Here is a 55,946-nt window from a genome sequence, read left to right as displayed (position 1 = left end):
CCAGCCCATCGTTCCTGTTGGGGTGGAGGTGCCCCCTTGACACGCGCGGTAGGGCGGAGCCAGGTCGGCGGGATGACACGAAGCCCTTCTGTTGGGAGAAGGGCGTGGCGGTGGACGAAGTGAGGGTGTGGCTGTTGGGAAAGGCGGGCGTGGCGGTGGGGTGGGCGTGGAGTTGGTGGGGTGGGGTAGTACCGCGTGTGGGGGAGGGTTGGTCCGATGTGGACGCATCCGGCCGAGTGGGGCGTGGGCCGAGCGGAGCAGGCTGGTGAGTTGTCTCAGAATTGTCATACAGGGCCGTTAACATCCCGCCCGTGGGAGCCAAGCTGGGCAGGATCGCGCGTCGGGCCATCGGCGCGGGCCGGCGGGAGTCGGCCAGTGTCAGCGCCGCCGCGTTAGGGTTGTTGTTGCTGGTCGGAGCCGCTCTCGGCGACGGCATCTCGCGCACGGCCGTCGAGGTTTCCGACGGGCTCACCTGGCTGAACGACGACCAGCGCGGCGAGGTCGTGCAGGTCAACCCCAGTTCCGGGAAGCCGCAGACGCGGTTGCAGGTCAGCGGGGCGGACGCGCAGTTGGAGATCGCGCAGTCCGACGACAAGCTGATCGTGCTCGACCGCCGCACCGGCCAGATCACCGTGATCGACCTGGCCACGTTGCTGTCCTCCGGTCGCAGGCAGGCGCCTCCCGGGCCGTCGGCGAAGGTGCTCATCGCGTCCGACCGGGTGTTCGTGGTCGACCGAGCGGCCGGTTCGGTGCACAACGCGGACCCCGTGACGTTGGCCGACATCGGCTCGCCGTGGCTTGCGGGGCAGCCGTTGGCGGACGTGGTCGCGGACGACGGTGGTGTGATCTGGGCCGTCGACCACGGTGGGAACCTGCACTCGTTGGAGTGGTCCGACGAAGACCTGAAGTTCTTGGAGCGGACCAACAAGGCGGTGTCGGGGGCCGGGCCGCGCACGGCGTTGGTGCCGCACGAGCGTGGCGTGACGTTGCTCGGGTTGGAGGGCGGCGTGGTGGTGCGCGACGGCACCGGCCGCGACCTCACCGCGAGCACGGCGTCGTTCACGGGCGAGGTGCTGGCCGCGCAGACGAGCCCGACGGGCCTGGTGCCGGCGTCGGTGCCGGACGCGTCGGTGGTCGTGCTGGTGAGCGGTGACGAGGTGGTCCGGGTGGACATGCGGCAGTTCGGCTGTCCCAAGCCCGGGCGGCCGGCGGTGTTCCGCGACCGGGTCTACGTGCCGTGCCTGGGTTCGGGCAAGGTCGTGGTGCTGGACCGGATGGGCAAGCGTGGCGCGGACGACGTGCGGACGGGCGGGTCGGGCGACCCGGCGCTGGTGTTCGACGACGGCAAGCTGTTCATCAACGCGCCGGGCGCCGATTCGGGTGTGATCGTGGACTCCGATGGCCGCACACGGGACGTGGTGATCCGCAGTCCCGAGCTGCCGGTGATGGACCCGGAGCGGTCGCCGATCCCGAGTGTGCCGAGCCCTCCGCCGCCGCGCCCGGAGCCGCCGGCTCGGGACAACCGGGGCAACGGCCAGAACACGCAGGGCCGGGAGACGACGGTCGCGCCGGTGACGACGACGACGCCGAGTGCCGGTGTGTCGGGTGCGGCGCCGGGGCGTCCGGCGGGTGTGACGGTGTCGCAGAGCAGCAACAACGGCACGTCGGTGATCGTGGCGGTGAGCTGGAGCGCGGTGCCGGACGGCGGTGAGCCGATCACGGGGTACGAGGTGACGGGGACCGGCGGGTTCTCGGGTGGTTCCCGGGAGACGCGGGTGGCGGGCACGTCGGCCGAGCTGGTGCTGCCGTGCGCGGGGTCGACGTTCTGCGCGAGCGGGAAGCTGGACGTGTCGGTGGCGGCCTACAACCGGTTCGGGGTGGGTGAGGCGGGCACGGCGTCGTGGACGATTCGGCCGGCGGCCGGGACGACGACTACTCAGGCTCCTGTGGTGACGACGACGACTCAGCCGCCGGTGGTCACCACGACGACCCAACCGCCCGTGGTTGTCACCACTACGACGACGACCACGCCGCCACCGCCGCCACCGTTGCCGACCGCGGGTGTCCAGGTGATCAGCACGGTCGGTGCGGGCAGTCACCAGTATGTGAAGAGGGTGACCACGGCGCCGCCGGCGGACTGGGCGAGCCACAGCGGCACGTGCGAGGTCGTCAACACGACGTATGGCAGCAGTGTGCCGATCGCGTGTTCCGGTGGTGTGGTGACGATCGACGTGGACCTCGGGTCGAACGTGCTCGTGGTGCGGGCGTACGGCGTGTCGGGCTCGGTGGACTCGAAGGCGTACAACGCGTTCGTGCAGGAACCGCCCCAGAACTGCGGCGGCGGGCGGATCTGCCGGCCGTTGAGCGTGCCCGAGTCGGACGAGAGCAACCAGTTGGTCGGCGGCGGGATCGGGTTGTTGGCGACGGCGTGGTTGTTGACCTTGCGCAACCGGCGGATGCGGCGCGACGAGTCGGAGCGATGAGGGGCGAGAAGTGACGAGTACGGCGGTGCCGGCGATCGGCGAGGACGAGATCGCGGCGTTCCGCGCCCTGCACGCGAGGCTCGGTGACGCGGTCGAGTCGGCGGTGCGGGGCAAGCGGGACGTGGTCGACCTCGTGCTGGTCGCGATGTTCGCCGGTGGGCACGTGCTGCTGGAGGACGTGCCGGGCACGGGCAAGACGACGTTGGCGCGGGCGGTGGCGGGGGCGTTGGGCGGTGTGTCGCGCCGGGTGCAGTTCACGCCCGACCTGCTGCCCTCGGACGTCACCGGCACGTCGGTGTACGACCCGCAGACCGGTGAGGTGCGGTTCCGGCCGGGGCCCGTGTTCGCGAACGTCGTGCTGGCGGACGAGATCAACCGCGCCGCCGCCAAGACGCAGTCGGCGCTGCTGGAGGTGATGGAGGAGCGGACGGTCACCGTGGACGGGGTGGCGCACGCGGTGCCGGCGCCGTTCCTGGTGGTGGCCACGCAGAACCCGATCGACCTGGACGGCACGTACCGGCTGCCCGAGGCGCAGTTGGACCGGTTCATGCTGCGCACGTCCATCGGCTACCCGTCGGTGGAGCACGAGATCGACGTGCTGCGGCCCGGGAGCGGCGCGGGGCAGGTGGGCGCGGTGCCGACGGTGACCAACCCGCACGTCGTCGCGGAGCAGGGGCGTCGGCTGGCGACGCTGCACGTGGCGGACCCGTTGTTGCGCTACATCAGCGACATCGGTGTCGCGTCGCGCGGGGACGGCCGGTTGCGGTTGGGTGCGAGCACGCGTGGTCTGCGTTCGCTGGTGCGGTGCGTGCAGGTGCACGCGGCGGCGCAGGGCAGGCACTTCGTGGTGCCGGGTGACGTGCAGGCGCTGACCGTGCCCGTGTTGGCGCACCGGTTGGTGCTGACCCGCGAGGCGCAGTTGGCGGGCACGACGACCGAGGAGGTCCTGGCCGACGTCCTGGCGGGCGTGGCGGTGCCGAGACCGGCCGCGCGATGACCAGGGTGCGGCTGACCGCGCGGGGGCTGGGCGCGGTGCTGTCGGGCGTGCCGTTGGCGGGTTTGGGGTTGTGGTGGCGTTATCCGGGTGTGGCGGGGTTGGGCATCGCGTTGCTGGTGCTCGTGGCGGCGGGTGTGGTGTCGGTGTTGTCGCGGGCCCAGGTCGCGCCGAAGCGGGTCGTGCGGCCGAGGACCGTGCAGCGGTTGGGCGTGTGCACGGGTGTGGTGGAGCTGACGGGCACGAGCCGGCGTTTCCCGGTGGTGTTCGACGCGACCGACGAGGTGGCGGGCGAGGCGGTGGCGGTGGACCTGCCGCTGCTCGCGCCGGGGCAGAAGGTGAAGGTGGAGTACCCGATCCCGACGCACGCGCGGGGTTTGCTGAAGGTCGGGCCGTTGACGTTGAGCCGTCGGGGGTTGGCCGGGTTGGCGCACGCCCGGACGGTGGTGGGTGACGTGGTGGAGGTCCGCGTGGTGCCGCGCGTGCTGCCGGTGCGCGGTCTGCCCGGTGGGGTGCGGCGTGGGCACGTCGGCGCCGACGAGCGGGTGGAGCGCGGTGGGACGGACCTGGTGGGGTTGAGGGAGTACGTGCCGGGTGACGACTTGCGGCGGCTGCACTGGGCGACGTCCGCGCGGACCGGGACGCTGATGATCCGGGAGGACGCCGATCCGGCTCGTCCGCACCTGGCGGTGGTGCTCGACGATCACGCGGACGGGTATGCGGAGGCCAAGGACCTCGAGGACGCCGTGGAGGTGGCGGCGTCGCTGGTGGCGGTGGCGATCGCCGAGGGGCATCCCGTGCGGCTGGTGTCGTCGTCGGGTGCGGTGGACGTGGAGTTGCCGCCGGGTGCGGTGGACGCGGACGCGTCGGTGGTGCTGGCGGCGTTGGCGGATCTGAAGGCGGCTGATCGTGGCGCGGTGGTGCGTTCGTTGCCGATCCGGGACTTGGACGTGGTGGCGGTGGTGTGCGGGGCGAAGGCCGAGCTGTCGGCGTTGATGCTGGAGGCGGGGCGGGCGTCGGTGGGGGTGGTGCTGGTGGTCGATCCGGAGGTGGTGCGGCCGATCTCGGCGGTCGGGTCGGTGTTGTTGCTGCGTGACGCGAAGGCAGAAGGGCTGTTGGACGCCTGGAACACGGCGGTGTCGCGGTGAGCGTGCAGCTGTCGCAGGTACCCGATCACCTCCCCACCCCACCTGGCGCGCCTATCCGACCTGCCCTGCCCGGCCGACCCTTGCCCGGCCGACCCTTGGAAGATCACCCGATAGCGTCATGGGCTCCGGGGATGAATGGAATCGCCGATTTTGTTGCCGGAAGTATGGAGGCGCGGCGCCCCGGCCTCGGGTGTGTCGGGGCGGTGGGCGCGTGAACGCGCGCGGGCCTGCGGATGACGGAGTGAGCGCCCACGGTGGAGGTGCGGATGACGGTCTGAGCCCCCGAGGTGCCCCGGGTGTGAGCGCCCGAGGCCCGAGCGCCGCCGGAGCAGGTGCGAGTGCCCCAGGTGCGAGTGCCGCCGGTGGAGGTGTGGGTGCTGCGGGTGGAGGTGCGGGTGCCGAGGGTGTGAGCGCCGACCGCGTGGGCAGCGCCGCTGGAGCAGGTGTGGGTGCCGCCGGAGTGGGCAGTGCGGCCCGAGGTGCGAGTGGCCGAGGCGTGAGCGCTGCTGGGGCGGGCAGTGCGGCGGCCGCGACCCGCGGTGTGGGCGGTGTCCGTGTGGGTAATGCCTGGGTGGGCAGTGCTCGGCTGGCTTGGGCGGCGCTGCTGGTCGTGGTGGCGGCGTTGCACCTCGGCTCGGGGTGGCAGGGGTTCACGGCTTCGCTGGTGTTCGCGGGCGCGGCCGTCGTGGCGTTCGCGTGCCTGCCCCTGTTGCGGTGGCGGCGGATGCCTTCGGGGTTGGTGGCGTTCTCGCTGGTCGTGTTGGCGTTGGTCGGCGGGTACTGGGTGGCGAAGGGCTCGGCGATCGACTCGACCGACCCGGTGCCCGTGCTGCTGGACCTGGTGCCGCGCCTGCTGACCGCCGCACGGCCCGCGCCCGCCACGCCCGAGCTGCTGGTGCCGGGCGCGTTGCTGGTGTTCGGGGTGTCGCTGGTCGTGGTGCTGGCGGTGGTGGGGCGGGGGCGGGCGTTGTTGGCGCCTGTGGTCGGCGCGGCGGTGCTCTACACGTGCGCGGCGCTGTTGACGGCCGGGCGGGCGGATCGGCACGGGGTGGTCGCGGTGGTGTTGATCGCGCTCGTGGCGGTCGGGTGGTTGGTGGTGGACCGGCTGGAGGCCGGTGGCCGGATGTTGCTCGGGTTGCCCGCCGTGCCGGTGGCGGTGGTCGCGGCGCTGGCGGTGTTCCTGCCGTCCGGTGAGGCGTTCGAGCCGCGTGAGCTGGTGGAGCCGCCGGTGGCCGATCTGGGGGTGGCGAGCCCGTTGCCGCAATTGGCGTCGTGGGCGAACCTGGGCGACACCGAGCTGTTCCGGGTGCGCGGTCCGGAACGGGCGGTGCGGTTGGTGGCGTTGTCGGACTACTCGGGCGCGGCGTGGCGGGCGGCGTCGTTGTACGGGCCGATCGGGGCCGTGGCGGAGCCGGACCTGCCGTCGGGTGCGCGGGTGGACGAGGCCGAGGTGGAGATCACCGTCGGCGAGCTGGGCGGTCGTTGGCTGCCGACGGTCGGTCGGCCGACGGCGGTGACGCTGGACGGCGCGATGGTCGACCCGGACTCGGGGTCCTTGGTGCTGCGCCACGAGTTGACGCCCGGTCTGTCGTACCGGGTGCGGGGCGTGGTGGACGTGCCCGACGACGCGGACCTGCTGGACGCCACCGTGCCGACGAACGCGGGCCGCTACCTGGAGCTGCCGGGGCTGCCGTACTCGTTGGCGGAGTACGCGCGGCAGATCGTGCAGAACGCCCGGTCGCCGTACGAGCGGGCGGTGGCCATCGAGCAGGTGGTGAAGCAGGGGCGGACGCCGGACGCGCAGGCGCCCGTCGGGTCGTCGTACGCGCGGCTGGAGCGGTTCCTGTTCGGCGGTCCCGGCGAGCCCGGCGCGAACGCGGGGACGGCCGAGCAGTTCGCGTCGGCGTTCGCGGTGCTGGCGCGGGCGGTGGGGCTGCCGACCCGGGTGGTCGTCGGCTTCCAGCCGGCGGACGGCGAGGAACGCGTGGTGCGCGGCAGCGACGCGACGGCGTGGCCCGAGGTGTACTTCGCCGGGTGGGGCTGGGTGCCGTTCGACCCGGTGTCGGGCGTGTCGTCGGGTGGGTCGAGCGCCGCGCAGAAGCGCGAGGTGCTCGACCGGTTGGCGTCCGTCACGGCCACGCCGACCAGCACGCCGCTGTCCGCGCCGCCGCCGTTGGTGACGCCGTCGAGCCCCGTCGCCGCGCAGGCGACGTCGGCCGGTTCGCAGCGGTGGATCGGGTACGCGGTGCTCGGCGGGGTGCCGGTGCTGATCCTGCTGGTGCTCGGGTTGGCACGGCTGGTGCGGCGCAACCGGCTGCGGGCCGAAGGCGCGACCGGCGCCTGGGCCTACGTGCTGGACGGGTTGTTGCTGGCCGGCCGGACACCGTCCCCGGATCGGACCGCGCCGGACATCGCGGCGGGTCTGGGGTCGGCGCCGGCGCTGGAGTTGGCCCGGTTGGCGGATTACGCGGCCTTCGCCCCGGACCCCGGTCGGCCCCGGGTCGGATACCCGGTGGCGGCGGGAGCGACGGCCGGTCAGCCCTTGGCGATGGGACCGACGGCCGGTCAGCCGGTGGCCACGGGAGCGGCGGCCGGTCACCCCGGGGAGATGGGACGCGAGGCGATGACGACGGGAGCCGCGGGGCGCGCTGGCGGGACGTCGGCGTGGTCGTTGGCGCGGCAGGTGCGCGGTGGGCTGCGGCGTGGGGTGCCTTGGTACCGCAGAATGTTCTGGGCGGTCGACCCGCGGCCCCTGCGGCGGCGTTAGCGGGCAGGCGTGGGCAGGGCGACTGCGGCGTTAGCGTGCGGCGTTAACGGTTGGGGCTGAGGTCTCAGCCGTTGGGCGGGTGCGGGGCGTCAGCCGTTGCGCACGGCGCACGTGCGGGCTGACGCGCCGCGTTGCGTGGCCGGGTCGTCGAGACCGATGGCGAGCACCTGGAAGCAGTACTGCGGCGCCTTCGGCTCCAAGCCCTCCAGCACGTGCGACGTCGCACCGGCCGCCACGGTCACCAGCGGCCGCGCCGCGGAGCCCGTCACGTCGACCACGACGAACTGCGCGTTGCCCTCGCTCGGATCCGTCCAGAACAGCTCGATCCGGTCACCGCCGTCCTCCAGCCGCTTGAGCACCGGCGTGAACCGCGGATCGCCGCCCTCGGGCAGGCTGGCGGTCGTGGTGGTCACCGCCGTCGTGGTGGTGGTCGTGGCCACCGTGGACGGCGGCGCGGCGGCCTGCTCCGACCGGCCGGGCAGGTTCAGCGCCACGCCGACCACCACTCCGGCGAACACCGCGCTCACCCCGGCCAGCTTCCACGACCGGCGCGGCCGGGACGGCGGCGGCTCCGGCAGTTCCACCAACGGCGGCGGTGGCGGCGGCACGGGTGGGCGGCGCTCGGCGTTGTGCCGGACGGTCAGGTCGGCCAGGTCCTCGGTCCACGTCCTCACCGGCTCGGGCGCGGCGACGACCGGTTCCGCCGCCGCCTCGACCACCGGCCTGGGACCGAAGTCCGGCAGCTCGGTCGGACCCTCCGGGTAGTGCTCCGGCACCTCCCGCCGCACCGCCGCCGTGTGCTCCGGGTCCACTGTGGACTGCGGCGTCCACGTCGGCACCGCCGCCAGCGCCGCGCGCACCGCCGCCGCGTCCGGGAACCGCTCCTCCCGCTCCTTGCGCAGGCACCGCAGGATGATCGCGACCAGCTCGGCGGGCACGTCCCGGCGCAGCAGCGACCTCGGCGGCGCCTCGCGCACCCGCCCCAGGTAGGCGAGCATGGTGTCCTCGCCGGGGTTGGCCGACGCGAACGGCGGCTCGCCGTCCAGCAGCGTGAACAGGGTCGAACCCAGCGACCACAGGTCGTCGGCCGCGGCGGGCGGTCGGCCGTCCACCATCTGCGGCGCCGCGTGCCGGTAGCTGACCAGCTGCAACGACGCCGTGTGCGCCGCGTCCGCGCCGCGCGCGATGCCGAAGTCGGCCAGCACGTAGGACGTCGGCAGGACCAGGATGTTCTGCGGCTTCACGTCCCGGTGCAGGATGCCCTGGCCGTGCGCGAACGACAGCGCGTCGGCCACCGCGATCCCGGCCGCGACCACCTCGTGCACGGGCAGCGGCCCGCGCTGCCGCAACCGGTCGTGCAGCGAACCGAGGTCGTGGTACTCCATCACGATGCACGGCCGCCCGCCGATCACCCCGGTGTCCAGCACGGTCACGATGTGCGGGTGCTGGCGGCCGAGCCGGACGGTGATCTCCAGCTCGCGGTGGAACCGGCTGACCGTGTCCGCGTCGGTCACGTCGAGCACCTTCACCGCGACGTCACGGCCGAGCCCGTCCTGCGTGGCCCGGTACACGGTGCCCTCGCCGCCGTGCGCGACGAGCCGGAAGTCGCTGTAGCCGGGCAGCGCGACGGCCGGCGCCGCACCGCTCGAGCCGGGCGGGGGCGCCCAGGCCAGCAGGTCGTCGGCGGGGTCCACGGCGCCGATCGTATCGGGCGGGCCCGACACCGGGAGGCGTTCGCCGAACGGGGGTGCGGCCCGGCGCCGAAGTGCGGCCGGCCGCCCGCCGTCGGATGGTGTGGGTGTCGCTGACGTCGGCTGGAGGGAACCTGTGATGAGTGGCCCGATCGTGGTCGGGGTGGACGGTTCGGAGTCGGCGCTGACGGCCGTGCGGTGGGCGGCCGGGGCCGCCGCACGGCACCGGGCGCCGCTCCAGCTCGTGCACGCCTACCTGCTGCCCAAGCGCGGCTACCCCGACATCGTGCTGAGCGGTCGCGACGTGCGGGAGGCGTTCGAGGAGCAGGGCAGGCAGTGGCTGGGGGCGGCGGCCGCGAGCGTGCGCGACCTCGTGCCGGAGGTGCGCACGTCCGTGGTGGCCGCCCAGCCCGCCGCCGCGGTGATCGCCGCGTCCCGCGACGCCCGGCTCGTCGTGCTCGGCTCCCAGGGGCTGGGCGGGTTCCTCGGGATGATCGTCGGGTCGGTGGCGGTGTCGGTCGCCACGCACGGCCACAGCCCCGTGGTCGTCGTCCGCGGCCCGTACCCGGAGACCGGCCCGGTCGTGCTCGGCGTGGACGGCTCCCCGGCGGGTGAGGCGGCGATCGGGTTCGCGTTCGAGGAGGCGTCGGCGCGGGACGCGACGCTCACCGCGCTGATCGCCTGGACGCCGCTGCTCGCCGGCACCCCCTACGCCGACAAGGTGCGCGTGCAGTGGGACGAGATGGAGGAGCAGCAGCGGCAGCTGCTGGCCCAACGCCTGGCGGGGTGGCAGGAGAAGTTCCCGGACGTGGTGGTCGAGCGGCGGGTGGTGCGCGAGCGCTCGACGAAAGCCCTGCTCGACGCGGGCCGGGACGCGCAGCTGCTGGTCGTCGGCAGCCGCGGCCGCGGTGGCTTCACGGGCATGCTCCTGGGCTCCACCAGCCAGGCGATGGTCTACCACGCGCCGTGCCCGCTGGCCGTCGTCCGGGCGGACTGACCCACCGCGCCGCCGGCCGAGGTGATCTTCGGGCATGATCGGCACCGCGAGGTGGACGCCTCGGTCCGTACCGGCGACGCGGCGGGGGAGCGGAATGGTCGCAGTGCTCGGCGATCTGCGGGACAACCGGGACCTGGCGGTGCTGGTGGGCGGGTCCGGGGTGGCCGCCCTCGGCGCGCAGCTCACGCTGGTCGGGTTCACCACCGAGCTGGCCCGGTCGGGCGCGTCCGCGGTGGCCGGGCTGTTCGTGGCCGTCGCGCTGGGCGTGGTGCTCGGCACACCGCTCGCCGGGTGGGCGGTCGACCGGTTCCCCCACCGGCTGCTGCTCGTCGTCGCGGTGTTCGCCCAGGTGCTGCTGCTGGTCGGGCTGCTGTTCGGGTACGTGCGGCTGCCCATGCTGCACGGCCTGGTGGCGTTGCTCGGCGTGTGCGGCGTCGTCGTGCGGACGTGCGCGTCCGCGCTGATCCCGGTGGCCACCGGCGAGGACGGCGCGGCCCGCGGCCACGCGGCGTTGTCGTCGGCGCAGAACGCCGGGTCCGTGGCGGGCATCGTGCTCGGCGGCGTGATCGCGGTCGGGCCGGGCGTCGAGTGGGCCGTGATGCTCGACGCGGTGTCGGCGTTCACGCACCTCGCGCTGGTCGTGGTGTGGCTGCGGGCGGACCGCGATCCCCGGCGGGACGACGGCGCGGCCACGCCGGGCGGCCAGTGGAGCGGCTGGGTGCTGCTGCGCAGCGACCGGCTGCTGCTGGGGCGCGTCGTCGCGCAGGCCGTGGTCGGCGTGGCCGTGGCGATCGCGCTGGTCAACCAGGTGTTCCTGGTCTTCGGCCCGATCGGCGGCAACGAGTTCACCTACAGCGCCGTGCTCGCGTGCTGGACCGCGGGCCTGCTGCTCGGTGCGAACCTGACCCGCCGCGTCACCACTACGCGCGGGTTGGTCGCGGCCTTCGCCGCGGCGAACCTGGTGCTGGCGCTGGCGTTGGCCGCACCCGCGCAGCTGCCGCACCTCGTGGTGAACGCGGTGGCGTGGCTGGTGGCGGGCGCGTGCGGCTCGGTGCAGAACGTGACGTTGAACGGCCTGGTCGAGGCCAGGACCTCGGACGCGGTCCGGGGACGCGTGGTGGCCACCGTCGGCGCGGTCACCACCTGCTCGGGCGTGGTCGGCATCCTGGTGGCGGGCGTGGTCGTCGGCACGGCGGGCCCGTTGGCGGCGCTCACCGCGGCGTCGGGCTTCGCCCTGGTGGCGGCCCTGATGGCGGTGCTGTCGGTGCTGCGCCGCGACCACCTGCGCGCCTCCGTCGCCGCCGAGGTCGACCGCGCGTCGGTCAGGACGGGCTGACCGCGGGTTCGGGTCGGTGCACGCCGCGCGGCCGGTAGGGCAGGACGTCGGCCAGGCCGAGCAGGTCGGCGAGCAGCCATGCGATCGCCAGCCACATCTCGGTGCCCTGCAGGCCCGGCGCGGTGGCGGGGAGACCGGCGGTCGTGGGGTGCGGCGCCCGGAAGCCGAAGCCCGCGCCGCCGGTCCAGTGGCCCAGCGCGTCGCCGAGCAGCCGGCGCGCGACCTCCAGCACCTCGTCGGCGCGGTGCCCGGTGTGGCGGGTCAGCCAGAGCGGGTGGGCGACGTCGAGGACGTTGCACGCGTCCTGCCGGTCCGGGCGGAAGAAGCGGGGGTCGCGGACGTGCCGCAGGACGGTGTCGACGACGCGTCCCGGGTGGGGCACGGGCACGCCGAACTGGGCGAACGTGCCGCGTGAGGCCCGGTAGTAGCCGTTGACGAGTCGGCGCAGGCCGTCGTCGGGCGACGGCCTGCCCCACATGCCGGTGTCGGGGTCCGCGGTGGTGACCAGCCGGCCGAAGAGGGCTTCGGTCGTGCCCGGCGCGTTGGGGGTCCCCCGCCGCCGGTTCCAGTGCAGGGCGGTGCCCAGCGCGTCCACCCGGGCGCCCGCCGACCAGGCGTCGGTGGTCCACGGCTGCCGTTCCAGGTCGGTGACCAGCTCTTCGGCGGTCATCCGGGACACGGCGCGGATCGGCTCGGGGAAGCCGCTGCCCAGCAGGTCGAGCGCGTAGCCGACGGACAGGACGTGGTAGGCGGTGTCCGGGTCGGACAGGTCGGCCCCGGTCGGCCGCGTGCCGCCGTCCGGGAGCACGCCGACCAGGCCGGTCTCCGGGTCCTGCCAGCCGCGCAGCCGGTCGACCTGGGCTCGGGCGGGCAGTTGGTCGGGTGCGCGGCCGAGCAGCAGGTCGGCGACCTCGATCGCGTCGCACTGGGCGCGGACGGTCGGCGTCGACCCCGGTCGGTCGGCGAACAGCCCGAGGTCGGGGTTCCAGCAGCGCTCCAGCACCTGCTCGGCCTGGGCGCGGGCGGTCTCGGCGAACGCGGTGAGCCGGCCGACGAGGTCGTCGGGTCGTGGCGCGGGGGCGGGCACGCGCCGGCGTAGGACCTTGGCCGGGTTGCCGCCGACGACCGCGCCGGCCGGGACGTCCTTGGTGACCACGGCGCCGGCGGCGATCACCGACCGGTCGCCGACCGTCACCCCGTCGAGGACGACGACGTGCGAGCCGATCCAGACGTCGTCGCCGACGGTGATGCCGACCGAGCGCAGCGGCTGCCGGAACACCTCCGTGTCGGGGTCGTCGAAGGTGTGGTTGAACGCGAGGATCGAGGTGTGCGCGCCGATGCGCACGGCGTCGCCCAGGCGGATGTCGCCGCGCACCACCGCGTACGGGTTGATCGAGCAGTCACGGCCGGCGCGCAGCGACCCGCTCAGGTAGGCGCCCGCGGCGACGTAGCCGCCGTGGCCGAGGGTGAGCTCCTCGTTCTGCACGGAGGCGAGCTCGGAGAGGAAGCACCGCTCGCCGATCTCGTAGCCGCGCTGCTCGACGAGGCACCGCCGGAGGTCCCGCTGGCGTTGCCGCGCCGGCTCGTCGGCCTCGTCCCAGAACGACCAGGGCGAGTAGTCGAAGCGCGTGCGGTCGAACGGCCCGACCCCGGTCACGGCCGGGAACCGGAACGCACGACGGGGCGCACCGAGTCGCGCACGACGATGTGGGTGCCGAGCATGACCCGCTCGGGCGTGCCCGACTTGTCCCGTCCGCGTTGCAGCGCCATGCGCACGGCGGTGCGGCCCAGCTCCTCGTGCGGCACGTGGACGGTGGTGAGGCCGATGTCGGCGGCCGGCGGCAGGTCGTCGAAGCCCACCATGGAGATGTCGTCGGGGATGCTCAGGCCGTGCTCGCGCAACGCCTGGCGGGCGCCCGCGGCGATGAGGTCGTTGCCGGCGAAGACGGCGGTGAAGTCGGGTGGTCCGGCGGCGAGCCGCTCGCTGATCATCCGGTAGCCCTCGTGCCGCTCCATGCTGCCCTCGACCTCCAACCCGGGGTCGTGCTCCACGTGGTGGTCGGCGAGGGCCTTGCGGTAGCCCGCGACGCGGCTCTCCGGAGTGGTGTAGTTGTCGCGCCTGCCCAGGAACAGGATGCGGTCGTGGCCCGCGGACAGCAGGTGGCTGGTGATGGCGTACGCGCCGCCGGTGTTGTCGTACTCCACGACGAGGGCGGGCACGTCGGGGCCGAGCGGCGGCCGTCCGCACAGGACCAGCTGGGAACCGGCGAGCGCCAGCGCGCGGGCGTACTCGGCCATGCGGTCGCGGTACGCCTGGTCCGCCACGACGTTGCCGACGAGGATCACGCACTCGGCGTGCTCCTCGCGCATCAGCTGGACCGTGGCGAGCTCCCGCTCGGGGTCGCTCCCGGTGGTGCCGACGATGCAGAGCTTGCCCTCGATCGCGGCCTGGGTCTGCACGCCCTGCGCGACGTGGGCGTAGTGCGGCGAGACGACCGAGTTGACGATGATGGCGACGCTGCGGCTGCTCGCGCCCGCCAGCCCGCGCGCGTTGGCGTTGGCCACGTAGTCCAGCTCGCGCACCGCCCGCAGGACCCTGGTGCGCGTCGCGGGCGCGCCGGGGTAGGTGCCCGACAGGATCCGGGAGACGGTCGCGACGGACACCCCGGCGTGCGCGGCCACGTCGCGGATCGTCGTCGGCCGCGGCCCTTCGTTCTCGGACGCCGCTCGCCGAACCATCCCGCCTCCGTCTGCCGTCGTGCGACTCGCTGGTAAAACGCTTGCACGCGATGTTTCCGGCGGACTGTCCCGGTGTCAAATCACCATTCCGGCGGATTCGCCCCGGAGTGGGCGCGTGCGGCGAGGCCTTCCTGTAACCGTATACCGCCGTTCGTGGACATCTTGACAGGGGTGATGGCCCATGCTGGCATTACGGTGCTGTAAACGTTTTCATCACCCTTGCCCGGAGTTCGACCCGCCGGAGTGGAGCACCCATGGCGATGATCTCCCGACGTGATCTCATCCTCGGCGCGGCGGCGGTCGGCGCCGTCGCGCAGGTCGGCCGCGGCGCCACGCCGGCGCACGCGGCGCCCGCCGTCGGCACGCGGCCCGCGACGGCGAGCGGCGCACCGGCCGACGGCGTCCCGCTCAGGTGGCTGGAAGGCGGCACGCCGAAGCAGCTCGCCGCCGGGTCCACCTGGGGCGTGCCGTGGCCGAGGGGCGCGGTGCCCAACGGGCAGGCGTTCGCGTTGCGCACCGGCGCCGGACAGCCGGTGCCCGTGCAGACGTGGGCCACCGCGTACTGGCCGGACGGTTCGCTGAAGTGGACCGCGCACGCCATCGGCGCGGAGGCGCCGCCCGCCGAGGCGTACGTGCTGACCGCCGGCACGCCCGCCGTGCCCGCGGCGGCGGTGAAGGTCGCGGACCGTCGCGACGAGGTCGAGGTGAGCACCGGCGTCCTCCGGTGCGTGATCCCCAAGAAGGGCGACCGGCTCGTGCGCGGCCTGTTCCGGGGCGACCGCGAGATCGCCCGCGACGGCCGCCTGGTGTGCCTGCGGCAGGACGGGCCGGTCGACGAGGAGGGCGGCGCGGCGAAGGCGGAGAAGTTCACCGGCCGCACGGAGAAGGTCACGGTCGAGCAGTCCGGCCCGGTCCGCGCCGTCGTCCGGATCGACGGCGGGCACCGGCACGGCAACCGGACGTGGCTGCCGTTCACCGTGCGCCTGTACTTCTACGCGGGCAGCGACGGCGTCCGCACCGTGCACAGCTTCGCCTACGACGGCGACGAGAAGAAGGACTTCGTGCGCGGCCTGGGGATCCGGTTCGAGGTGCCGATGCGCGACGAGCCCCACAACCGGCACGTGCGCTTCGCCGGGCCCGGTGACGGCGTGCTGGCCGAGGCCGTGCGCGGCATCACCGGCCTGCGCCGCGACCCCGGCGCGGCGGTCCGCCGGGCACAGGTGGCAGGCCAGGCGACCCCTCCGGTGTCCACGTGGGACACCAGGGTCTCCTCCCGGCTGCACCTGATCCCCACCTTCGGCGACTACTCGCTGCGCCAGCTCTCCGCCGACGGGTTCCAGCTCCGCAAGCGCACCAGAGCGGGCCACGGCTGGATCCCCGTCGACGCCGGCGGTCGGGCGGGCGGGCTCGGGTACGTCGGCGGCCCCGGCGGCGGCTTCGCCTTCGGCATGCGCAACTTCTGGCAGCTGCACCCCACCCAGCTCGACGTCCGGGGCGCGGCCGGCGAGACGGCCGAGGTCACCCTGTGGCTGTGGTCGCCCGACGCCGAGCCGATGGACCTGCGCTTCTACCACGACGGCCTCGGCCAGGACACCTATCCGGAGCAGCTCGAAGGCCTGGAGATCACCTACGAGGACTACGAACCCGGTTTCGGCACCCCGTACGGGATCGCGCGCACGACGGAGCTGGTGTTCTGGGCGCTGGAGTCCACGCCGGCGGCGGAGCGGATCGCCGAGCTGGCCGACGCGGTGCGCACGCCGCCGCTGATCGTCGCGCCGCCGGCCCACCTGCACGCCGCCGGCGTGTTCGGCGACTGGTCGCCGGTCGACCGCTCGACCCCGGCGAAGGCCCGCATCGAAGACCGGCTGGACCTGCTGTTCGAGTACCACAGCGGGCAGGTCGAGCAGCGGTCCTGGTACGGCTTCTGGGACTACGGCGACATCATGCACAGCTACGACGGCGACCGGCACGTGTGGCGCTACGACGTCGGCGGCTACGCGTGGGACAACTCCGAGCTGTCCACCGACCTGTGGCTCTGGTACCACTACCTGCGCACCGGCAAGGCCGAGGCGTTCCGCTTCGCCGAGGCGATGACGCGGCACACCGGCGAGGTCGACGTCTACCACCTCGGCAAGTGGCGCGACCTCGGCACGCGGCACGGCGTGCAGCACTGGGCCGACAGCGCCAAGCAGGCGCGCATCAGCAACGCGGGCTACCGGCGCTTCCTCTACTTCCTCACCGCCGACGAGCGCGTCGGCGACCTGATGCGCGACCTCGTGGACGCCGACCGGACGTTCCTGGCCCTCGACCCCATCCGCAAGATCCGCACGGGGCCGTACGAGCCCGATCCGCACGCCCTCGGCGTCAGCACCGGCACCGACTGGAGCGGCCTCGCGCTCGCCTGGCTGACCGAGTGGGAGCGCGGCGGCGACCCGGTCGCCCGCGAGAAGCTGCTCAACGGCATGCGCACCATCGCCGCGATGCCCAACGGGTTCGCGCGCGGCAGCGGCCTGTACGACCTCGACGACGGCACGTTCGAGCCGACCGGGCCCGCCGTGAGCGTCGGTTCGCTGGGCGCGGTGTTCGGCCTGGTCGAGCTGTGCAGCGAGCTGATCTCCCTCACCGGCGACGAGGCGTTCACCCGGGCGTGGCTGCAGTACTGCCGCCTCTACAACGGCACCGCCGCCGAGCAGCAGGCGGAGACGGGCCAGTCGTGGGGCAGCCTGAACCTGCGCCAGGCCCACTCCCGGCTCACCGCCTACGCCGCCGCGAAGCTCGGCGACCCGAAGCTCGCCGACCGGGCGTGGGCGGAGTTCGCGAAGGGCCACGCGGGCTACCCGGAGGACCACGACTTCCGGTCGAGGCGGGTCGAGGGGCCGAACGTGCTCAAGCCGGTGGACGAGGCCGACCTGAGCACCAACGCCTCCGCCCAGTACGGCCTGGCCGCGATCCAGTGCCTCGCCCTGGTGGGCGACCGTCTGCCCGCGTGACCGGAGGACGTCGAAGCCCCAGCCCCGACCGGCGTTGTCGGTCGGGGCTGGAGCTCCAGGGGCGTCACTGGTTGGCCGCGTGCTCCTTCGCCAGTTCCTCGGCGACCTGGTCGCCGCCTGCCTGCCGCCACTGGGTGACGACGTCCGGCCAGGCCGACGGCGGCTTGCGGCCGAAGGCGATCGCGGCGATCCCGTCACCGAGGATCTGGCTGAGCTGGGCGCCCTTGCCCGCCTCGGTGGCCGAGCGGAGCCCGGTGGCGGGGTTGCGCACGCTGCGGGGCAGGGTGGCCTTCTGCCACTCGTGCACGGCCTTGGCCGCGTCCGGGAAGCCGGGCAGGTGCAGCACGGCCGGCGCGGCGCCGACGTACCTGGTCGGCAGCAGCGAGTTGTTCTCCTGGCTGTAGAGGTCGGTGGTCTTGATGCCGTCGGCGTCCTTGGTGAAGTGCTTGCCCTCCACGCCGTAGTTGGCGAGTTCGTACTCCGTCGTGCCGAACGGCGCGCTGAGGTAGTCGACGATGCGCAGCAGGAGCTTGATCCGGGCCGACTCGGCCTTCTTGAACGTGACGTAGCCGAACACGCCGGGACCCTGCCACGGCGTGGCCTGCGGCCCGTACGGGCGGCCGAGGTCGAGGGCGAACCGGCCGTTGATCTTCTTCAGGGTCGACAGGCTCACCGAGCCGAAGCCGTCGTTCATCGTGGCGACCGTGCCGTTGTGGTAGTGGCTCTGCATGTCGGTGGAGCTGACGGTGAGGCTGTCGGGGTAGTGCGTGTCCGCCTCGACCAGCTTGCGCATGACCTCCAAAGCCTGCTCGAACTGCGGTGTGGTGATGGTGTGCGTGAACGCGCCGCCGTTCGCCGACCACGTGTTGGGCGCGCCGAGCGAGCCGGCGTGGTAGGTGATGCCGCCGAGGCCGCCGAACAGCGTCTTGAACCAGCCGACGCCCCACTTGCGGTCGCCGGTGAGCTCCTTCATGGCGTCGAGGTACTGCTCGGTCGTCCAGTCCTTCGGGATGCCCGCCGCGTCCAGCGCCGACCGGTTGACGAACAGGCTGTTGGCCGGCATCGGGCGTTCCAGCGGGATGCCGTGGATCCGGCCGCCGATGCGGCCCATGCCCTGCCAGGCGTAGGTGGGCAGGTTGGCCAGGTTCGGGAACTCCTTGACCGCGTCGCCGCCGACGTACTCCGACAGGTCGGCGCACCGGGCCTGGACGAACTCGGCCGCGTGCGGCAGGGCCAGGTTCGAGAACATGATCAGGTCCGGCAGGTCGCCGCCCGACGCCATGAGCGTGGCCATCTTCTGCCCGTACTCGGGGTCGGGCACCACGATCACCTTCAGGTTGACGCCCAGCGCCTGGTTGATCGCCTGCCAGTACTGGTTCTCGCCGACCGGCTTGGGCGGCGCGCCGTAGGACAGCACCATCACCGTGACGTCGGACCCGTCGCCCACCGGGCCGTCCACCGACCGCACGAGCCGCTCGGGGTACTTGAGGTAGAGCGGCTGCACGCCGGAGTCGTCGCCGGGCGCGTCCGGGGCGGGACCGGCGAACGGCACGTACGTCGGCCACGGCGCCAGGTCCTTGCCCGCGTTGGAGACGCCGCCACCCGACGCGCCGCCGCCGCACGCCGTGAGGAAGGACGGGACGGCGAGGCCGAGCGCGCCGACGCCCGCCAGCCGGAGCAGGGAACGGCGGTCGATGCGGTGGTCCATGACGAGGTTCCTCTCCCGGCTGGAAGCCGAAAGGAGTGGTTGCGGTGGAGGGGGTTCAGGCCTTCAGCGCGCCGGTGACGACGCCCTTGACGAAGTAGCGCTGCAGGAACGGGTACACGCACACGATGGGCAGCGTCGCGAGCATCACGACGGCCATCTGCACCGATTGCGGCGACGTGACCGCCAGCTCGCCCGAGGTCTCGGCCAGCGACGCCCCGCCGGTGACGTACTGCCGCAGCACGGTGCCGATCGGCCACTTGGCCTGGTCGTTGAAGTAGATGATCGCCTCGAAGAAGCGGTTCCAGTACGCGACCGCGTAGAACAGGCCGACCACCGCGATGACCGCCTTGGACAGCGGCAGCACGACCTGGCGCAGGATGCCGAGCTCGCCCGCGCCGTCGATGCGCGCGGCGTCGATCAGCTCCGGCGGGATCGACTGGAAGAAGCCGCGCATCACGACCAGGTTGAACACGTTGACCAGGAACGGCAGGACCAGCGCGGCGTAGGAGTCGAACAGCCCGGCCCCCTGCACCACCAGGAACAGCGGCACCATGCCCGGCGGGAACAGGAACGTGAACAGCACGAGCAGCAGCAGCGGTTTGCCGCCGTACACCCGCGGCCGGCTCAACGTGTAGGCCAGGCCGATCGTGCAGACCAGGCTCAGCGCCGTGCCGACGATCGTGACGCCCGCGCTGACCAGCAGCGCGCGGCTGATGATCCCGCCCTGGAGGATCTCGGCGTAGGAGTCGAACGTGAACTCGTCCGGCCACACCACCCAGCCGCCGTGCGAGATCACGTCCTGCGGGCCGGCCAGGCTGGTCGCCAGCACCGTCCACAAGGGGAAGACCACCAGCGCGACCACCACGGTCAGCGCCACGGCCTTGGCGGCGCGCACCGCCGGGGTCGGCCGGCCCGTCCAGGCCGGGGCGCTCGTCCTGCTCATGACCGGTAGACCCCCTGTTCGCCCAGCCGGTGGGCCACCTTGTTCGCCGTGTAGATCAGGACCACGCCGATCACGCCCTTGAACAGCCCGACCGCGGCGGCGTAGCCGAAGTCGCCGTTCGCGAAGCCGGTGAAGTACACGAAGGTCTCCAGCACCTCGCCCGTCTCCGGGCCGACCGACTGGCGCTGCAGGAAGAACTGCTCGAACCCGATCGACAGGAACTCGCCCAGCCGCAGCACCAGCAGCAGCACGATCACCGGCCTGATCGCGGGCAGCGTCACGTGCCACAGCCGCCGCCACCAGCCCGCGCCGTCCAGCGCCGCCGCCTCGTACTGCTGCTCGTCCACTTGGGACAGTGCGGCCAGGAAGATGATCGTGGCCCAGCCGCACTCCTTCCACACCAGCTGCGCGATCACCAGCGGGCCGTAGGCGTCGGGGTTGCCGATGACCGAGATGCCGCCCAGGCCCAGGGTCGACAGCCAGCCGTTCACCACGCCCGCGCCGCCGAGCATCTGCTGGAACAGCGCGACCACGATGACCCACGACAGGAAGTGCGGCAGGTACACCACGCTCTGCACGAACCGCCGCAGCGTGTCGCCGACGACGCTGTTGAGCAGCAGCGCCAGCGCCAGCGGCGCGGGGAAGAAGAACACCAGCTGCAACGCGGCGATCAGCAGCGTGTTCTTCACCGCGTTCCAGAACAGCGGGTCCGTGACCATGCGCTCGAAGTGCGCCAGGCCGACCCACTCGCTGCCCGAGACGCCCAGGAACGGCACGTAGTCCTGGAACGCCAGCACGTTCCCGAACAGCGCGCCGTAGTGGAAGAACAGGAAGTACGCCAGACCCGGCGCCGCGACGAGCAGCAGCACCCGGTCGGCCCGGATGCGGCGCAGGTGGCCGAGGCGCGGACGACCCACCTCCGGTGGGGCGGGCGCCGTCCCGGTCGGGGGACTGGCGCCGCCGCGGACCCGCGTCATGCTCACGTCGAACGCCTCTCTCGCGGTGCCGAGCCGAAACAGAATGTTCACGAACATAAAACGGTTACACGTGTTCGTCAACGCCTTGCGTGCCCGGTGTTCCAGGGTGTATTCGCCTGTAGTGGCTCTGACTTGGACTGAGCTGCGGGCATTGTGGGCGGGAGGGCTTGTGCGTAGAGTGACGTGTGGATGCAAACGTTTACATGGATCGGCCGCTGCCCGGCCCACTGATAGGAGCCCACTCCGTGTCACGGCGACCTGTCGCGGTCTTCGCCCTCGCCCCCTGGGCGCTCGCCGACGTCTTCCCGCCCGACCTCGTGACCCGGTTGCGGCACCTGGTCGACATCGACCCGGCGGCGACGTTCACCTCGTTCGACGGGCCGGCCGCCGCGGCGGCCCTGGCGGGAGCGGACGTCCTGGTCACGGGGTGGGGCAGCCCGCGCGTCGACGCCGTCGTGCTGGCCGCCGCGCCGGGGCTGCGCGCGATCGTGCACGCCGCCGGCACGGTGAAGTCGACCGTCGACCCCGTCGTGTTCGAACGCGGGGTGGTCGTCTCCTCCTCGGCCGACGTCAACGCCGTCCCGGTGGCCGACTACACGATGGCCATGCTGGTCCTGGGCGCCAAGCGGGCGTTCGGCCGCGCCCGGCGGTACGCGACCGCCGCCGAGGGCGCGCCGCGCGACTGGCTGCCCGGCGACGGCACCGGGCTGCACGACTGCACCGTCGGCGTCGTCGGCGCGTCCCGGATCGGCCGCCTGGTGCTGCGGCGGCTCCGGGCGTTCGACGTCGAGGTGCTGCTCCACGACCCGCACGTGTCCCGCGCGGAAGCCGCCCGCCTCGGCGTGGAGTCGGTGGGGGTGGACGAGCTCTGCCGCCGCAGCGACGTCGTCACGGTGCACGCGCCCGCCCTGCCCGAGACCCGTCACCTCCTCGACGGCCGCCGGCTGGCCCTCCTGCCCGAGGGCGCGCTCGTCATCAACACCGCCCGCGGCTCGCTGATCGACACCGAGGCGCTGACCGCGGCGTGCGCCACCGGCCGGATCTCGGCGATCCTGGACGTGACCGAGCCGGAGCCGCTGCCGGCCGGGCACCCGCTGTTCGCCCTGCCCAACGTGCTGATCACCCCGCACCTGGCCGGCGCCCAGGGCCGGGAGCTGCGGCGCATCGGCGAGTTCGCGGTCGCCGAGGTGGGCCGGTTCGTCCGGGGCGTGCCGCTGCTCGGGCGGGTGGAGCCCGAACGCCTCCCGTACAGCGCGTGACGAGCCTTGACCGAGGATGGACCCGAGCCCGCCGCCACACCGCGAGCGGAGAGGAACGGATCGCGTGAACCCCTTGGCCGACCTGGCGGAGGACCGGCGGCTCAGCCCGCGCACCGGGTACACCCGCGCGCACTGGGAGACCACCGCCGACGTGCTGCTGGACGCCGCGTGGCGGTGGGCGAGCCCCGGCGGCGCCCGGCTGGACCTGCCCGGCCCGGCGTCGGGCAGCGGCGTGCGCAGCGACGGCCTGGAGGGCTTCGCCCGGACGATGCTCGCCGCCGGCTACCGGGTCGCGGGCGCGGGCGGCGACGACCCGCACGGCTGGCTGGCCCGCTACGCCGACGGCCTCGACGCCGGCACCCGCACGCCCGGCGCCGACGACGCCGAGTCGTGGCCGGTGATCCGCGACCACCACGTGCAGGGCCAGCCGATGGTGGAGGCGGCGTCGGTCGCGCTCGCCCTGCGGGTGACCCGGCCCTGGCTGTGGGACCGGCTGGACGACGCCGTGCGCGACCGCGTCGAGGCCTGGCTGCGCGACGCCCTGCACGCCCTGCCCGCGCCGAACAACTGGTACCTGTTCCCGCACGCCGTGGCCGGGTTCCTGGAGTCGGTCGGCCGCGGCGACGCCGACACCGCCCGCGCCCGCGAGCGCGCCCTGGACCTGCTGGAGGCGTGGTACCGGGGCCAGGGCTGGTACTCCGACGGGGACGGGCGGGCCTTCGACCACTACAACGGCTGGGCGCTGCACCTCTACCCGGTGCTCGACGCGCACCTGGCCGGCACGGGCACCCCGCACGGCGAGCGGCTGCGCGCGCACCTCTCCGGGTTCTCGCTGCTCTTCGGCGGCGACGGCGCGCCCGTCCACCACGGCCGGTCGCTGACCTACCGGTTCGCCGCCGGCGCGGCCGTGGCCCTCGGCGCGGTCACCGGCCACACGCCGCTCGCGCCGGGCGCGTCGCGCCGGCTGCTCAGCGGCTGCCTGCGCTACTTCCTCGACCGGGGCGCGGTGGACGACCGCGGCCTGCTCAGCCTCGGCTGGCACGGCCCGTACGCCCCGGTGGTCCAGCACTACTCCGGGCCGGCCTCGCCGTACTGGGCGTCGAAGGCGTTCGTGTGCCTGCTGGCCGGACCCGACGACCCGCTGTGGACCGAGGTCGAGCGGGACGCGCCGGTCGAGGAGCGCGACCACGTGCTCGGCCTGCCCGCGCCGGGCTTCCTCGTGCAGACCACGGCCGCCGACGGGATCGCCCGGCTGCACAACCACGGCAGCGACCACGTGCGGCCGACCCACGCGGAGACCGCCGAGGGCGACGACCCGCACTACAGCCGGTTCGCCTACTCCACCCGCACCGGTCCCACCCCAGCGCGCAACCCGGCTGACAACCACTTCACCGTGGTCTTCCGCGGCCTGCGCGCCGCCCGCCGCCGCATCCACCCGCTCGGCGCGGGCCACGGCGACGGCTGGGGCTGGGCCGCCTCGTGGCACCGGCCGGTGTTCCCCGGCGGCTCGCCGCTGCTGCCCGCGTTGCGGGTGGAGAGCGTGGTGGTCGCCCGAGGACCGCACGAGCTGCGGGTGCACCGCGTGGTCGGCGCGCCGCCGGGGGCCGGGGTGGAGCTGACCGGCTGGGCCGCCGGGCCGGACCTGTCCTCGGTGCTGCACCCGCTGCACGGCTGGGAGTCCGCCGACGAGGTCACCGCGCCGGGCGGCACCGCGTTCACGCCGTCGGCGCGCGTGCCGAGGCTGCGCGGGGTCGGTGGCGGCACGTCGGTCCACGTCGCGCTGGCCGTGCTCGCCGGCGGACCGGTGGACGTCCCGGAGGTGGTGTCGGTCGTGGCGGCCGGGCCGGAGGCCGTCGAGGTGCGCTGGTCGGACGGGCAGGTGACGAGGGTGTCGTTCGCGCCGCTGGAGGTGGTGCACGGGTGAGCGGGTGGCGGTTCGCGGTGAGCACGCTCGGCGCGCCCGGCGTGCCGGTGGCGCGGAGCGCGGCCGTGGCGGCCGAGCACGGCTGCCACGGCCTGGAGGTCCGCGCGCACCCCGACGAGGAGGTCCACCTCGGGATGTCGGCCACGCGGGCGGCGCGGGTGCGCGACCGGATCACCGACGCCGGCTTGGAGGTCGCCTGCCTCGCGGGGTACCCGAAGGTGTGCCGGCCGGGGCCGGACGGACCGGTGGTCGACGAGCTGCGCGCCCTGGTGGAGTTGGCGGCGCTGCTCGGTGCGCCTTCGGTGCGGGTGTTCCCCGGCGGTGGGAGCGCCGGTGAGGACGGGCGGGCGTCGGGGCGGATCGCCGCCGTGCTGCCCGACCTGCGCTCCGCCGGCGTCCGGCTGCTGGTCGAGACGCACGACTCCCACCCGACCGGTGAGGCGGCGCGGCGACTGGTCGCGCCGTTCGGCGACCCGGGGCGGGTGGCGGTGCTGTGGGACGCGGTGCACCCGTGGCGGGCGGGCGAGCCGCCGGAGCGCACCCGCGCGGTGCTGGGGCAGTACTTGGGGTACTTCCAGGTCAAGGACGTGGCCGCCGACGACCCGACCCCGGTCCCGCCGGGTGCCGGCGACGTGCCGCTGGCGGCGTGCGGCAGGCTGCTGGCGGACTGGTCGGGGTGGGTGTCGCTGGAGTGGGAACGCGCCTGGTACCCCGGCATCGCACCCCTGCCGGTGCCGCTGCGCGCGGCGGCCGAGTGGTACGCCCGGTGGCGGCCGTGACCCGTCGCCCGCGGTGCTCACGGGTGCTTGCGGGACGCGGCGATGACGTGCTGGGCGGTCGTGCGGGTCTCTTGGTCCGGGATGGGGCGCGTGCGGCGGGGTGGCTTCACCCGTGATGGTGCGGGGGCCGGTCGTCGGGGAACGCGGCGGCGATGCGCTCTCCCAGGCGTTCCAGCAGCGGCTCGGCGTGGGTCAGGCAGGTGGGCACGTCGGGCTCCAGGTCGGTGAGCGCGAACGCGGCGGCGAACCCGGCGGCGGCCAGCTCGGCGCGGTCGAGGTCGCAGGTCCCGGTGGCGGCGACCGCAGTCGCGCCCGCACGCTTCGCCGCCGCGGCGACGCCGACCGGCGCCTTGCCGCGCAGCGTCTGGTGGTCGAGGCGGCCCTCACCGGCGATGACCAGCCGTGCGCCGGGCAGCCGGTCCGCCAGGCCGGTGAGCTCCAGCACCAGGTCGATGCCCGGTCGCACCCGGGCCCCGAGCGCCAGCAGGGCGAACCCCGTCCCGCCCGCGGCCCCCGCGCCGGGCACGGCGGCGGCATCGGCGTCCAGCAGGTCCGCCCAGCGGGCCAGGTCGGCGTCCAGGGACGCGACGAGCGCGGCGTCCGCGCCCTTCTGCGGCCCGTACACCGCCGCCGCGCCGTGCGGGCCGAGCAGCGGGTTGTCCACGTCGCTCGCCACGACCAGCCCCACCTCGCCCAGCCGGGGGTGCAGCCCGGCCCGGTCGACCGCGCGGACGGCGCGCAGCGGCGAGGTCGTCGCGTCGAGGGCCACCCCGTCCGCGTCGAGCAGCCGTGCGCCGAGACCGGCCAGCAGACCCGCGCCGCCGTCGGTGGTGGCGCTGCCGCCCAGGCCGACCACGACGGTGGCGCACCCCGCGTCCAACGCCGCGGCGATCACCAGCCCGACGCCGAACGTGGACGCCGCCGCCGCGCGCTCCGGGGTCGGCGGCACGTCCCCGACCAGGCCGAGACCGGACGTCTCGGCCAGTTCCACGACCGCGACCCCGTCACGGACCGCGTAGCGCGCCTCGACCGGACGGCCCAGGGGATCGGTCGAACCCACCGGCACCGCCGTGAAACCGGCCGCGAGCAGGGCGTCCAGCGTGCCCTCGCCGCCGTCGGCCACCGGGTGCTCGTGCACGTCCGCGCCGTGGCGGCGCAAGCCCCGGGCGACGGCGGCCGTGGCCCGGCGCGCGGACAGCGAGCCCTTGAACGAGTCCAGTGCCACGACGACGTGGCCCGCCTGCGGCGGAGGTGCGGTCACCCGGCTATGGAAAGCGCTTTCCAACGTGCTGTCAAGCGGTCCGCCGGGCCTTGACTGCGCGCGAGGCAACCCTGAATACTCGCTGGAAAGCGCTTTCCGAGCAAGGGGGTACGGGTGGACGAGGTCGTCATCGCGCTCGACGGCGTGACCGGCGGGGTGGAGCACCGCCGGCGCCCGGCCGGCTCCGCCCTCCCGGTCCGGAGCGCCTTCCGGCCGGTCGGCGGCGTGCCGGCGGGTGCGTGTGGGCGGGTCGACGTGCCGGAGCTGTCGCGGTGAGCGCCCTGGCCGTGCGGCACGACCTCGGGTCCGCGCTGACCGTTCGCGCCGGTGACGTCGACCTCGTCCGCTACACCTACGCGCCCGACACGCCGCGCCTGGAGTCGCCCAAGCCGTACCTGCACCCGGTCCGGACGCGGGCGGGGCGGGTGGTGAGCTTGTTCCGCCCGCACGACCACGTGTGGCACAAGGGGATCGCGTGGTCGTTGCCGAACGTCGGCGAGGAGAACTTCTGGGGCGGTCCGACGTACGTGCACGGGCGGTCCTACGTGCAGCTGGACAACAACGGCACCCAGGCGCACCGGCGGGTGGTCGACGTCGGCGTGGACGGGGAGCGGGCCTGGTTCACCCACGAGTTGGACTGGGTCACCCAGGCCGGCGACACGGTGATCACGGAGCGTCGGACGATCGGCGCCTCCCTGCTGTCGGCACAGGCGTGGGCGTTGACGTTCGACACGGCGATGACGAACACCTCGGGTGGCGGGATCGCGTTCGGCTCGCCGACCACGCGTGGCCGGGAGAACGCCGGGTACGGGGGCCTGTTCTGGCGCGGGCCGCGCTCGTTCACCGGCGGGACCGTCGTGACGCCCGACGGCCCCGGTGGTGACGAGGTGCGCGGCCGGCGTGCCGAGTGGATGGCCTTCGCGGGCCGGCACGACGGCGACGACGCGCGGTCCCTGGTGCTGATGGTCGACCACGGGGCCAACCCGCACCACCCGCCGCGGTGGTTCACCCGGTCCGAGGACTTCGCCTGCCTGAACCCGGCCCCGTTCTTCAGCGAGGAGCTCGTCGTCGCGGACGGGGAGACCGTGCGGTTCCGCTACGGCGCCGGGGTGGCCGACGGCGGCGAGGAGGACGCCGCGGCCCTGGCGGATTCGGTGCGCGGTGTGTTGGGTGAGTCGGTGTGAGCACGTTCCCCGGCGGGACGTCGTTGTCGTTCCTGGACGTCTACGACGACGCGGCGCCCGATGGCGTGGTGGGCGGGAGCCCGCACGTGCACCTGGCGTCGACCGAGTGCTACGTGGTCGTGGGCGGTGAGGGCGAGCTGCACGCGGTGACCCTCGACGGCTGCCGCGAGATCCCGCTCGTGGCCGGTTCGGTGGTGTGGTTCACCCCCGGCACGATCCACCGCGCGGTCAACCACGGCGGCCTGCGGGTGGTCGTGCTGATGGGCAACGCGGGGTTGCCGGAGGCGGGTGACGCGGTGATGACGTTCCCGCCCGAGGTCGTCGCCGACCGCTACCGCTACCGGGACGCGGCGACGTTGCCGGTCCGGGCGACGGAGGCCGAACGCGCCGCCGACGCGCGCCGACGCCGTGACCTGGCGGTGGAGGGCTTCGTCCGGATCCGGGACGCGGTCCGCGCCGGTGACCCGGGTCCGCTGCGGGAGTTCTACGCCTCGGCGGCGGCGCTGGTCCGGGGTCGGGCCGGCGCGTGGGCGGACATCGTGCGCGACGGGCCGCTCGGCCAGGCCGAGGCCACCCTCTCGATCACGCGGGACGTGGCGCGGGGCGTGACCGCGCACCTGGAGCGGGCGGCGGTGTTCCGGACGCCCGAACCGGAGCGGGTGTTCGGCATGTGCGGGCGGCTGAGCCCGGTCGACGTGGATCTCCACCTGGAAGTCGCAGCGGACGAGGAGCACTTGTCTTGACCAGTCGTAGCTACACCTGCGCGATCGTCGGCACGGGCGCGATCGCCGGCGCGCACGCCGAGGCGATGAGGAACCTGGCCGGGCGGGCGCGGCTCGTCGGCGCGGTCGACCTCGACCCCGACCGGGCCGCCGCGTTCGGCGCGACCTGGGACGTGCCCGCCTACCCGACCCTGACCGCGCTGATCGAGGCCCGACGACCCGATCTGGTGCACGTGTGCACGCCGCCGGGGACGCACCTGCCGCTCGCGTTGGAGTGCCTGGCGGCGGGCGCGGTGCCGGTGGTGGAGAAGCCGCCGGTGCTGTCGTTGGCCGGTCTCGACCGGTTGCGGGAGGCCGAGGAGGCGGCCGGGGTGCCGATGGCGACCGTGTTCCAGCACCGGTTCGGGTCCGGCGCGGTGCGGTTGCGGCGGCTGGTGGCCGAGGGCGCGCTGGGCCGGCCGCTGGTGGCGTCGGCGAGCACGTTGTGGTTCCGCGACGACGACTACTTCGCCGCGCCGTGGCGGGGGAAGTGGGAGTTGGAGGGCGGCGGGCCGACCATGGGGCACGGGATCCACCAGTTCGACCTGCTGCTGTCGATCCTGGGGCAGTGGCGCAGCGTCACCGCGATCGCCGCGCGCCAGGCCCGGCCGACCGACACCGAGGACGTGTCGGCGGCGCTCGTGCGGTTCGACTCCGGCGCGGTGGCCACGGTGGTCAACTCGGTGGTCTCGCCGCGCCAGACCAGCCAACTGCGCTTCGACTTCGAACGGGCGACCGTCGACCTGGAGCACCTCTACGGGTACGACGACTCGCACTGGACGTTCACCGCCGCGCCCACGTCGCCCGAGGTCGTGTCGGCGTGGGACGGCGGGCCGGCCGACACGCCCAGCGGCCACACCGCCCAGCTCGCGGCGGTGCTCGACGCCCTCGACACCGGCGGGACACCGCCGGTGTCCACTGCCGACACCAGGGTGACCATGGAGTTCGTCGCCGCCGTGTACGCCTCGGCGTTCACCGGCCGCACGGTCGACCAGGGCGAGATCACCGATAGCCACCCGTTCTACGAGAGCATGGCGGGCACCGGCGCACCCTGGCTGACCGCGACGTCCGGTCTCCGGCGCTCGTGAGAATTGCACCGTTGCGTTGAACGGCGCGGGTTTGCCGAAGCGGGCGCGGGATTGCTCCCGCGCCCGCAAGGTCACGAGACCTTCGGGTGGATCTGGGTCTCCCGGCCGGTGAGGGCGTCGATCGCGAAGACCCGTTCGATCCTCGGGTTGGCCTGGAGCGTCGGGAAGTCCGTCAGCTCGACCGGGTCGCCCTCGGCGCGGTTGGGGCCCACCAGGACGTAGACGTCGCCGTTGGCGCTGCGGGCCGGGCTGGCGGCGACGTCGTCCGACACCGCGCGTTCGGGCTGCTTGGCTGCCTCGGGTTCGGCGCGGGCGTCGAGGTTGGTCATGAACTCGGCCAGGTCCATGAGGGAGTGCCGCCGGCCCTGGGCGTCGATGGTGTCGCCGGCCCAGAAGAAGGACCCCTCGCCCTTGGTGGCGAGGATGTCGCGGATGGTCTCCTGCCAGCGCTCGCCTTCCTGCGCCGGGAGGTCGCGCAGGTCGAGGCAGGGCTTGCCGTCCACCGAGGTGATCGGGAAGCCGTGCTGGTCGCGCTCGGACGGGCCGTCCTGCTCGCCACCACCACCCGCCCCACCGCCGCCGTGCTCGCCGCTGTCGCCATCCCGGCCTTCACGGTCGCCCGCTTCACGATCGCCGCGGTCGCGGTCACCGGCCTCACGGTCCCGGTCATCGCGCTCGCCTGCTTCACGGTCCCCGCCTTCGCGGTCGCTGCCTTCACGGTCGCTGCCGTGGCGGTCTCGGCCTTCGCGGTCACCGGCTTCGCGGTCGTTGCTGTGGCGGTCCCGGCCTTCGCCGTCCCGGTCATTGCGGTCGCCGGCGTCGCGGTCGCGTCCGCCGTGCTCGCTGCCGTCGCGGTCGCGTCCTTCGCGGTTGCCGGGCTCGCGGTCCTGGCCGGGGCGGTCGTGGTCGGAGGTGTCACGGCCGCCGCGACCGCCCTGATCCCCTGGCGACTGCTCACCGGGACGGGGATCGGCGAGGTCCGGGACGGGCGGGGTCGTGGGCAGCGTGCCACCCGGCAGGGACGAGCCCGGCGTTCCCGCGCCGGCGCCCGACGAGCCGCCGGAAGTGCCCGTGCCGCCGCCCGTGTCGAGGTCGGGGATCGTCGGCTGCTTGAAGAGGTCCTTGGGCACTTCCGGGATCGGCGGCATCGGCGGAGGGGTCATGCCGCCGGACGGCGTCGTCGCGCCGGGAGCGGTCGGCGATCCCGCACCGCTGCTGGTCGAACCCGAGCCACCTCCCGACGGCCCGCCGCTCGAACCACCGGGCAGACCGCCGGAACTGCCGGGGAGCCCACTGGAGCCGCCGGGGAGTCCGCCGGAACCGCCGGGGAGTCCGCCGGAACCGCCGGGGAGTCCGCCGGAGCTGCCCGGGAGACCGCCGGAGCCGCCGGCCGAACTGCCGGAACCGCCGGCTGAACTGCCGCCCGTGCCGAGGTCCGGGATGGTGGGCTGCTTGAACAGGTCCTTCGGCACCTCGGGGATGGGAGGCGTCGGCGGCGGTGTGGTGTTGGCCGAGGGGGCGGTGCTGCCGGCCGGGGTCTTGGTGCCCGAGGCCGACTCGCCGCCGGTCGTGGGCGTGGTCTTGAGGGCGTCGGCGAGGTTCGCGCCGCCGCCGCCACCGGAACCACTCGGGACGGGCGGCGGGTCCGGGATCTCGGGGAAGTCGGGCACCGGCGCGGGCTGGGGGGTGGTGGCCTGCGGGGGCGGGGTCGACGTCCGGGCGGCGGCGGTCTTGGTCTCGTCCGGAGAACCTGCGCCGTTGGCGGTGGGCATTGTGGCCGGGGTGGACGGCTTCGTCGCGGTGTCGGCGGTGGGCATTCCCGGAGTGCCCGGCATCGTGGGCGTCGGGGGCATCTGGCCGGTGGGGATCCCGGCGGACTGGCCGGCCGGTGCGCCGCCGCCTTGACCTCCTGGTGCGCCGCCCTGGGATTCCGGGTTGGTGTAGTTGGAGGCCTGCGTGGTGCCGTCGGCGCCCGGGATGTCGTTCGTCGGCGGCACCTGCGGCCCGCCGGGCTGGGAGGCGGTTCCGGCGCCGCCGCTCCCGGCGCCGCCGGGGATCGTCTCAGTCGGGGTGACCGGCGGGCCCTGGGTGGTCGCGGTGCCGTTGGGGCCGCCGGTCGGTGCGCCTTGCGGGCCGTCGGCGATCGTGGCGGGTTCGACCGAGGCGAACTGCTCGCCGCTGGCGCGGTCGGCTTCCTGCTGCGTCTGCGCGGTGGCCTTCAGGCCGTCGCCGACCAGCCCCAAGGTCGAGGCGGCCTTGCCCGTCAGCTCGACCGACTTGGTGGTGGAGGCGTTGAACGCCTCGACGGCGAACGCGCCGGCGGTGCCGAAGGCGTTGCCCGCCAACGCTTGGCCGGACAGCTTCGAGGACACCTCCTCGTAGCCGGTGCGCAGGTTGTCGGCCTGCTGCTGGAGCGTGTCCATCGCGGACGCGTCCATCGTGAAGCCGGAGTCGCCGCCGGGAGGGGGCGGCGTGCTGATCGTGGTGGGGGTGACCATGGCGTTGCCTCCGCGGAACGCAGGGAAGTGGGAAGGACGGGGAGGTTCTCGGCCGGGCGGTCGGGGACCGCCCTGGCCTACTCGGTTTCCTCGACCCTGCGGACCGTCGCCTCGCGGGTGGCGTGCACCGCGCGCAGCTCCCCCTGCTCGGCGGCTCGGTAGTGGGTGACCGGCTCGGTGGCGTGGACGGCCCGTTCGTACTGCACGGGGGCGTCGGCGCGGGTTGCCTGCACCATCGGCTCGGCCTGCGCGTAGGTCGCCCGCATCATCGGTTCGGCTTGGACGGCGTGGCGGGCTTGCAGCGGCTCGGTCACGTGGGCTGCTTGCAGCGGCTCGGCGTGCACGGCGTGCCGGGCCTGGAGCGGTTCCTCCACGCGGGACGCCCGCATCATCGGTTCGGCCTGGAGCGCCTGTCGCGCCTGGACCGGTTCCTCAGCCACCCGCGCGGAGTAGGTGGGCTCGTCCACGAGCCGACCGACGAGCCGCTCGGCCGCCACGGCGTTCATGGGTCGCAGCACTTCCCTCTCCTCGGCGGCGACCATCCGCGTGGCTTCCATCGGTCGCAGCGCTTCGGTTTCCTCCACGGCGACCATCCGCCGAGCCTCCATGGGCCGCAGCGCTTCGGTCTCTTCCGTGGCCAACATCCGCTTGGCCGCCATGGGCCGGGAGGCCTCGGTGGTCTCGCCCTCGCGCAGCATGCGCCTGGACGCGTTGTGGGCCGGTTTCGCCGCCGAAACACCGCTCGTGGCGGCCTCGAAGCGCTCCCAGCCGCGGCCGACCTCGTCCGAGATCTCGTCGAGCTGCTTGACCCGGTCGACCTGGCGGGTCAGCGCCGCGTTCAGGTCGTCCATCTTGGCCGAGATGCTCGTCCCGAGCTGCGACGCGCTGTCCACCACCGAGGCCAGGAACATCGCGATGGACGCGCCGAACGTGATCGGCGCGAAGACGTAGGCGGTGATCGCGCCCGGCACCAGCGAGTTCGAGTACTGGCCGACGGTGTGCAGCAACGCCTCGCGCAGCGCCTGCACCATCGCGCCGCTGTTCTCGACGACCACGCCCTTCACCGCCACCGCGCCGGCCACCGAGTCCAGCTCCTCGCCGAGGGTGTCCATGCTGGTCTGGTAGGCCTCCTGGGCCTTGCCGGTCCACCCCTGCGGCTTGGCCAGCGTGTCGCGCTGCGTCGAGGCCAGCTCGCGCATCCGCTCCGCCGCGGAGCGGATCGCGTCCGCGGTGGCCTGCACGCTCTGCGGGTCGCCCTGCAACTGGTCGATCGGCTCGCGCAGGAAGGTCACGTAGTCGACCGCCCACCCCGCGACGCCCCGCAGGCTCGCGAACGGGTCGTCGGGGAACCGACCGCCGGTCGGCCTGCCGACCACGGAGTCCGGCTCGACCTCCGCCTCCTTGCCGATCGCCTCGATCCGCTGCTGGACGTCGGCCCTGGCCGCGGTCTTCCTGAGCACGGTTCGCGCGGGGACCACCTCGGCGGTGCCTGTTGCCATGAGCCGGACCTTCCTCACAAGCGCTGGGTTCGAGCCGGGACGGGGACGCCTGACCCTGGCAGTCAAGTGATCGCCGCCAACGCCGCGCCAACGTTGTGCTAACGATCAACGCCCCACCCGCCGTGTCCGCCGGGAGCGGAACCGCTGCCCTTGTGCGCCCGGCCTGCGTCACGATGGCGACATGGCGGACATCCTCCCTTTCCACCAGAAGCGCACACCGGATCGCGAGCCGGACCCGCTGTGGCGGGACGTGCTCGGCCGGTCCCTGCGCGCGGCGCGGGAGGAACGGGGCAGCCGCCTCGTCGACGTCGCGGAACGGGCCGGCATCTCACCGCAGTACCTCTCCGAGATCGAACGCGGCCGCAAGGAACCGTCCAGCGAGATGATCGCCGCCGTCACCGGCGCGCTCGGCGTCGACCTGTTCGACCTGCTCGCCGACATCGCGAGCGACGTCCGCCGGCACCGCCGCACGGGCCCCGCGGCCGGACGTCGCCCGGCGGGACCCGTGCTCCTGGCCGCGTGAGGCCCCGGCCTCAGTCCCGGTGCTCGAGGACGCGGTCGGCGAGCCCGTAGCGGACCGCGTCCGCCGCGGAGAACACCCGGTCGCGGTCGGTGTCGTGCCGCAGTTCCGCGACGTCGCGACCGGTGTGCAGCGACAGGATCGCCTCCAGCTGAGCACGCACGCGCACCACCTCGTCGGCCTGCAGGATGAGGTCCGGGATGGTGCCGCGACCCTGCGCCGCGGGCTGGTGCAGCACCACCCTGGTGTGCGGCAGCACGAACCGGTGCCCGGCCGCGCCGGCCGCCAGCAGCACGGCGCCGGTCGCCACCGCCTGGCCGACGCACGTCGTCGACACCGGTGCCTTGATGTAGCGGATGGTGTCGTAGAGCGCGAGCATCGCGGACGGGTCGCCGCCCTCGTTGTTGATGTAGAGGTTGATCTCGCGGTCCGGGTTGTCCGCCTCCAGGTACAGCAGCTGCGCGATCAGCGCGTTGGCCACCCCGGAGTCGATCGCGGTGCCGAGGTAGACGATCCGCTCGGACAGCAGGTGCGAGTAGACGTCCATGATCCGCTCGCCGCCCGGGGCGCGGGTGATGACGTTGGGGATGGTGTACGTGCTCATGCGCGCGCCCCCGTCCGCGGGCCGAGCCCCAGCTCGTGCGTGCGCACGGGCACGACCTGGTCCAGGCGTTCGACGACCTGGTCGATGAAGCCGTAGTCGAGCGCCTCACCGGTGGTGAACCAGCGGTCGTGCAGGGAGTCGGTGAAGATCCGGTCGATCGGCTGGCCCGTGTCCTCCGCGATGAGCCCGAGCACGGTGTCGCGGGTGTGCCGCAGGTCGTCCGCCTGCACCTGCACCTCGACGGCCGACCCGCCGATCCCGGCCGAGCCCTGGTGCATCAGGATGCGGGCGTGGGGCAGGGCGAAGCGCTTGCCCGGCGTGCCCGCGGACAGCAGGAACTGCCCGGCGCTGCACGCCAGCCCCAACGCGAGGGTGGCCACGTCGCACGGCACGAGCCGCATCACGTCGCGAATCGCGAGCATCGCCGGCACCGAGCCGCCCGGCGAGTGGATCCAGAGCGCGACGTCCTTGTCGGGGTCCTCGGCGGCCAGGGACAGCAGCTGGGTGGCGAGCACGGTGCCGTTGTCGTCGTCGAGCGGGCCGTCGAGGACGAGCACCCGCTGGCTGAAGAACCGGTCTCGCAGTCGGTGGTCGAACAAGGGCTGCTTGGCGTTGTCGGTCATGCCCCGACCATGCCCGGGCACGGGCGCGTCTCGCGGCACGTGCTGCTGTGGGCAGATCAGCCCTCGGCAGTGGGCGAGGTAGCGCTCGGGCGGGTTCGGTCGACACAGTGGCAGTGGGGATCGCCGCGCGGTGGGGAGGAACGGGTGGAGTGGGACTTCTTCCTGGCGCACGCCGGCGCGGACAGCCCCACCGCCGAACGGCTGCGGTCCCTGCTGGAACCGCACGCGACGGTCTACGAGGACTCGATGCTGCGCGCGGGCGAGGAGTGGGACCTCGTCCTCGACCGGCACCTGCGGGCGTCGCGGATCACCGTGGTGCTGGTGTCGCGACGCACGGAGAACGCCGTCTACCTGCGTGAGGAGATCGTCCGCGCGATCACGCTGGCCCGCGCGGACGGTCGGCGGCGCGTCGTGCCGCTGGTGCTGGAGCAGGTGGACGCCCTGCCGTACGGGCTGGAGCTGCGGACGCCCCTGCGGCTGGGTGACGGCCTGGACCTGGCGGGTGCGGCGGCGAAGCTGCTGGAGTCGTTGCGCGACTCGCGCCTGCCGCGCGGCGAGGGACCGCACGAGGTCGCGGCGCAGCTCGGGCCCCTGCTGCGCCGGCTCGACCTGGACGCGCTGGGCGGCGTCGCCTCCGAGCTGCTGGCCGCGGCCGTGACCGAGGTCGGCGGTTCCGACGCGCTGTGGCCGCACCTGGCCCGGCGCGGCCTGGACCCGCGGGTGCTGCTGCCGTCGCTGCCCGGTCACGACGAGGCGCTGGCCCGCTGGGTGCTCGGCGCCGAGGCCGTGCCGGGCGCGCGCGACCTGCCGGCGGCGGTGCGGCGGCAGCTGGTGCGCCGGCTCGCCGACGAGCGCACCGACCTCGATGCGGCCTCGGTCGAGCTGCGGCGCGAGGTGCTGTCCGGCCGGGCCGCCACCCCGGACGCGCGACGACTCGCCAACGCCCTGGCCGCCGCCCTGCCGCCGGTCCGGTCGGCCTCGACCCAGGCGGTGCTGGTGCGGCCGGGTGAGGCCGCCGGCCTGCCCGTCGCGCCCACGCCGTTGCACCGCACGGCGTTGGGCATGACGGCGCTGCCGCCGCGCGAGCCCGCGTTGGCCGGTCGGGGCGCGCTGGTGGCCGACCTGGTCGCGCGGGTCACCGCCCGGCTCGCCGAACGGGGCCGGGCCACGGCGTTCCTCACCGGTCAGCTCGGGGCGGGCGTCTCGGCCGTGGCGGTCGAGGCGGCCCACGTGCTGGCCGACCTGTTCCCCGGCGGCGTCCGGTACGTGGACCTGCTCGGCCTCGACGCGCGGCGGGCGGCGTCGGACGTGGCGAGGCTGGTGTGCCACAGCGTCGGCGTGACGCCCGAGCCCGGCGCGGAGGCGGCGCACCTGCGTGCCGCCTTGGACGGGCGCGGGGTGCTCCTGGTGCTGGACAACGCGTTGGACGCCAAGCACGTCGCGCCCCTGGTGCCCGCGCCGCCGACGTGCGCGGTCGTCGTCACCTCCCGCAACCGCACGCAGGGCTACGCCGACGTGGTGCTCCGCGTGCCGCCGCTGGACCGCGCGGCGTCGGTCGAGCTGCTGGCCGGGGTGCGGGCCGGCGCGCCGGCCGGGGCGTTGGACCGGATCGCGGCGGCGTGCGCCGACCTGCCGATGGCGCTGCGGCTGATCGCGTCGTGGATGACCAACCACCCGGAGACCGGCGCCGAGGGCGTGGCCAGGCTGGTGGCCCGCGAGCGGACCAGGCTCGCGTTCCTCGACGACGACGTGCTGCCGATGCGGCTGGCCATCGAGCTGAGCTACCGGCACCTGGACGACGACGCGCGCACGGCGTTCCGGTACCTGCCCGCCGCGCCGGGCTCGGCCGCGACCGCCGAGGACCTCGGCCGGGGGCTGGGCCGCGACCCGGACGCCACCCGGCTCACCCTCTACCGCCTGGCCGACCGCAGCGTGGCCGGGTACGAGGAGTTCGGCGACCCGCCCGAACCGGTGTTCCGGCTGTTCGAACTCGTGCGCCTGTACGCGCGGGAGCGGCTGGAGGCGGAGGAGTCGCCGGACGCCGTGGCCCGCTTCCGCAAGCTCCTGCTGACCAGGCTGCGCGACGACCTGCGGGCCGGTGCCGAACCCGACCTCGTCCTCCGGCTCGACCCGACCCCGCTGGTCGCCGCCCGCGACCTCGCCGAACGGGAGGAGTGGTTCGACCTGGCCGGCGACCTCACCGACGGGCTGCGCGCCGTGCACGAGGCGGAGTCCGACGACGAGTCCGTCCGCCGCGACCGCGAGCACGCGGCCCGGCTGCGCCACCGCGCCGGCGACGTCGACGCGGCCGTGCGCGAGTACCTGGACCTGGCGCGCACCCTCGACGGGGAGGCCGCGGCGGCCGCGTTCGCCTCCGCCGAGCGCGTCGCCGCCGACGCCGGGCTCGGCGAGCTGGTCGGGCGCGTCACGTTCGAGCTGGCCAGGCACCTCGCGGGCCGGTCCGACCCGGCCGGCGCGCTGGCGGCGGGAGAGCGGTCGGTCGACGCGTTCCGGACCGTCGGCCTGAACGCCACCGCGCTGCCGGTGGCGATCAACAACACCAGGCTCGCCCTGCGCCTGTCGGACTTCGCCGCGGCCCGGCGCTGGGTGGCCGTGACCCGCGCCCTGATGGACGCCCGGACGCCGGTGCGGCTGCGTGCCGACGCGTTCTACGAGGAGGCCAGGGTGGCGACCGGCCCCGGCGCGACCGCCTTGTGGCGCAAGGCCGCGGACCTCTTCGAGGAGGACCGGAACTTCGGCAACGCCGGGCTGGCCGCGTTCTTCGGCGCCCGCGCGGCGCGCCGCCAGTCGTCCCACGCCGAGGCCGCCGAGCTGTTCCTCGCCGCCACCCACCTGCACCGCGCGGCGAAGGACCACGCCCGCGCGTTGTGCGCGACGGTCGAGCTGGCCGCCACGCACGCGGAGATCGGCGAGCACGCGCGAGCCCGGGACCTCCTGGCGGAACTGGACGACCTCCCGAGCGGGGCGTGGCACCCCGGCGTGGTCGCGGAGGTCGGCCTCCGCGTCGTCGTGCTGTCCTACCTGGCCGACGGCTCCCGCCCGGGGCCGGACCAGCTGCCCGCCGTTCCCGCCGACCCCGACGAGCGGACCCGCCGGCTCGACCGGGTCGTGGCCGCCCTGCGCCGGGCGAAGCCCGACAAGGCCGCCCTGCGCCGGTTCGCGGAGTCGCCGATGGTCTACGAGCCACCCGGCCACGAGCACTGGCTGCACGACCTCGGCCGGGAACCGACGGACCGGCGGGCGCTGGGCGCGTGAACCGGACGGCGTCCGCCGCGTCGGTCAGTACAGCCACCGGTCCAGGACGGCGGGCCAGAAGTGCGTCCGGTGGTCGTCGCCCCGCGCGGCCGGGTCGAGGCGGGCGATCCGCTCCGCCAGGTCGGCGAGCTCGGCGAGCGCCCGCTCCTCCATCGCCGCGTCCTCGTCCCACTGGTGGATCGCGGTCGAGCCGGCCAGCCAGGTCCCGACGAGGTGCAGCGAGCACAGCCAGTGGTCGATCGAGGAGTTGACCAGCCTCGTGCCGCCCGACGCCCGCTCCAGCACCCGTCCGGTCCCGGGTTCGGCGGCGTAGGTCGTGCCCGGGTCGCGGCCCGCGAGCCGGTATCCCGTCGGCTCGGCCGCGAACGACACCACGTCGACGACACCTTCGAGCACCGGCACGCCACTCGAGACCAGCGACGCCTTCTGCGGTCGCGGCAGTCGCCAGGCGGCCAGGTCTGGCTCGGCGGCGCGGACGACCCGCCCCGGTCCGGCCCAGGCTTCGAGCGCGGTGAAGGCCGGCGGGGTCGGGAGATCACGTGCCGTCACGCTCGACGACGCTAGCCGAGGCGCTCGGTCGCGGGGCCGCCCTCCCTATGATCACGGGGTGTTCACGTTGTCCGAGCCCCCGTTGTTCACCCGGTTGAAGTCCGCGTCGAGCGTGCTGGTCGCGGGCGCGGGCGGTGGGTTCGACGTGTACGCGGGTCTGCCGCTGGCGTTCGCGTTGCGCGCGTCGGGCAAGCGGGTGCACCTGGCGAACCTCTCGTTCAGCCCGCTGGACCGGCTCGACCTCGACGACTGGATCGCGCCCGACGTGGCGGCGGTCGAGCCGGACAGCGCGGGCAGCGACGACTACTTCCCCGAGCGCACCTTGGCCCGGTGGCTGGCCGCCCGCGCGCTGCCGTCCACCGTGCACGCGTTCCCGCGCACCGGGGTGCGGCCGTTGACCGCGGCCTACCGGACGTTGGTCGACCGGCTGGGCGTGGACGCGGTCGTCCTGGTCGACGGCGGCACGGACATCCTGATGCGCGGCGACGAGTCCGGGCTCGGCACGCCCGAGGAGGACGTGGCGAGCCTCGCCGCGGTCGACGCGCTCGACGGCGTGGAGCGACTGGTGGTGTGCCTGGGTTTCGGCGTCGACTCCTACCACGGCGTGTGCCACGCGCACGTGCTGGAGAACCTCGCCGCGTTGGACCGGGCCGGCGGCTACCTGGGCGCGCTGTCCATCCCCTCCGCCTCCGCCGAGGCACGGGCTTACCTGGACGCCGTCGCGCACGCCCAAGCCGCCACCCCGCTGCGGCCGAGCATCGTGAACGGGCAGATCGCGGCGGCGTTGCGCGGCGAGTTCGGCAACGTGCCGGTCACCTCGCGCACCGCGGGCAGCGAGCTGTTCGTCAACCCGTTGATGGGCGTGTACTTCGCGGTCGACCTGCCCGCCCTCGCCGCGTCGGTCGGCTACCTGGACCGGATCCGGGACACCGAGACCATGATCGACATCGGGCTGGCGATCGAGGACCACCGCGAAGACCTCACGCGACGGGCACAGCGCGCGTTCCCGCATTGAGGCTCCGGCCGCCGCGCTTTGTCGCCTGCGCTTGAAACACCGCCGGCCACGAGGGCGACACGTGGGTATGAGGTCCTTGGGGGGATTACTCGTCGGCGTGTGCTTGGTGGGTGCGTGCAGCACTCCGGTGTCCGGTTCGGCGGTCGCGGAGCGGACGAACGCCACCGCGGTGCCGACGTCCGGTGTGCCGTCGTTGACCGACCGGTTGCCCACGATGGTCGAGCAGGCGGCCATTCCCGAGGACGGGATGGCGGACTACGGCTTCACCGGCCCGTCGGCGGAGGAGTACGCCTTCCAGTGGCAGCCGAAGCCGTGCGAGGTGGAGGTCGCCGCCGAACGGGGCTACATGCCCACGCTGTACCGCGAGTGGATCAACGACGACATCGTGCTGCGCCAGGTCGTGACCGGGTATGCCGAGGCCACCGGCGCCGAGGTCCTGCGGCAGGTCGTCGAGGCAACCAGGCAGTGCACCACCTGGACGATCGAGCCGGACCCGCAGCAGTTCACCGTGCTCGAGGACGTCGTCGTGGACGCCCCCGAGGGGGTCGACCCGTTCCTCGGGTACTGCGCCACGACCACGGACGACACCAAGACGTACTGGCTGTGCGCGGCGTTCTTCTCGCACGGGCACCTGCTGTCGTGCGTCTACACGGTCCGGGCGGACTACCCGCCGGGGACGCTGGACGACCTGCACGGCGTCCTGCCCAGGGCGGTGCGGCACCTGACGAGCTGACGTCGCCGGTGCGCACCGCGGCGGGTGTGCGGGGCGCACCGGCGTGCGTCACCGGGTCAGGGACTGGTGCAGCTCAGGGTCGTGGCCGACGGGGCGCCGGTGGCGATGAACCCGAACGTGGTCGAGGCGTTGGCGCCCAGCGACCCGTTCCACGCGGCGTTGCGGATCGCGGCCTGGCTGCCGGAGCCGACGGACACGCCGCCCCAGACCTGGGTGATCGTCTGGCCGGAGGCCAACGTCCACCGCACGGTCCAGCCGGTGATCGCGGAGCCCGCCGTCACCGTGACGTCGGCCTGGAAGCCGCCCTGCCACGAGTTGACCGTGCGGTACGAGGCGGTGCACGCCCCGGTCGGCGGTGTGGTGGTGCTGGTGGTGGTCGTCGTGGTCGAAGTGGTGGTTGTCGTCGTGGTGGTGGTCGTGGTGCTGGTCGGCGGGGTGTCCGAGGGTGCGACGGCCCGACCGGTCGACGGCGAGATCATGCCCGCGCACAGGTTGCGGCTCGCCAGGTTCGCGGCGATCTGCGGGACGGCGTTGATGGTGGTCTGGTAGCCGTCGTGCATCAGGATCACGCCGCCGTTCTGCAGCGTGGACGCGGCCTGCACGATCTGGGCGGTGCTGGCGTTGTTCCAGTCCCGCGAGTCCACGTTCCACAGCACCTCGGTCAGGCCGAACTGCGCTTCGACGGCCTTGAGGGTGCTGTTGGTCTCGCCGTAGGGCGGGCGGAACAGCTTGGGCGCGACGCCGGTGGCGGACTGGATGGCCTGCTGGGTCTGGGAGATTTCCGAGGTCATCTGGGCCTGGCTGAGCTGCGTCATGTGCGGGTGCGACCAGCTGTGGTTCTCCACCCACATGCCGGCGTCGCGCTGGCTGCGGGTGAGGGCCGGGTTCGCCTGGACGTTGTTGCCCTGGTTGAAGAACGTGGCCCGCAGCCCGGCCGACCGCAGCGCGTTGAGCAGCTGGGTGGTGGTGCCGGCCTTGGGGCCGTCGTCGTAGGTCAGGGCGACGTAGCCGCTGGAGCAGTCGGCGGCGCTGGCCGCGTTCGGCAGCACGACGGCCAACGCGCCGAGCAACCCGACCGCGCCGGCCAGCGCGGCGACGCGTCGCCGCACGCCACGTGCCACCGGCCTGCCGGCATCGGTGGCGGCAGTTCTGGACATCACTTCCTCCAAGGGGTCGGACCGGGCTACGGGACGTAGCGACCGAAAGTTGCGATACCTGGACTGAGCTATTTCGGACAGTCAAGGCCGGATGATCGCCGGAGTCAAGCCTCGGACTCACCTATAGAGACGCGTGTCCGCAGGTAGATGCGCTGGCACGGCTGATAGCACTAGCGGTCCGGGGTTTCGAAAGTGTCGGCTCAGGCACACTCGGTGTCGTCGGGGTCGGGATCGGGGTGTTCGGCGAGGACCGCGCACAGCCGGGACACCGCCTCGGCCGGGTCCGTCGGGATCCGCAGCACTTCGTCACCGGCGCTGACCACCCCGTCGGCGGTGAAGGCCAGGCGCGTCGGTGGCGAGCGGTGGCCCTGGATCGAGGCCAGCGGTTCGCCGGCGGCGACGTCCCACAGGCGCACGTCGGGCCGGTCGGCGGAGACCGTGGCCAGGGTCGCGCCGTCGGGGGCGAACGCCAGGGCGGTGATCTCGGCGCCCACCGGGAACTCCCGCCGCACGTGCGCGGTGCTCGGGTCGACGAACTTGGCGACGCCGCCCGCCGCGACGACCAGCGAGCCGTCGTGGAAGCCGATGGCGACGTCGAGCCGGTCCTCGACGCGCCCTTCCTGCTGGGTGAACGACGCGGTGTCCCACACCCGCGACCACACGCTCACGTCGCCGAGCACCTCACCGGCCAACCACGCACCGTCGGGCGAGAAGACGAGGTCGCGCACCTGGTAGGGGAGTTCGAACCGCTTGCGCTCGGCGAAGGTGTCCAGCTCCCACACACCCATCTCGTAGCCGGTGGCGGTCTTCAGGCAGACCGCGATCAGGTCCGCCGACACCGCGAACCTCCGGACGTCGGCGTCGCGCGGCAGCGGCACCGTCCGCCGCGCGCCGTCGGGCGCGGTCACGGTGATCTGCTCGTCCGCGAGCACGGCGTGGTGCCCCCGTGGCCCGATCCGCACGTCCTCCCCGGCGACCGACCGGCCGTCCCCGGCGTGCACGACGCCGCGCGCGCCGGCGACCCACGCCGTGCCGTCGGCCGGATCGACGCCCAGGCCCGCGGCGGGGCCGAGCAGCCGGTCGGAGCGGGCCGGGTTCGGCCGCCACACGACCACCGTGTCGCCCGACGACGTGTTCGCCGCGACGGTGCCGCCCGCCGAGGCCAGCGCGTGGACGGTGTGCTGGTTGCCCGCGTACTCGGCCATGACCTCCCCGGTGGCGGGGGAGAGGGCGAACAGGTCGGCGCCGTTGCTGGTGAGCACCCGCTCGCCCCCGTCGAGGACGGCCACCTGGCTGCGGGCACGGCCGAGTTCGCGCAGCGGTTCGGCGGTGTCCGGGTCCCAGAGCCGGATCGCCTCGTCCACGCGCGAGGACACCAGGTACGACGCGGCGTAGGCGAGGTGGACGAGGTTCTCCGAGCCGGGCAGCTCGTCGCGGTGCTCGGTGCGCAGGCCGACCCGCTCGCCCGCCGGCTCCCACAGCTCGACGGCGCCGTCGGACCGCCCGATGGCGAGCCTGCGCCCGTCGGGGCGGAACCGCAGGGCTGAGATCCACTCACCGGGCGCGAACGCCCGCACGCGGACGCCGTCGCGCCACAGCTCGACGCCGCCCGACACCGCGACCGCGAGCGTGCCGTCCGGGCTCCACGCGGCGGTGTTGCCCCCGTCGACGGTCCGTTCCACCGAGGCGGTCGCGATGTGCCAGACCCTGGTGCCCCGGTTCGAGACGGCGAGCCGGGCGCCGTCGGGCGAGAACCGGACCGCCGTGACGCCATGGCCCGAACCGCGTTCGGCCGCCAGGAGCGCGCGCCGTTCGGCGACGTCCCACACCAGCATCTCGCCGTCGTGCCCGCCCACGGCGACGCGGCGGCCCGTGGGGTCGACGTCGATCGTGAGCGCGCCGGCGAACGCGGGGTGGTCCCCTTGGCCGAGGGCCACGGGAGGCACGCGGCTCACCGCCGACAGCAGCGCCGACCGCGCCTCCGGGGTGGTGTCCGCGTGCCAGGCGCGCAGCGCGTCGCGCACCCCCGCGACCGGGTCCTCGGTGGTCAGCGACTCGGTGGCCAGCTGCCGGGACAGCCGCTGGGCCGACTCGCCGCGCGCCAGCACGGCCACGGTGGCGGCGATCGCGACGACCACGACCACCGCCAACGCCCCGGCGGTCACCGCCACCCGCCCGGCCCGGGAGCGGTTGAGCGCCCGTCGGCCCGCGTCGATGTAGTCCCGTTCGACGAAGGTCAGGTCGGTGCGCCCGTCGGCCAGGCTCAAGGTCGCGGCCAGGCGCGGTCCACGAGGCAGGTCGCCGGGGTCGCGGCCCGCGTCGGCCCACCGCTGCGCGGCGTCGGCGAGGCGGCGACGGGCCAGCAGGGCGTCGCGGTCCTCGTCGACCCACGCCCGCAGCCGCGGCCAGGCCGACAGCAGCGCCTCGTGGCTGAGCTGGGCGCCGTCCCGGTCGACGGTGACGAGCCGGGCGGCGACCAGCTCGTCGAGCACCGGTCCCGGCGGCACCACCGCACGGCGCCGGGTGACCGCGCCGCCGTCGTGCACGCTCACCATGCCCAGCACGGTGGCGCGCAGGACCGCGCGGTCGGCCGCGGTCAGCTTGGCGTGGACCTGCTCGGCGGTGCGCGCGACCGCGCCGTCGATCCCGCCGGTGGCCAGGTACGCCGCCAACGTGAGCGTGTCGCCCTGCCGGTGGTGCCAGGTCTCGCGCAGCGCGTGCGCGAGGCGGGGCAGCGCGCCCGGGTCGTAGTCGGGCCCGCCGAGGTCGGCGATCAGCCTGGCGGGCAGGCCCGGCTCGACCGCCGTGCCCACCGCCGCGGCGGGCGCGGTGATCGCCTCGCTGAGCTCGTCGACGCCGAGCGGTCCCAGGATCACCGACCGGGCCAGCGCGCGGCGCAGCGGCGGCAGGCCGATGCACTGCTCGACGAAGTCGGCGCGCACGGCCAGCACCACCAGGCCCAGGCCCGGATCGGCCAGGGCGGCGGCGAAGGCCGCGCGGTCGGACTCGTCGACGTCGTGGGTGAACAGCTCCTCGAACTGGTCGACCACGACCAGCACGCGGGCGGCCGGATCGAGCCTGCCCGCGCGGATCTGCCGGACGAGCGCGGCGGTGTCCTGCCCGGTCCGCGCGGCGACCGCGGCGGCCAGCGCGCCGACCGGGTCCGGGCCGGGGGTGAGGACCACCGCGGGCCAGTCCGCCGCCGCGGGTAACAGCCCTGCCCGCACCAGCGACGACTTGCCCGAGCCCGACGCGCCCACCAGCACCGTCGGCTCCGGCCGGACGAGCTGGTCGGCCAGGCGCACCAGCAGGTCGGTGACCACGTGCCCGCGACCGTGGAACCAGCCCGCCTCCTCGGTGGCGAACCCCCGCAACCCGGGGTACGGGCAGCCCTCGCCGCCCGCGACCACGGCCGTGCCGGCGGCCGACCGGATGATCGCCTCGACGAACCGCTCCTGGTCGGCGGTGTCCGCGGCGACCGTCGCGGTGCCGTTGGCGCGTAAGGCGTCGACGGCCGCGGTGATCAACGCCGTCGCCGTGGGGTAGCGGTGGCCGGGGTCCTTGGCCAGGCCGCGGGCCAGCACCGCGTCCAGGGCGGGACCGATGCGCGGGTCCAGCCGTGACGGTGCGGGTGGCGGTTCCAGCAGGTGCGCGGCCAGCTTCGCGGCCGGTTCCGCGCGGCCGAACGGCACCCGCCCGGTCAGGCCCTCGTAGAGCACGCACGCCAGCGAGTACACGTCGGCACGGCCGTCGGCCTCACCGCCGAGGCGCTCGGGCGCGAGGTAGTCCAGCGAGCCGATGAAGTGGCCGGTGCGGGTGATCGCGGTCGCCGCCGAGGACACCGGGCGGGCGATGCCGAAGTCGGCCAGGTACGCGTGGCCCGCCCGGTCGACCATGATGTTGGACGGTTTGACGTCGCGGTGCACCAGCCCGGCCGCGTGCGCGGCGTCGAGCGCCTCGGCGACCTGGCCCAGCAGGACGAGCAGGTCGTCCGGGGCCGTGCCGTCGGCCAGCAGCCGGTGCAGGTCGACGCCGTCGACGAGCATCATGTCCAGGTACAGCGTCCCGTCGATCTCGCCGTAGGCGTGCACCGGCACCACGTGCGGGTGGGTGAGCGCGGCGGCGATCCGCGACTCACGGCGGAACCGCGCCTCGTACTCCTCGTCACGGGTCAGCAGCCGCTTCAGCGCGACCGTGCGGCGGTGGGCGGTGTCGAAAGCGCGGTGCACCACCCCCATGCCGCCGCGGCCGAGCAGCTCGCCCACCCGGTATGGCCCGAATCGCTCCGCCATGCCCCTCCTCGCGTCCTCCCGGAAGTCAACCGCGCTCGGCGCCGCGCTGGACCGGGTTCGCCGGAGGACGCGGAACTTTCCGGTTCCCGGACCGGGCGGCCCGCGCCGTCGGGGCCGGACCGGCCACGGGCGGGCGGCACCTCGAACGATTTCTTCGAATTGGGCGATTTCGGCTTTTCCGGTGGCCGCGGCAAATTGTCCGAAATGGCGATCTGTGACGAATGGCACAGGTTGTTATGTCGTTTCCGGCGTTTTCGGGTGATTTGTTGACCTATTGATTATCACTCGAACGGGTCAATGATGGTGCGGTCCCGCCGAGCGGGTCGACCCCCGCCCGGTCCCTGTCCCCGAAGGGCTGCGCCACGTGGCAAGAAAAGGCATCGTCGCCGTCGCCGTACCGGTCGTCCTCAGCGCGTTGTTGACCGCCGGCGTCGCACCGGCCCAGTCGCAGGTGCCGTCGCAGAGCCCGATCGACCTCACGCCGTCGTCGATCCGCTTGGACCCGCACCTGCCCCCGCTGCTGATCTCCTACGGGCACCACGCCGCCGGCGACCTGCACTACGTCCGCAAGGACGCGGCGGCGGCCGACGGCTGCGCCGTGCGCGACCACGAGGAGACCGAGGAGTTCGAGGTCGAGCCCGGCGCCGGCCACGTCACGCTCTCCGGCGTCCGGTACGACCTCGTGCAGTTCCACTTCCACACCCCGTCGGAGCACCGCTTCGCCGGGCACGCCGACCCGCTGGAGATGCACCTGGTGCACCGCAGCGCGGCGGGCGCCCTGCTGGTGATCGGCGTGCCGCTGCGCGTCGGCGCGCCGTCCACTGTGGACAAGGTGCTGTCGCGCCTCGCGCCCGAGTGCGGTGACGAGGTGCACCTCGCCGACATCGACCTGAACACCCTGCTGCCGGTGAACCGCGCCACGGCCCGCTACACCGGCTCGCTCACCACGGCGCCGTTCACCGAGGGCGTGCAGTGGTTCCTGATGGGGGAGAAGACGGTCACCCAGGCGACCGTCTCCCGCTTCCAGAGCCTGTTCTACGAGGGCAACGCGCGTCCCGTGCAGCCGTTGAACGGCCGCACCGTCCAGGTCGAGCTGCCGCACATCTGACACTGGTGGTGGCGGCGCCGCCCGCGCCGCCACCGCCGACTCAGTCCAGCGTGGTGTCGGCGCTGTCGCGCACGGCGACCGCGGCGGCGTTCTCCTGGTAGCTCTGCTCCGACACCAGGGTCACCCGCGCGGTGGACTGGAAGACCGGGATGGTCGCCGCGCCGCAGGACGCCATCGTGGCCTTGATCTTGGCCACGGTCAGGGCGAGCGCGTCGCCGAGGTCGCCGACGTACGGCACGTAGCCGTCCACGCCCTCCTCGAAGTGCAGCTTGTCCTCGCCCTGGTCGTAGCGCTGCCAGTTGCGGGCCCGGCTGGAGCCCTCGCCCCAGTACTCCTTGAAGACCGAGCCGCCGATGCGCACCTTCTTGCCCGGCGACTGGTCGAACCGCGCGAAGTAGCGGCCCATCATCACGAAGTCCGCGCCCATCGCCAGGGCCAGGGCCATGTGGTAGTCGTGCAGCAGGCCGCCGTCGGAGCAGATCGGCACGTACTCGCCGGTGCGCCGCGCGTAGGCGTCACGGGCCTCGGCGACGTCCATGACCGCGCTGGCCTGGCCGCGGCCGATGCCCTTCTGGTCGCGGGTGATGCAGATCGAGCCGCCGCCGATGCCGACCTTCACGAAGTCCGCGCCCGCGTCGGCCAGGAACCGGAACGCCTCGCCGTCCACGACGTTGCCACCGCCGATCGGCACCTGCGGGAACTCGCGCTTGACCCACCGCAGCGCCTCGGCCTGCCAGTCGCTGTAGCCGTCGGACGAGTCCAGGCACAGCACGTCCGCGCCGGCGGCGACCAGCGCGGGCACGCGGTCGCGGTAGTCGTGCGTGTTCACGCCCGCGCCGACCCGGAACCGCTTGGCCGCGTCCACCACCGCGCCGGGGAACTGCTTGTGGTCGGCGTAGTCCGAGCGGAACACGAGGTGCTGGAGGTGCCCGGCGCCGTCGACGACCGGCAGGCAGTCGAGGCGGTCCTCCCACAGCAGCGTGTTGGCCTCCGACAGGGTGATGCCCTCCTTGCCGCAGGTCAGGGTGTCCGCGGCGCGCATCCGGTCGGCGACCGGGAGGTCCAGGTCGTGCCGGTCGGAGTGGAAGTCGCGGGACGTGACCAGGCCGACGAACCGGCCGTGCGGCGTGCCGTCCTCGGTGACGGCGGCGGTGTTGTGGCCGGTGGTCTTCATCAAGCCGACGAGGTGCCGCAGCGGGTCGGTCGGGCGGACCGTCGTGTCGCTGACCACGAACCCCGCCTTGAAGTTCTTCACGAACCGCACCGCGTCCGCCTGGTGCTCCACGGACTGGTTGTGGTGCAGGAAGCTCAGGCCACCGGACCGGGCCAGGGCCACCGCCAACCGGGGCGAGCTGACCGCCTGCATGATCGCCGACGTGAACGGCGCCGACAGCCGGATCGGCGACGACTCCCCGACGGCGTGCCGCACGAGCGGCGTGCCGAGGTCGACCTTCGCGGGCGTGCACTCCGCGGTGGTCCGGTTGGGCAGCAACAGGAACTCGTTGAACGTCCGCGACACACCGGGCACGATCTCGACCACGAGCAGCATCTCCGAATCACCACGCCGGGCAGTCCCGGCCGCACCTCGCCGGGCGGTCCCGGCTCCACCTTGTCCGCGCAGCCTCCCACACCGCGGAGGGCACGCCGTGTCGCGAGCGAGCCGCTCGCCGCCTATGCTGGGCGGATCCCCGCCGGGCCGTACCTGCTCGTCGTGCCGCGCACCACCCCGCGACGGGCCGCCCGAGCCGGCTCACTTGTCCCCCGGTCGGGGGACCTCACCCCCCACTATCGAGGACCGGAACACGTGACCTTGCCCTACGGGTCGGACGACGACCACGCCGCCGACCGCTTCGTCAACAACGCGCTGCGCAGCCGTGACGAGGAGACCTGGCGGCTGCTGGCCTCCGACGCCTACGTCGAGCAGACCGACCGGGTGCTGCGGGCGATGCTCGACCGGATCGCGGCGACGCGCGCGCACCGCGCGGCCGATCGCGCCGCCGCACGGGCACGTGCGCTCGACGGTGAGATCAGCCAGGCCGAGTACCAGCGCGACGCGGCCGAGGACGCCAACCGCGCCACGAAGACCGCCCACTTCGAGACGTTGGTGCGCGAGCACCACCGGCTCATCGCGGCGGCGGCCCGGCGGCTGCGCGGCGACGACGTCCGGGACGAGCTGACCGACCTCGTGCTCGCCCTGGGTTCCGCGGTCGACGCCCACCGGACCGCCGTGCTCGCCGGCGGGACCGAGCCGACCGAGGCCGACCTGGCGTTGTGGGCGCGGCTGGCCACGCTCGACGTGCCCGACACCTCCGACGGCGAGGGGCGCACGTCGGTGGAGGAGCTGGTGCGGCGGCACTCGACGCGGCAGGACGACTTCGGGCGCGTGCTGGCCGGGATCATCCTGGACGTGGCCGGCGACGAGGCGTCGGTGCCGCGCGCCGCGCTGCTGACCGCGTGGAAGAGGGAGGTCGCGCCGATGCTGGCCGTCGAGCAGAAGACCGAGTTCGCGGCCAAGGGCAAGGGCTCGTTGGTGACCGAGAAGCTCCGCAAGACCCTGGGCCACTTGGAGCGCAAGGGCCTGGTCAAGCGCTCCGGCACGCCGGACGAGCAGCGGCTCGACGTGCTCGACCGGTCCGGTCTCGAGGAGTTGGCCGAGGGCGCCGGGGGACCTGAGGCGTGACGGTCGCCCGGCGCCGTCGGGTCACGGGGTCCAGCGGATCTCGGGGTTGATGCGGCCGCTCCAGTCGAAGGTCGCCATGTTGTCCCAGCCGTTGCCGCTGTGCTCGATGTCGGCGGGGTCCCAGCCGTTGCCGGGCACCGCGTACCAGGTCGGCTCCCAGTAGAAGACGCCGATGGCGCCCGCGTTGCGCGCGGTGTTCTGGACGTGGGCGAAGTTCTTCGCCTGGCCCGCCCACGTCAGCGGGTAGTCCGTGCAGCCGGAGGTGATGGAGTTGCCGGTGCTGTCGGCGTTCCCGGTGGTGAACGGGTAGGCCGTCTCGGCGAGCACGACGTCCTTGCCGTAGCGGGAGCGCACGTCGGTGATGACGTTGTAGAGGTTGGCCAGCGTGCCGTGCCACATGCAGTAGTACGACAACGCGGTGATGTCCCACGCCACGCCCTTGGACCTGATGCCGTCGTAGAACCAGCGGGCGTGGGCCAGGCTGTCGGCGTTGGCCGTGTGGACCATGACCTTGGTGCCGCTGTTGCACGCCTTGGTGGCGTTGTAGCCGGCCTTCAGCAGCAGGCTGAGGTTGGTGAAGTCGTTGTTGACGACCTTGCCGTCGTTCCAGAGCATGCCGACGTTGATCTCGTTGCCGATCTGCACGCTGTCCGGCGTGGTGCCCTGGGCCTTGAGGCTGGTGCAGACGTCGTGGGTGTAGTTGTAGACGTCGGTCTGCAGCTGGCCGATGCCGTGGCTCGACCAGGCGGCCGGCTTGTACTGCTTGCCGGGATCGGCCCACGTGTCGGAGTAGTGGAAGTCGACCAGCAGCTTGAGCCCCTTGGCCTTCACGGTCTTGGCGTAGGCGAGGACCTTCGCCTTGTTGTTGTAGCCGCTGCGCGGGTTGTTCCAGACGCGCAGGCGGACGTAGTTGACGCCCGCGCCCTTGAGGATGTCGAGCGGATCCCGCGCCGTGCCGGACGCGTCGTAGTACTTCGCGCCGAGGTCGAGGGCGCGTTGCGCGGTCGAGACGTCGGCTCCGAGCATGCTCAGCGAACCGGCCGCGGAGACCGCCGGGGTGAGCGCGGCCAGCGGGAGCACGGCGGTCGCCAGGGCGAGGACGGCCTTGGCCGCCCGGGTGGGTCCGGACATCCGATCTCCTTTGATCGAGGTGCGGCGCGGCGGCGATGGGCTGTGTACGTGCACAAAATGAAAGCGCAGATCGATGTGTAGCTCAAGCCATCGCGGGGCTCAGTTGACTGGGAACGTGCACAGGGCAGTGGCGGGTTGTCCGGTCCGGGGTGTCCGGCGGGTCGGTAGCGTGCGGCCATGGTGCCGGTGCTGCTCGTGCTGGGAGCGTTGGGGACGCCGGTGACCGGGCTGCTCGTCCGGCCGGACGTGCGCGGGGCGCGGCACGGCAACGAGATGTTCGTCGAACTCGGCCGGTTCGGTTGGTACGGCTACCTGGCGGTGTCCGTCGCCGTGCTGGCCGTCGGGCTGGCGGGCGTGCCGGTCGGCACGCCGCGGGGACGCGGGCGCGGCACCGGTGCGGCCACGGCACTGCTGACCCTCACGCTCGTGTTCGGCGCGATCCACGTGGTCGTCGTCGCGAACGGCATGTTCCACGGCGACGGCAAGCCGTGGCACGCCGCGGTGGCCGCGCTCGCCGGGGTGGCCGCCGCGACCGCGCTGCTCTTCGCCCGGGTGCGACTGCGGCGGGCCGGCTGAGCGCGCGCGCAGGCCCGGGGCGGCTGCGATCCGGCGCACGACGCCTGCCGACCGGAAGGCGTCTCACCGGCCGCGCGGGACGTCCTCGACGACCGCGTCCGCCACGTCGCCGTCGTCCTCGCGCAGGACGGTGCCGACGCCGTTCAGACGAGGTCGGCGAAGGTCTCCACCTGGTTGGTGCGGCCGGCGACGATGAGGATGTCCCCGTCCCGCACGACGGTGTCGGCGGTGGCGTAGGTGAAGTCGTGGCCGGGGCGCTTGATCGCGACCACGGTGACGCCGTGGTGGGTGCGCAGCCTGCTCTGCCCCAACGGGACGCCGACGGCACCGGCGGGCGCGACGGTCTTGACCATCGCGTAGTCGTCCTCGAACTCGATGTAGTCCAGCATCCGGCCGGTGACGAGGTGGGCGACGCGTTCGCCCATGTCGTGCTCGGGCAGCACGACGTGGTGCGCGCCCACGCGTTCGAGGATGCGGCCGTGCTGGCGGCTGGTCGCCTTGGCCCAGATGTGGGGGATGGCGAAGTCGACCAGCAGCGCCGTGGTGAGGATGCTGGCTTCCAGCTCGGTGCCGATGGCCACCACGGCACGCCGGAAGTCCGGCACGCCGAGCTGCCGCAACGCGGTCTCGTCGGTGGTGTCGGCCACGGCGGTGTGGGTGAGGTCGTCGGCGTAGCGCTGCACGATCGCGGGCCGGGAGTCGATGCCCAGCACCTGCGAGCCGTGCGCGACGAGTTCGCGGGCCAGGGAGCTGCCGAAGCGGCCGAGGCCGATGACGACGACGCGTCCGGGACGGGGTGCGCTGCTGCTAGCCAACGACGGGTCGCTCCTCGGGTAGTTCGTAGCGGCGGGCGCGCTCGCGCAGGGCGAGCGCGGCGGCCAGGGTGATCGGGCCGAGCCGACCGATGAACATCAGGACCACCAGCAGTACCTGCCCCGCCGGTGGGATGGCGGCGGTGATGCCGGTGGACAGGCCGACGGTGCCGAACGCGGAGATGGTCTCGAACAACACCGCGTCCAGCGGGAAACCCGTGATCAGCAGCAGGGCGAACGTCGAGGCGGCCACCGCGCCGACGCCGAGCAGCGCCACCGTGAGCGCCTGGCGCTGCACCTCGGCCGACAGCCGCCGACCGAGCACGTGCACGCTCGGCTCGCCGCGGATCTCGGCCGCGATGACGAACGCCAGCAGCGCGAACGTGGTCACCTTGATCCCGCCCGCGGTGCCCGCGCTGCCGCCTCCGATGAACATCAGCAGGTCCGTGACCAGCAGCGACGCCGGCGACATCTGCGCGACGTCGAGCGAGTTGAACCCGGCCGTGCGCGGGTTGACCCCGTGGAACGCGCCCACCAGCAGCTTGCCGGGCACGCTCAGCGGACCGAGCGTGGCCGGGTTGGACCACTCGATCGCGGTGATGGCGACGACGCCGAACACCAGCAGCGCGGCGTAGGTGAGCAGGGTGATGCGGGCGTGCAGGGTCCAGCGGCGCAGCGTGCCCCGCAGCCTGCGGCCCAGCTCGAACAGCACCGGGAAGCCCAGGCCGCCGGTGATGATCGCCAGCATCACCGGCACCGTGATCCACGGGTCGGTGGCGTAGGGGGTCATGCTCGTCGCGTAGAGGGCGAAGCCCGCGTTGTTGAACGCCGAGACGCCGTGGAACACCCCCTCGTACACCGCGCGTCCCCACGGCATGCCGTAACCGGTGGCGAACCGGAGGGTCAGCACGACCGCGGTCACCGCCTCGACCGCGAGGCTGACCGCGATGACCCGCCGCACGACGCCGCGGACCTCGCCCAACCCGCCCGCCTTGGTCTCCGCCTGCGCGGTCAGCTGCATCCGCAGCCCCAGCCGGCGGGCCACCAGCATCCCGAGCAGCGTGGCCAGCGTCATGATCCCCAGCCCGCCGGCCTGGATCAGGCCCAGCACGACCACCTCGCCGAACGTCGACCAGTGCGTCGCGGTGTCCACCACCACCAGACCGGTCACGCACACCGCGGACGTCGCGGTGAACAACGCCGTGACCACGCCCGCCGACGACCCCGACTCGGCCGCCACGGGCAGCGCCAGCAGCACCGTGCCCAGCAGCACGGCCGCGCCGAACCCGAAGACCACCGTCCGCGCCGGATGAGCCGTGCCCGCGGTCACCCGTCGTCGAGGCGCGAGCCACGTCGTGCGCACATCCACCCCGTCCGGACGAGGGCGGTGCACTCGGACGCACCACCCGGAACACGTGCACCCGATCACACCGGAAGTCGGGCCGCCCCGCTCATTGACGCTTCCTTGACGCTGCTGAGCCGCATCTCACCGGCGTGAGGCCGCGGGCGACGTCAAGATCCCGTAAGGAACCGCGCACCGGGGTCCGACGGCCCGGTTCACCCTTTAGGGTCACCCGCGGTGGTCGGGGGACACGCCTGCCGGGCCGACCCGGAGCCCGGGTGGAGGTCCGGCGCGCCGGGAGCGACCCGACCCGCCCGCCACCGGTCGCCGTCGACCGCACGCCGTGCCGGCAACTCCGGACCACACCAGGCCGGACCGAGACCCCCTAGGCCCCGCCTCCATGTCCAAGCTCGCGACCGTCGCCAAGCGGCTCTTGGTCGGGCGGCCGTTCCGCAGCGACCGCCTGTCGCACACCCTGCTGCCCAAGCGGATCGCGCTGCCGGTGTTCGCCTCCGACCCGATGTCGAGCGTGGCGTACGCGCCGGAGGAGATCCTGCTGGTCCTGTCGGTCGCCGGCGCGTCGGCGTACGCGTTCAGCCCGTGGATCGCGCTGCTGGTCGCGGTGGTGATGGCCGCCGTGGTGGCCTCCTACCGGCAGAACGTCCGCACCTACACCTCCGGCGGCGGCGACTACGAGGTGGCCACCGTCAACCACGGCCCGAAGTGGGGCCTGGTGGTCGGCAGCGCCCTGCTGGTCGACTACGTGCTGACGGTGGCGGTGTCGATCGCGTCCGCCGCGGCCAACATCGGCTCGGCCGTGCCGTTCGTGGCGACCCACAAGGTCGAGTTCGCGGTCGGCGCCATCGTCGTGCTCACCGCGATGAACCTGCGCGGCGTGCGCGAGTCCGGCACCGCGTTCGCCATCCCCACCTACGCCTTCGTCGCCGGCATCCTGGCCATGATCGCGTGGTCGCTGGTCCGCGTGTACGTGCTGGGGGACGACGTGCGAGCGGAGAGCGCCGACTTCCGGCTGGTCGAGGAGCACGGTGGTCTGGCCGGACTCGGGCTCGCGTTCCTGGTCCTGCGCGCGTTCTCCTCCGGCAGCGCCGCGCTGACCGGGGTCGAGGCGATCAGCAACGGCGTGCCCGCGTTCCGCAAGCCAAAGGGCCGCAACGCCGCCATGACCCTGCTGATGATGGGCGTGCTGGCCGTCACCATGTTCCTCGGCCTGATCATGCTGGCCCGGCTCACCGGCGCCCAGGTCGCCGAGGACCCCGCGCACCAGCTGATCGGCGCGCCCGCGGGCTACGAGCAGAAGACCCTGGTCGCCCAGCTCGCCAACGCCGTGTTCGCCGGGTTCCCGCCGGCGACCTGGTACGTCATCTTCTTCACCGGCCTGATCCTGGTGCTGGCCGCGAACACCGCGTTCAACGGGTTCCCGGTGCTCGGCTCGATCCTGGCCCAGGACCGCTACCTGCCGCGCCAGCTGCACACCCGCGGCGACCGGCTGGTGTTCTCCAACGGCATCGTCTTCCTCGCCGGGTTCGCGATCGTGCTCGTGGTGGCGTTCGACGCCGAGGTGACGCGGCTGATCCAGCTCTACATCGTCGGCGTGTTCATGTCGTTCGTGATCAGCCAGAGCGGCATGATCCGCCACTGGACCCGGTTGCTGCGCACGGAGACCGACCCGGCGGCGCGGCGGCGGATGCGGCGCGCCCAGGCGGTCAACGCGTTCGGCTTCGCGATGACCGCCCTGGTGCTGGCCGTCATCCTGATCACCAAGTTCACCCAGGGCGCCTGGATCTCGCTCGCCGCGATGGCGGCCATCTACGCGTTGATGGCCGCGATCCGCCGCCACTACCAGCGGGTCGCCGACGAGCTGCGGGAGGACGACGACGAGTCACCGATCGGGCTGCCGTCCCGCAACCACGCGATCGTGCTGGTGTCCAAAGTGCACCGTCCCACCAAGCGCGCGCTGGCCTACGCCAAGGCGGTGCGGCCGGACCGGCTCGAAGCGGTCACGGTCAACGTGGACGACAAGGACACCAGGGAGCTCGTCGCCCTCTGGAACGAGCAGGACTTCTCCATCCCGCTCAAGGTGATCGAGTCGCCGTACCGCGAGATCACCAAACCGGTTCTGGACTACGTCAAGCGGGTGCGCACCGACAACCCCCGCGACGTCGTCACCGTCTTCCTCCCCGAGTACGTCGTCGGGCACTGGTGGGAGCAACTGCTGCACAACCAGAGCGCGCTGCGCCTCAAGGGCAGGCTCCTGTTCCAGCCCGGCGTCATGGTGACCAGCGTGCCGTGGCAACTGGCCTCCTCGGCCAAGGTCCGCGACCGCCTCACGCCCGCGCCGGGCGCGATCCGCCGCGGCCTCGACGCCAAGAACGAGGAACTCGACCGCTGAGCCACCCGCTCGACCGCCGCCGCCCGCGCGCCCGGCACCGCTGCCGCTGGGCCGCCGCGCGATCGCCCGCGCGCCCGCCACCGCTGCCGCCC

40 protein-coding genes are annotated in these 55,946 nt (G+C 73.7%); 22 read left to right on the top strand and 18 right to left on the bottom strand.

Going from position 1 to position 55,946, the window contains the following annotated elements; genetic code table 11:
- Positions 1-311 precede the first annotated feature (311 nt).
- From ABTZ99_RS31295 to ABTZ99_RS31280, 4 genes are all read left to right on the top strand, one after another.
- Positions 312-2,483, top strand: coding sequence for a hypothetical protein (locus ABTZ99_RS31295; protein ID WP_499616380.1), 2,172 nt, complete (start codon positions 312-314; stop codon positions 2,481-2,483).
- A 10-nt stretch (positions 2,484-2,493) separates the two neighbouring features.
- Entirely contained in the window at positions 2,494-3,480 is a 987-nt protein-coding gene (locus ABTZ99_RS31290; RefSeq protein WP_499616377.1) for an AAA family ATPase, read from the top strand.
- Positions 3,477-4,625: a DUF58 domain-containing protein gene (locus ABTZ99_RS31285; RefSeq protein ID WP_499616374.1), complete on the top strand. Its 1,149-nt coding sequence runs from the start codon at positions 3,477-3,479 to the stop codon at positions 4,623-4,625. The genes ABTZ99_RS31290 and ABTZ99_RS31285 overlap by 4 nt, the downstream gene beginning before the upstream one ends.
- Before the next feature lie 571 nt (positions 4,626-5,196).
- Positions 5,197-7,392: a transglutaminaseTgpA domain-containing protein gene (locus tag ABTZ99_RS31280; protein ID WP_499616371.1), complete on the top strand. Its 2,196-nt coding sequence runs from the start codon at positions 5,197-5,199 to the stop codon at positions 7,390-7,392.
- Between the two features lie 89 nt (positions 7,393-7,481).
- On the opposite strand, the gene ABTZ99_RS31275 is transcribed toward ABTZ99_RS31280, so the two are convergent.
- Complete coding sequence (locus ABTZ99_RS31275) at positions 7,482-9,086, bottom strand: protein kinase domain-containing protein (RefSeq protein ID WP_498778570.1); 1,605 nt, start codon at positions 9,084-9,086, stop codon at positions 7,482-7,484.
- 136 nt (positions 9,087-9,222) lie between these two features.
- On the opposite strand from ABTZ99_RS31275, the gene ABTZ99_RS31270 reads away from it, so the two are divergent.
- A complete protein-coding gene (locus tag ABTZ99_RS31270; RefSeq protein ID WP_498778569.1) occupies positions 9,223-10,080 on the top strand; it encodes a universal stress protein in 858 nt (285 codons plus the stop codon).
- A 94-nt stretch (positions 10,081-10,174) separates the two neighbouring features.
- Entirely contained in the window at positions 10,175-11,416 is a 1,242-nt protein-coding gene (locus ABTZ99_RS31265; RefSeq protein WP_499616368.1) for an MFS transporter, read from the top strand.
- Here ABTZ99_RS31265 and ABTZ99_RS31260 read toward each other — a convergent pair.
- Positions 11,403-13,073 (bottom strand): acyltransferase, encoded by a 1,671-nt coding sequence (locus ABTZ99_RS31260; protein WP_499616365.1) that lies wholly within the window; start codon positions 13,071-13,073, stop codon positions 11,403-11,405. The genes ABTZ99_RS31265 and ABTZ99_RS31260 overlap by 14 nt on opposite strands.
- The gene (locus ABTZ99_RS31255; protein ID WP_498778566.1) at positions 13,070-14,155 is read right to left on the bottom strand and encodes a LacI family DNA-binding transcriptional regulator; all 1,086 of its coding nucleotides are present in this window, start codon (positions 14,153-14,155) and stop codon (positions 13,070-13,072) included. The genes ABTZ99_RS31260 and ABTZ99_RS31255 overlap by 4 nt, the downstream gene beginning before the upstream one ends.
- A 254-nt stretch (positions 14,156-14,409) precedes the next feature.
- On the opposite strand from ABTZ99_RS31255, the gene ABTZ99_RS31250 reads away from it, so the two are divergent.
- Positions 14,410-17,145 carry an exo-rhamnogalacturonan lyase family protein gene (locus ABTZ99_RS31250; protein ID WP_499616362.1) on the top strand — a complete coding sequence of 912 codons (2,736 nt, stop codon included), beginning with the start codon at positions 14,410-14,412 and terminating at the stop codon, positions 17,143-17,145.
- Positions 17,146-17,209: 64 nt separating this feature from the next.
- Here the strand turns inward: ABTZ99_RS31250 and ABTZ99_RS31245 are convergent, their stop codons facing one another.
- The 3 genes from ABTZ99_RS31245 to ABTZ99_RS31235 are packed head-to-tail and all read right to left on the bottom strand — an operon-like array spanning position 17,210 to position 20,824.
- Entirely contained in the window at positions 17,210-18,853 is a 1,644-nt protein-coding gene (locus ABTZ99_RS31245) for an extracellular solute-binding protein (RefSeq protein ID WP_499616360.1), read from the bottom strand.
- Between the two features lie 55 nt (positions 18,854-18,908).
- Positions 18,909-19,796 (bottom strand): carbohydrate ABC transporter permease, encoded by an 888-nt coding sequence (locus tag ABTZ99_RS31240; protein ID WP_499616357.1) that lies wholly within the window; start codon positions 19,794-19,796, stop codon positions 18,909-18,911.
- Complete coding sequence (locus tag ABTZ99_RS31235; RefSeq protein WP_498778562.1) at positions 19,793-20,824, bottom strand: ABC transporter permease; 1,032 nt, start codon at positions 20,822-20,824, stop codon at positions 19,793-19,795. The genes ABTZ99_RS31240 and ABTZ99_RS31235 overlap by 4 nt, the downstream gene beginning before the upstream one ends.
- Before the next feature lie 194 nt (positions 20,825-21,018).
- Between ABTZ99_RS31235 and ABTZ99_RS31230 the strand changes: the two genes are divergently transcribed.
- The 3 genes from ABTZ99_RS31230 (at position 21,019) to ABTZ99_RS31220 (ending at position 24,735) form a co-directional block, all read left to right on the top strand.
- Positions 21,019-22,032, top strand: coding sequence for a hydroxyacid dehydrogenase (locus ABTZ99_RS31230; protein ID WP_499616354.1), 1,014 nt, complete (start codon positions 21,019-21,021; stop codon positions 22,030-22,032).
- A 64-nt stretch (positions 22,033-22,096) separates the two neighbouring features.
- Complete coding sequence (locus ABTZ99_RS31225) at positions 22,097-23,956, top strand: DUF2264 domain-containing protein (RefSeq protein ID WP_499616351.1); 1,860 nt, start codon at positions 22,097-22,099, stop codon at positions 23,954-23,956.
- Positions 23,953-24,735, top strand: a complete 783-nt coding sequence (locus ABTZ99_RS31220) for a sugar phosphate isomerase/epimerase family protein (RefSeq protein WP_499616349.1) — start codon at positions 23,953-23,955, stop codon at positions 24,733-24,735. Before ABTZ99_RS31225 ends, ABTZ99_RS31220 begins: the two co-directional genes overlap by 4 nt.
- Positions 24,736-24,841: 106 nt before the next feature.
- Here ABTZ99_RS31220 and ABTZ99_RS31215 read toward each other — a convergent pair whose 3' ends face one another.
- Positions 24,842-25,996 carry a glycerate kinase gene (locus ABTZ99_RS31215; protein ID WP_499616346.1) on the bottom strand — a complete coding sequence of 385 codons (1,155 nt, stop codon included), beginning with the start codon at positions 25,994-25,996 and terminating at the stop codon, positions 24,842-24,844.
- Between the two features lie 114 nt (positions 25,997-26,110).
- Here ABTZ99_RS31215 and ABTZ99_RS31210 point away from each other — a divergent pair, with 114 nt between their 5' ends.
- From ABTZ99_RS31210 to ABTZ99_RS31195, 4 genes are read left to right on the top strand one after another with little or no spacing between them, the layout of a single operon-like run.
- Positions 26,111-26,272 (top strand): hypothetical protein, encoded by a 162-nt coding sequence (locus tag ABTZ99_RS31210; protein ID WP_498778557.1) that lies wholly within the window; start codon positions 26,111-26,113, stop codon positions 26,270-26,272.
- On the top strand, positions 26,269-27,180 hold the full coding sequence (locus ABTZ99_RS31205; RefSeq protein WP_498778556.1) for a DUF6807 domain-containing protein: 912 nt from the start codon (positions 26,269-26,271) through the stop codon (positions 27,178-27,180). The genes ABTZ99_RS31210 and ABTZ99_RS31205 overlap by 4 nt, the downstream gene beginning before the upstream one ends.
- Positions 27,177-27,923 (top strand): cupin domain-containing protein, encoded by a 747-nt coding sequence (locus ABTZ99_RS31200; RefSeq protein ID WP_498778555.1) that lies wholly within the window; start codon positions 27,177-27,179, stop codon positions 27,921-27,923. The genes ABTZ99_RS31205 and ABTZ99_RS31200 overlap by 4 nt, the downstream gene beginning before the upstream one ends.
- Positions 27,920-29,029, top strand: coding sequence for a Gfo/Idh/MocA family protein (locus tag ABTZ99_RS31195; RefSeq protein ID WP_499616342.1), 1,110 nt, complete (start codon positions 27,920-27,922; stop codon positions 29,027-29,029). The genes ABTZ99_RS31200 and ABTZ99_RS31195 overlap by 4 nt, the downstream gene beginning before the upstream one ends.
- Before the next feature lie 71 nt (positions 29,030-29,100).
- On the opposite strand, the gene ABTZ99_RS31190 is transcribed toward ABTZ99_RS31195, so the two are convergent.
- Both ABTZ99_RS31190 and ABTZ99_RS31185 read right to left on the bottom strand, forming a co-directional pair.
- Entirely contained in the window at positions 29,101-31,527 is a 2,427-nt protein-coding gene (locus ABTZ99_RS31190) for a hypothetical protein (protein ID WP_499616339.1), read from the bottom strand.
- A gap of 77 nt (positions 31,528-31,604) precedes the next feature.
- On the bottom strand, positions 31,605-33,026 hold the full coding sequence (locus tag ABTZ99_RS31185; protein ID WP_499616336.1) for a hypothetical protein: 1,422 nt from the start codon (positions 33,024-33,026) through the stop codon (positions 31,605-31,607).
- A gap of 181 nt (positions 33,027-33,207) precedes the next feature.
- Here ABTZ99_RS31185 and ABTZ99_RS31180 point away from each other — a divergent pair, with 181 nt between their 5' ends.
- Positions 33,208-33,549: a helix-turn-helix domain-containing protein gene (locus ABTZ99_RS31180; protein ID WP_499616333.1), complete on the top strand. Its 342-nt coding sequence runs from the start codon at positions 33,208-33,210 to the stop codon at positions 33,547-33,549.
- Between the two features lie 10 nt (positions 33,550-33,559).
- On the opposite strand, the gene ABTZ99_RS31175 is transcribed toward ABTZ99_RS31180, so the two are convergent.
- Complete coding sequence (locus ABTZ99_RS31175; protein ID WP_498778550.1) at positions 33,560-34,150, bottom strand: ClpP family protease; 591 nt, start codon at positions 34,148-34,150, stop codon at positions 33,560-33,562.
- Entirely contained in the window at positions 34,147-34,773 is a 627-nt protein-coding gene (locus ABTZ99_RS31170; RefSeq protein WP_498778549.1) for a ClpP family protease, read from the bottom strand. The genes ABTZ99_RS31175 and ABTZ99_RS31170 overlap by 4 nt, the downstream gene beginning before the upstream one ends.
- A 144-nt stretch (positions 34,774-34,917) precedes the next feature.
- On the opposite strand from ABTZ99_RS31170, the gene ABTZ99_RS31165 reads away from it, so the two are divergent.
- Entirely contained in the window at positions 34,918-38,049 is a 3,132-nt protein-coding gene (locus ABTZ99_RS31165; RefSeq protein ID WP_499616329.1) for a TIR domain-containing protein, read from the top strand.
- A gap of 24 nt (positions 38,050-38,073) precedes the next feature.
- On the opposite strand, the gene ABTZ99_RS31160 is transcribed toward ABTZ99_RS31165, so the two are convergent.
- Positions 38,074-38,598, bottom strand: coding sequence for an SUKH-4 family immunity protein (locus ABTZ99_RS31160; protein ID WP_499616327.1), 525 nt, complete (start codon positions 38,596-38,598; stop codon positions 38,074-38,076).
- 58 nt (positions 38,599-38,656) lie between these two features.
- Here ABTZ99_RS31160 and ABTZ99_RS31155 point away from each other — a divergent pair, with 58 nt between their 5' ends.
- Both ABTZ99_RS31155 and ABTZ99_RS31150 read left to right on the top strand, forming a co-directional pair.
- Complete coding sequence (locus tag ABTZ99_RS31155; protein ID WP_499616324.1) at positions 38,657-39,613, top strand: DUF1152 domain-containing protein; 957 nt, start codon at positions 38,657-38,659, stop codon at positions 39,611-39,613.
- 127 nt (positions 39,614-39,740) lie between these two features.
- Positions 39,741-40,346 (top strand): hypothetical protein, encoded by a 606-nt coding sequence (locus ABTZ99_RS31150; protein WP_498778545.1) that lies wholly within the window; start codon positions 39,741-39,743, stop codon positions 40,344-40,346.
- A gap of 56 nt (positions 40,347-40,402) precedes the next feature.
- Here the strand turns inward: ABTZ99_RS31150 and ABTZ99_RS31145 are convergent, their stop codons facing one another.
- Together ABTZ99_RS31145 and ABTZ99_RS31140 are read right to left on the bottom strand one after the other, a co-directional pair.
- A complete protein-coding gene (locus ABTZ99_RS31145; RefSeq protein WP_499616321.1) occupies positions 40,403-41,503 on the bottom strand; it encodes a polysaccharide deacetylase family protein in 1,101 nt (366 codons plus the stop codon).
- Between the two features lie 200 nt (positions 41,504-41,703).
- A complete protein-coding gene (locus ABTZ99_RS31140) occupies positions 41,704-45,795 on the bottom strand; it encodes a WD40 repeat domain-containing serine/threonine protein kinase (RefSeq protein ID WP_499616318.1) in 4,092 nt (1,363 codons plus the stop codon).
- 364 nt (positions 45,796-46,159) lie between these two features.
- Here ABTZ99_RS31140 and ABTZ99_RS31135 point away from each other — a divergent pair, with 364 nt between their 5' ends.
- The gene (locus ABTZ99_RS31135; protein ID WP_498778542.1) at positions 46,160-46,903 is read left to right on the top strand and encodes a carbonic anhydrase family protein; all 744 of its coding nucleotides are present in this window, start codon (positions 46,160-46,162) and stop codon (positions 46,901-46,903) included.
- Between the two features lie 40 nt (positions 46,904-46,943).
- Here the strand turns inward: ABTZ99_RS31135 and ABTZ99_RS31130 are convergent, their stop codons facing one another.
- The gene (locus tag ABTZ99_RS31130) at positions 46,944-48,452 is read right to left on the bottom strand and encodes an IMP dehydrogenase (protein WP_498778541.1); all 1,509 of its coding nucleotides are present in this window, start codon (positions 48,450-48,452) and stop codon (positions 46,944-46,946) included.
- A 255-nt stretch (positions 48,453-48,707) separates the two neighbouring features.
- Between ABTZ99_RS31130 and ABTZ99_RS31125 the strand changes: the two genes are divergently transcribed.
- Positions 48,708-49,583: a hypothetical protein gene (locus tag ABTZ99_RS31125; protein WP_498778540.1), complete on the top strand. Its 876-nt coding sequence runs from the start codon at positions 48,708-48,710 to the stop codon at positions 49,581-49,583.
- 21 nt (positions 49,584-49,604) lie between these two features.
- Here ABTZ99_RS31125 and ABTZ99_RS31120 read toward each other — a convergent pair whose 3' ends face one another.
- A complete protein-coding gene (locus tag ABTZ99_RS31120; RefSeq protein ID WP_499616314.1) occupies positions 49,605-50,714 on the bottom strand; it encodes a glycoside hydrolase family 53 protein in 1,110 nt (369 codons plus the stop codon).
- Positions 50,715-50,891: 177 nt separating this feature from the next.
- Between ABTZ99_RS31120 and ABTZ99_RS31115 the strand changes: the two genes are divergently transcribed.
- Positions 50,892-51,290, top strand: coding sequence for a hypothetical protein (locus ABTZ99_RS31115; protein ID WP_499616311.1), 399 nt, complete (start codon positions 50,892-50,894; stop codon positions 51,288-51,290).
- Between the two features lie 143 nt (positions 51,291-51,433).
- Here ABTZ99_RS31115 and ABTZ99_RS31110 read toward each other — a convergent pair whose 3' ends face one another.
- Together ABTZ99_RS31110 and ABTZ99_RS31105 are read right to left on the bottom strand one after the other, a co-directional pair.
- A complete protein-coding gene (locus ABTZ99_RS31110) occupies positions 51,434-52,105 on the bottom strand; it encodes a potassium channel family protein (RefSeq protein WP_498778537.1) in 672 nt (223 codons plus the stop codon).
- Positions 52,098-53,465: a TrkH family potassium uptake protein gene (locus tag ABTZ99_RS31105; RefSeq protein ID WP_498778536.1), complete on the bottom strand. Its 1,368-nt coding sequence runs from the start codon at positions 53,463-53,465 to the stop codon at positions 52,098-52,100. The genes ABTZ99_RS31110 and ABTZ99_RS31105 overlap by 8 nt, the downstream gene beginning before the upstream one ends.
- A gap of 379 nt (positions 53,466-53,844) precedes the next feature.
- Here ABTZ99_RS31105 and ABTZ99_RS31100 point away from each other — a divergent pair, with 379 nt between their 5' ends.
- Positions 53,845-55,854: an APC family permease gene (locus ABTZ99_RS31100; protein ID WP_498778535.1), complete on the top strand. Its 2,010-nt coding sequence runs from the start codon at positions 53,845-53,847 to the stop codon at positions 55,852-55,854.
- The last annotated feature ends 92 nt before the right edge of the window (positions 55,855-55,946 follow it).

Source organism: Actinosynnema sp. NPDC002837, assembly GCF_040295345.1.
In the GTDB taxonomy this organism is placed as follows: Bacteria; Actinomycetota; Actinomycetes; order Mycobacteriales; family Pseudonocardiaceae; genus Actinosynnema.
This window is presented reverse-complemented; position numbering and strand designations above follow the sequence as displayed.

Coding starts and splice junctions, on each gene's coding strand:
- ABTZ99_RS31145 (WP_499616321.1), bottom strand. CDS start 41,503: ATGTCCAGAACTGCCGCCACCGATGCCGGCAGGCCGGTGGCACGTGGC.
- ABTZ99_RS31115 (WP_499616311.1), top strand. CDS start 50,892: ATGGTGCCGGTGCTGCTCGTGCTGGGAGCGTTGGGGACGCCGGTGACC.
- ABTZ99_RS31240 (WP_499616357.1), bottom strand. CDS start 19,796: ATGAGCAGGACGAGCGCCCCGGCCTGGACGGGCCGGCCGACCCCGGCG.
- ABTZ99_RS31185 (WP_499616336.1), bottom strand. CDS start 33,026: ATGGCAACAGGCACCGCCGAGGTGGTCCCCGCGCGAACCGTGCTCAGG.
- ABTZ99_RS31255 (WP_498778566.1), bottom strand. CDS start 14,155: ATGGTTCGGCGAGCGGCGTCCGAGAACGAAGGGCCGCGGCCGACGACG.
- ABTZ99_RS31170 (WP_498778549.1), bottom strand. CDS start 34,773: ATGACCGACAACGCCAAGCAGCCCTTGTTCGACCACCGACTGCGAGAC.
- ABTZ99_RS31180 (WP_499616333.1), top strand. CDS start 33,208: ATGGCGGACATCCTCCCTTTCCACCAGAAGCGCACACCGGATCGCGAG.
- ABTZ99_RS31270 (WP_498778569.1), top strand. CDS start 9,223: ATGAGTGGCCCGATCGTGGTCGGGGTGGACGGTTCGGAGTCGGCGCTG.
- ABTZ99_RS31250 (WP_499616362.1), top strand. CDS start 14,410: ATGGCGATGATCTCCCGACGTGATCTCATCCTCGGCGCGGCGGCGGTC.
- ABTZ99_RS31245 (WP_499616360.1), bottom strand. CDS start 18,853: ATGGACCACCGCATCGACCGCCGTTCCCTGCTCCGGCTGGCGGGCGTC.
- ABTZ99_RS31100 (WP_498778535.1), top strand. CDS start 53,845: ATGTCCAAGCTCGCGACCGTCGCCAAGCGGCTCTTGGTCGGGCGGCCG.
- ABTZ99_RS31120 (WP_499616314.1), bottom strand. CDS start 50,714: ATGTCCGGACCCACCCGGGCGGCCAAGGCCGTCCTCGCCCTGGCGACC.
- ABTZ99_RS31175 (WP_498778550.1), bottom strand. CDS start 34,150: ATGAGCACGTACACCATCCCCAACGTCATCACCCGCGCCCCGGGCGGC.
- ABTZ99_RS31190 (WP_499616339.1), bottom strand. CDS start 31,527: ATGGTCACCCCCACCACGATCAGCACGCCGCCCCCTCCCGGCGGCGAC.
- ABTZ99_RS31265 (WP_499616368.1), top strand. CDS start 10,175: ATGGTCGCAGTGCTCGGCGATCTGCGGGACAACCGGGACCTGGCGGTG.
- ABTZ99_RS31130 (WP_498778541.1), bottom strand. CDS start 48,452: ATGCTGCTCGTGGTCGAGATCGTGCCCGGTGTGTCGCGGACGTTCAAC.
- ABTZ99_RS31140 (WP_499616318.1), bottom strand. CDS start 45,795: ATGGCGGAGCGATTCGGGCCATACCGGGTGGGCGAGCTGCTCGGCCGC.
- ABTZ99_RS31285 (WP_499616374.1), top strand. CDS start 3,477: ATGACCAGGGTGCGGCTGACCGCGCGGGGGCTGGGCGCGGTGCTGTCG.